Genomic DNA, 54,907 nt, shown 5'->3' with positions numbered 1-54,907 from the left:
TACCCATGAAGGGATGCGGTACGGCCTCGGGCCCCATAGAACGACCTTCTCGTTGAACGCGATATTGTGGCGAACACCTTGCCAGGCGAGGGCGGTCTTGCCGCCGACGTGGATGCCGGGGACGCGTCGGCCAAGATACGCGATGATGCCGTCTCGTGAGGGCGTGTCACCGGTCAGCAGGTAGACACCCTTCGAAAGGCGCTGCAGCCAGCCGGACTTGACCATATGCGACGCCAGGGCCGCGCTCACACCCATGTCCCGAAGCGTTTCGGAATCGATGGGGTAGCCGCGCCGGGTCTCTTGCATCAACCGCTGGACTGTTTTGTTGCTCATTGAGGGTGACTAGGGCGTTGTCTGGTTGCAGTATATATTGGAAGTATTTGATTATCTGCAATTTTTTAACGCTATCGTGCCAAATCCTGCTGTCGTGATATCGGCTTTCGCGCCGCCATCGCGGCGAATCGAGCTGCTTACTGCAACGCGTTGACCGTGCGCGCAAAATGGGCACCTCGTTTGAGAATGCGCAAAGAATTAACGCGATAGTCGCGAGGGTCTGAACGGACTTGGGCGCGGGCAGTGGGAGTGCGCAGTCTGTCGCAATGTCAACTTTGCGCCGCACTTCGGCTGGCCTTGAACACCCTCGGAACCAGCCCGCCGTAGGCCACCGAAAATCATTCATTCGTCAAAAATCTCTCCGGACAGATTTGGTAATATGCGCGCGCTTCGTCGCATCCGATCGAATAACAAACCATCCTGAGAGACTCCATGAAGAACGCAGCATCGTCCGTATTCCGCCTGCTGTCCGCCGCCGCGCTGCTGTCGCTGTCCGCGCAGGCCTTCGCCGCCGGCGATGCGCCGGGCTCGAAAGATCATCCGCTGCTCACGCGTTTCGCGGGCGCGACCATCAATGCATACTCGCAGACGGCCTTCGACGAGGCGTTCCTGCCGAACCAGCCGATCGACGACGAGAAGACGGCCAAGGGCCTGAACCTGGAAGGCAAGGTCACGCGAATCTCGTACGCGATCGGCGGCGACAAGTCGACGCTGGAAGTCGATCGCAACTATCTCGACGCACTGCAGAAGGGCGGCTTCCAGATCCTGTTCCGCTGCACGCAGGACCAGTGCGGCAAGAGCGGCGGCGGCGAGTTCCAGAGCGTCGTGATCAATTCGGGGCGGTTGCGCAAGGCGGGCGGCGGCGATGCCAATTTCGGCGACAAGCACCGCACGATCCTCGCGAAGCTGTCGCGTGCGTCCGGCGATGCGTACGTGTTCCTGCACATCATGGACGATTCCGCGTCGAACAAGCGCACGCTCGTCTACGAGGAAGTCGTCGAGGTGAAGCCGATGCAGACGGGCCAGGTCAAGGTGCTCGATTCGGGCGCGTTGCAGAAAGGGCTCGCGGCGACCGGCAAGGTCGCGCTTTACGGCATCTACTTCGATACCGACAAGGCGCAGGTCAAGCCGGAATCGAAGGCACAGCTCGACGAGATGGCGAAGCTGCTGACGGCGAACCCGGCGCTGAAGGTGTACATCGTCGGCCATACCGACAATCAAGGCCCGTTCGCGCGCAACGCCGACCTGTCGCAGAAGCGCGCCGAAGCGGTCGCGCAGGCGCTGGCGGCCACCTACAAGATCGCACCGGCGCGCCTGAGCGCGAAGGGCGTCGCGTCGCTGTCGCCGGTCGCATCCAACGGCGACGACGCGGGCCGCGCGCAGAACCGCCGCGTCGAACTCGTCCAGCAATAACCGCTGTCCCACGTCGCCGAGCACGGCCGCATCCGGTGCGGCCGCGCGGGCGCATGCCGAGCCGAAACCGAAATCATGAAACTGCTGATTGCCGCCGGGCTTGCCGGCTTTGCCATTGCTTCGTTCGCCCAAACCGTGTCGCCGGGCATGTGGCACGACGACACCGCCTATACGCTGAACGGCAAGCCGCTGCCGTCGGGCGACCCGGTGCCCGACCAGTGCCTGACCGACGCCGACGCGAAGCACATCCGCGCGACGATGGAAGCGCGCATGCGGCGCGACAACGTCGCCTGCACGATCACGCACTGGGATTACGCGGGCACGACGCTGAAGGTGGCGATGTCGTGCGCGAACGCGCAGGGGCGCGGCACGGCGAACGTCACGGGCACTGTCACGCCGACCAGCTACGACCTCAAGGGGCAGATGCGCGGCCAGCATGCGCAGGCCGGTGCGTACACGATGGCATGGACCTGGCGCGGCAAGCGGGTCGGCGACTGCCGGTAACAGGCGGGCCGGCGTCGGGTGATGCGCGACATTGATTCGGATTCCGGCATGTCCATGCACGCACGCGCGCCCGGCGCGACGCGCGGCGTCACGGATGATGATGCGTATGCGAGCGATGCGATCGCCGCGAGGAGCGGTGCAGCAGGCGCTCGCGGATCCGGTCGCGGCTGCGCCGTTCGATGAAGAACAGCAGCGCGAGCCCCAGGATCACGAGCACCACGACGATTTGCACGATGCTGTGTGCCATGTAGCCTCCGGCAGGAAGGATCGACGATCCGTGCGCGCGCCCGCGCTCACGTCAGCATCGGCACGGCTTCGATCAGCGCAATCCCGATCAGTGCGCCGATGGCGGCGCCGATCAGCCGAGGGTGCCAGCGTTCCAGGTGCATCGCGGTCAGCAACGCACCGATCAGCACCACGCCCAGCAGCACGAACACGACCAACAGAAAACCGACTTCGTAGTCGCTGTTGATGATCTCCATGACGCCTCCTCGCCCGCTGCCGGCGCGGCGCCGCGCCTCGCTGCCCTGGCGTCGCGGCAGGCCCGCGCATCACGGGCACGATTCCAGTATATATGTCGCGAAGTGATGCGGATGACCGGTGAAAATGTCTTCCGGCGCCCGTATCCGGCATCGCGCATGCGTGTGTGACTCGATCGATTCGGATTCGACCCCGCGACGCGCGCGCGGTGCGCAGCGCACCTGATTGGCGTAGTCTGACGAAGAACGCGGCTGCCCGGCCGCGGTCTTGCCGGCCACGTGCCGCGAGGTTCGATGCGATGCGCATGCTGCTCCGTCTGTTCGGCGTTGCCTGTTTCTGCCTGTCGACGGTCGGCGCGCGCGCGTCGCCGGCGGCCCCCGGGCCTGCGGGGCCGGAGTCGGCCGACATCGCGCCGACGACGCTCGAGAACGACGTGCACGTTTTCGTGATCCAGCGCGACGGCTCGCTCGAGGAGCACGACGATGCGACGCTGCGCGCGAACGACGCGAACGGCATCGATGCGATCGCGCAGCGCTACGTATGGTTCGACAAGGACATCGAGAAGGTCGAGCTGCTCGCGGCGGAGACGATCGACCGCGACGGCGTCGCGCACCCGGTCGGCCCGGACGCGATCCGCGACGTGCAGGAGCCGCGTTCCGCCGGCGCGCCGACGTTCCAGGACGGCGTGCTGCGCACGGTCGTGTTTCCGGGCGTCGAGGCCGGTTCGCGCACGCGCATCGCGTTTCGCAAGGTGCGGACCAAGCCGCTCAATCCCGGCTATTTCGGCTACTTCGTCGAGCCGTCGCGTGAGCCCGTCGACCACCAGCGGCTGATCTTCGACGTGCCGGCCGACATGCCGCTGCATGCCGATGCGCGCGGCTACGTCGCGCTGCCGCCGGTGACGGAGAACGGCCGCACCCGCTACACGTTCGACTATCGCCACGGCCCGTACGACCGGCTGGAGAACGGCGCGGTCGGCTATCCGACCGACGGCGACCGGCTGATGGTGTCGACGCTGCCCGACTACGCGGCGTTTGCCGCGCGCTACCGCAACGCGGCGGCGGACCCGAGCGCGAACGATCCGGCGCTCGTGCAGCTCGCGCGGGCGCTGACCGCGAACGCATCCGACCCGCATGACAAGGCGCGCGTGCTGTACGACTGGGTGCAGGCGAACGTGCGCTACGTCGCGCTGTTTCTCGGCGAGACGGCTGCCGCGCCGCACCGCGTGACCGACATCCTGCGCAACCGCTACGGCGACTGCAAGGACCACGTCGCGCTGTTCGGCGCGCTGCTCGCGGCGGTCGGAATCCGCAGCGAGCCGGTGCTGCTCAATCTCGGGGCGGTGTACACGCTGCCGTCGGTGCCGGGCTACGGCGGCGGCGCGATCAATCACGCGATCACGTGGCTGCCCGATCTCGGGCTGTACGCGGATACGACCACCGCCGGCATCGCGTTCGGCTACCTGCCGCCGATCGTGATGGACCGGCCCGCGCTGCGGGTCGACACCGGCGTGTTGTCGCGCACGCCGGCCACGCAGCCGCGCACGCGCAGCGCGCGCCTCGCGATCGACGCCGCGCGGATCGATGCGCAGCGCTACCAGTCGTACGTCGAGGACGACGGCTGGACCGCCGAACTCGAACGCACCGTGTTCCGCCGCGCGACCCGCGAGCGCATCCGGCAGCTTGCCGTCGAGCGCTTGCGGCAAAGCGGGCTGCGCGGCACCGCGCAGCTCGTCACGACCGACCGCACGGCGACCGACGGGCCGTTCGGCGTGACGATGACGGGCACGCTCGATCACGTCGTGTGGCCGGACGGCACGAGCGCGGTGCCCGCGCTGTCGAGCCTGACGGGCGGGATCGCGACGCAGGTGCAGGCATGGCTCGCGGAGCCGGTGCGCACGCAGCCGTGGGTGTGCATCGGCGGCGCGTTCAGCGAGAGCGCGCAGATCGCGTTGCCGGCGGGTGTGACCGTGACCGACCTGCCGACGGATGCGACCGTGCGCGACCGCTACGTCGACTTCGCGTCGCACTACGTGTTCGATGCGGGCGCGCGCGTCGTGCAGGTCACGCGGCGGCTGCGCGCGCATTTCGACCGGCAGGTGTGCACGCCGGACGATTACGCGGCGATGCGCGCATCGCTCGAACGGATCGAACGGGACACGCAGGCGCAGATCGTCGTGCGGGCACCGGCATCACCCACTCGCGCGGTCCGGGCGGACCGGCGCACCGGAGGCGAATCATGACGGAACGGGATTACGAGATCAGCGACCTGGCGAAGGACCTGCTGGGGCGGATCGTGCAGGGCACGCTGGCGGCTGGCTCGACGGTCGATGCCGAACAGAGCGCGGAACTGGCCGTGCGCTGCGCGACGGCGTTGATCGACCGGCTCGAGGAGCGGGCCGGCTGACGGCGGGCGGAGTCTGCGCCGTATCCATGCGCGGCCTTGACGCGCCGCAGGCGGGCGAGGGCGCGCCTGCGGCGCATCGCGGCTGCGCGCGTGCGTCGTGCAGCCGGCGTCGCGTTACCCGGCCGCTTCGGGGCTTGCCGCCGCGTCGCCTGCGGCCTCGGCGTTGCCCTCGCCGTCGGCCCGCACCGCCCCCGGCGGCTTCCCCACCACCCGCTTGAACGCGCGGCTGAACGCCGCCAGCGACCCATACCCGAGCCGATACGCGACCGTCTCGATTGGTTCGCGATCCCGCGTGATCCATTGCGCGGCAAGCCGCATCCGCAGCTCGGTCAGGTAACGCACGGGCGTCATCCCGGTCGCCGCGAGAAACCGCTCCGCGAACACCGAGCGCGACACGCCGGCCTGCGCCGCGAGCTCCGCGACGCTCCAGTTCCGCCCCGGTTCGCGATGCAGCGCGACGAGCGCGCGGCCGAGCTTCGGGTCGCGCAGCGCCTGCACCCAGCCGGTGCCGTTGCCGCATCCGCATTCGACCCAGCCGCGCACGATGAACGCGGCGACGACGTCCGCGAGCCGCGCCAGGATGCCTGCAAAACCCGCGCGTTCGGCGCGGGACTCGCGCTCCATCGCATCGAGCAGCGGCCGCAGCTCCGGATTGCGCGCGAGCAGCGTGCCGACGAACATCACCTCGGGCATCGTCGCGACGAGCGGCTGCATGCCGCCGAGATCGAGTTCCATGCAGCCGCTGAAGATCAGTGCGTCGCCGGCTTCCGCGCCGCCGTCGCCTTCGGCCTGCCGCGCGGCGCCGACCGCAGTGACCGTGTCGCAGATCTTCGCGGTCTCGAAGCCGTCGATCTCGCGGCACGGCGTGTCGGGCTCGGACACCAGCGCATGCTCGCCGCCGTTCGGCATCAGGATCGCGTCGCCGGTGTCGAGCCGGTAGGTCGCCCCGCGCGGGTCGCGCAGCAGCACGGGCCCCCGGCCGACGAAGTGGAACTGCGCGCGGCCGCGCACGTTGCCGAAGCGCATGCCGAACGGCCGCGCCACCTGGATGCGGCGGTACTGGACGCCGCTCAGGCGCATCCCGAGCAGCAGTTCGCTGACGAGGTCGTGCGTGTCGGACGGCGGGAGGTCGACGGGATCGGACATCGGTTTCGGACGATTGATCAATGTTTCCGGATTGTATGTCATAGACCGTCCTGATGTGCTGACCTTACGATGCGCAACCATTGGCACTTTTTCCGGAATCGCATCAAACATGAATCCCACCATCGAATCCGCCGGCGTCGCGGCGGGCCCGCGCGAACCCGCCTGGGGCGCCGTTTTTGCGATGACGCTCGGCGTGTTCGGGCTCGTCACCGCGGAGTTCCTGCCCGCGAGCCTGCTCACGCCGATGGCCGACAGCCTCGGCGTGACCGAGGGCGTCGCCGGCCAGGCCGTCACGGCCACCGCATCGGTCGCGCTCGTGACGAGCCTGTTCACCGCCGCCGCGACGCGCGCCATCGACCGGCGGCGCGTGCTCCTGTCGTTTACGGCGCTGCTGATCGTTTCGAACCTGGCCGTCGCGTGCGCAACGAATCTCGCGACGATCCTGGTCGGCCGCGTGCTGCTCGGCATCGCGCTCGGCGGCTTCTGGACGATGGCGACGGCCACCGCGATGCGGCTCGTGCCGACTGCGATGGTGCCGCGCGCGCTGTCGATCATCTTCAGCGGCGTGGCGGTCGCGACGATCGCGGCCGCGCCGCTCGGCAGCTATTTCGGTCACCTGATCGGCTGGCGCAACGTGTTCCTGATCGCGGCCGGGTTCGGCGTGCTCGCGCTCGCGACGCAGGTCGCGACGCTGCCGGCGATGGCGCCGTCCGGCACGACGCGGCTGCGCACGCTGGTCGACGTGCTGCGGCGGCCGACGGTCGGCCTCGGGATGTTCGCGACGATCCTCGTGTTCACCGGGCATTTCGCGTTCTTCACGTACCTGCGGCCGTTTCTCGAACAGGTCGCGGGTGTCGGCGTGAACGGGCTGTCGGCGATCCTGCTCGGCTATGGCGTGGCGAACTTCGTCGGCACGTCGCTGGCCGGCCGCGTGCTCGAGCACCGGCTGCGGCCGATGCTGATCGCGATGCCCGCGCTGATGGTCGTGCTCGGCGTCGCGCTGGTGGCGCTCGGGCGCGCACCGCTCGTCGACGCGGTGCTCGTCGCGTTGTGGGGGATGGCGTTCGGCGGCGTGCCCGTCGCGTGGTCGACGTGGGTCACGCGCACGGTGCCGGACGAGGCGGAGAGCGCGGGCGGCCTGATCGTCGCGGCGGTCCAGCTCGCGATCGCGACCGGCGCGGCCGCGGGCGGCGTGGTGTTCGACGCGAACGGCGCGAGCGGCGTTTTCATCGGCGCGGCGGTCGTGCTGGCGGTGGCGGTCGCGACGATCGTGTCGGCCGTGCCCGCGCGTGTGGGGGCCGTGTCGTAAGCGGGCGCGTCGCGCACGCCGGGCGTTACGGGCGCTCGCCCGGCGCGGCGGCCTGCGCGAGCCGGTTGATGCCTGCGGGTTCGACGATCGCCTGTGCGCCGCCGTCGCGCGCGGCCTGCAGCATGGCCCGGCCGACGCTCGGTATCGAGGGTGGGCGGTTCAGGGGAGCGCAGGCTGGTTCACGCCGACGTTGCACCGAATGCGTCAAGGTCGAGGTCCGGTCGGCTATTGGGAAGATCTCGATCGTTACCAAGAAGGGCGTACCCAGCGTAGCGGCCCACGCCGCACGCATCGCCGGCCTTTCCTGAAGCCGTCAGGCACCTTGAAATTCACTACGGACCGCTAACCCTCGCACCGCAATCCCGCCATCCCGCCGGCGCCTTTTGCACGCGGCCACACTGTTCTGTCCCCCAACTTCCGCACCATTCGTCCGCCACAGGGCAAAATACGGGTTTTCCGCACCCCGCGAGGGGGCCCGGAATCGCGCTCCGGGCATCGGCCGTGCGCATTTCGCGCCCCGCGCCCGGCGCCCCAGGCAAGATCGCCCGCCGCATGGCGGGCCCACAGGAGTCCAAGCCACATGCCCGAATCCAATCTGTCGTTCTTCGGCCGGCTGTCGCTTGCCGTCGGCACGTTCTTCTCCGTGCTCGGCAACCGCGAATTCGCCGCCGGCGTGCTGCGCGTGCGCGACGGCGCGCCCGTTGCCGCGCAACCGGCGCCGGCCGCCGCGCCTGCGCCCGTGCCCGCGCCGGCTGCCGTGCCCGTGAAGGCGCCCGAGCTGCGCGAAGCGAGCCCGCAGGCCGCGCTGCAACTGCTCGGCCTGCTGCAGCGCGACGCACGCTTCATCGACTTCGTGCAGGAAGACATCGCCGGCTACACGGACGCCGACATCGGCGCGGCCGCGCGCCTCGTGCACGACGGCTGCCGCGCCGCGCTGCGCGAGCACTTCACGATCGTGCCGGTGCGCGACGAAGCCGAAGGCAGCCGCGTGACGCTGCCGGCCGGCTTCGACGCGACGGCCGTGCGCGTGACCGGCAACGTCGTCGGCGCCGCGCCGTTCACGGGCACCGTCAGCCATCGCGGCTGGCGCGTCTCCGACGTGCGCCTGCCGAAGCTGACCGGCAGCCACGACGCCTCCGTGATCGCCCCGGCGGAGGTGGAACTGTGAGCGACGCACGCTATTCGATCGGCATCGATCTCGGCACCACCCACTGCGCGCTGTCGTACGTCGACACGGCCGCGAGCGACGGCGAGAAGGTCGAGCAGCAGGTGCTGCCGATCGCGCAGCTCACCGCGCCCGGCGCGCTGGAGTCGCGCGACCTGCTGCCGTCGTTCCTCTACCTGCCGCATGAAAGCGAGCTGACGCAGGGCGACCTGACGCTGCCGTGGACGGCATCGCGCAACTTCGCGGTCGGCGAAATGGCGCGCAGCCGCGGCGCCGGCACGCCGATCCGCCTCGTGTCGAGCGCGAAGAGCTGGCTGTGTCACCCGGGCGTCGACCGCCGCGCGGCGATCCTGCCGAGCGATGCGCCGCCCGAGGTGTCGCGCGTGTCGCCGCTCGAAAGCTCGATCCGCTACCTGACGCACCTGCGCGAAGCATGGGACCACGCGCATCCGGACGCGCCGTTCGTCGACCAGGACGTGACGGTGACGATCCCCGCGTCGTTCGACCCGGCCGCGCGCGAGCTGACGGCCGAGGCCGCGCGGGCCGCCGGCTATACGCGCATGACGCTGCTCGAGGAGCCGCAGGCGGCGCTCTATAGCTGGATCCAGAAGAGCCAGGGCGGCTGGCGCAAGCAGGTCAACGTCGGCGACCTGATCCTGTGCGTCGACGTCGGCGGCGGCACGACCGACCTGTCGCTGATCGCGGTGGTCGAGCGCGACGGCAACCTCGAACTACATCGCGTCGCGGTGGGCGAGCACATCCTGCTCGGCGGCGACAACATGGACCTCGCGCTCGCGCACGTGGTCGCGCGCAAGCTCGCGACGCAGGGCACGCAGGCCGACCCGTGGCAGCTGCGTGCGCTCACGTACGCGTGCCGCGCCGCGAAGGAGACGCTGCTGTCCGACCCGTCGACCGATGCGGTGCCGCTCGTCGTGCCGAGCCGCGGCTCGAAGCTGATCGGCGGTTCGATCCGCACCGAGCTGACCCGCGCGGAACTCACGCAGACGATCCTCGAAGGCTTCTTCCCGCACGTGGACGCAGCGGCGCGCCCGGTCAGCCGCGCGCGCGTCGGCCTGACGCAGCTCGGCCTGCCGTATGCGCAGGACGCGGGCATCACGCGCCACCTCGCCGCGTTCCTCGGCCGCCAGGTCGCGGCGCTCGACGCGCTGGACGGCGTGCAGCGCACGCTGCCGCCGGGCGCGACGTTCCTGCATCCGACCGCGGTGCTGTTCAACGGCGGCGTGTTCAAGTCGTCGCTGCTGACGCAGCGCGTGCTCGACACGCTGAACGGCTGGCTCGGATCGGAAGGCGCGGCGCCCGCCCGCCTGCTCGGCGGCGCGGATCTCGACCTCGCGGTCGCGCGCGGCGCCGCGTACTACGGCTATGTGAAGCGCGGCCGCGGCGTGCGCATTCGCGGCGGCACGGCGCGCGCGTACTACGTCGCGATCGAATCGGCGATGCCGGCGGTGCCGGGGCTCGAGCCGCCGGTGCAGGCGCTGTGCGTCGCGCCGTTCGGCATGGAGGAAGGCACGAACGCGGCGCTGCCGCCGCAGGAGTTCGGCCTCGTCGTCGGCGAGCCGGTGCATTTCCGCTTCTTCGGATCGTCGGTGCGCCGCCAGGACCAGGTCGGCACGCTGCTCGACTACTGGTCGCCGGAGGAGCTGCAGGAGCTCGAGGAGATCCAGGCGACGCTGCCGGCCGACGGCCGCTCCGTCGGCGAGATCGTGCCGGTGAAGCTGCACGCGCGCGTGACCGAGGCCGGCACGCTCGAACTCGAAGCGATCCCGAGCGGCACCGACGAGCGCTGGAAGGTCGAGTTCGACGTGCGCGGCACCGCCTGAGCGCGATGAAGCGTTATACGGTCGGCATCGACCTCGGCACCAGCAACACGGTCGTCGCGTACGTCGAAGCGGGATCGGATGCGATCCGCGTGTTCGACGTCGAGCAGCTCGTCGGCCCCGGCGAGGTCGGCGCGCAGCCGCTGCTGCCGTCGGTGCGCTATCACCCGGCGCCCGGCGAGTTGCCGGCGGAGGCGTTGCGGCTGCCGTGGCAGGCGAGTGAAGCAGCCGGTGAAGGCAGCCCGCTGCCCGCCGTGATCGGCCGCTATGCGCGCGCGCTCGGCGCGCAGGTGCCGGGCCGGCTCGTCGCGAGCGCGAAGAGCTGGCTGTCGCACGCGTCGGTCGACCGGCTCGCGCCGATCCTGCCGTGGGGTGCGGCCGACGGCGTCGACAAGGTGTCGCCGGTCGATGCGAGCGCGAGCTACCTCGCGCACGTGCGCGACGCGTGGGACGCGCATTTCCCCGACGCGCCGCTTGCCGAGCAGGACGTGATCCTCACCGTGCCCGCGTCGTTCGACGACGGCGCGCGCGCCTTGACGGTCGAAGCCGCGCGCCTCGCGCGGCTGCCCGCGCTGCGGCTGCTCGAAGAACCGCAGGCCGCGTTCTACGACTGGCTGTACCGCCACCGCGCGTCGCTGCGCGACACGCTCGCCGGTGCGCGGCGCGTGCTGATCTGCGACGTCGGCGGCGGCACGACCGACCTCACGCTCGTCGACGTCGCGCTCGGCGACGACGGCGAGCCCGCGCTCACGCGGATCGGCGTCGGCAATCACCTGATGCTCGGCGGCGACAACATGGATCTCGCGCTCGCGCGGCTCGTCGAGCCGCGCCTGACCGAGCCCGGCGCGCGGCTGTCGGCCGCGAGCCTGTCGCAGCTCGTCGAGCGCTGCCGCGCCGCGAAGGAGCGCCTGCTCGGCGCCGACGCGCCCGACTCGGTCACGGTCACGCTGCTCGGCGCGGGCAGCCGCCTGATCGGCGGCGCGCGCTCGGCGGAGCTGACGCGGCAGGAAGTCGAGCAGATCGTCGTCGACGGTTTCTTCCCGCAGGTCGCGGCCGACGAACTGCCGCGCCGCGCGCGCAGCGCGATCGTCGAATTCGGCCTGCCGTATGCGAGCGATGCGGCCGTCACGCGGCACGTCGCCGCGTTCCTCGCCCGCCATGCGGACGGGCCGCTGCCCGACACGCTGCTGCTCAACGGCGGCGTGTTCCGCGCGGGCGCGCTCGCCGGCCGCCTGGCGCAGACGCTCGGCGGATGGCGCGGCCAGCCGCTCAACGTGCTGCACAACGCGCATCCGGACATCGCGGTCGCGCGCGGCGCGGTGGCGTACGGCCTCGCGCGCGCGGGGCATGCGCCGCGCATCGGCGGCGGCTCGGCGCGCAGCTACTTCCTGGTGCTCGACGACGGCGACGCCGAACCGCGCGGCGTGTGCCTGCTGCCGCGCGGTACCGAAGAGGGCCACGAGATCCGGCTGGAGGGCCGCACGTTCGCGCTGCGGCTCGGGCAGCCGGTGCGCTTCCACCTCGTGTCGACGGTGGCCGACACCGCGTACCGGCCGGGCGATCTGGTGACGCTCGGCGACGGCGATTTCGTGCGGCTGCCGCCGATCGCGACCGTGGTCGGGCGGCAGGATGCGCGCGACGCACGCGAGACGCCCGTGAAGCTCACGGCGTCGCTGACCGAGGTCGGCACGCTCGAAATGCACTGCATCGCGACGGATGACGCGGCGCGGCGCTGGCGCCTCGAATTCCAGCTGCGCGGCGACGCGGCGACGCAAGGCGACGCGGATACGCCCGCGCGGCATCCGCAACTCGACCAGGCGATCGAGCTGATCGACCGCTCGTTCGGCGGCCGCTCGGCGGACGTCACGCCGAAGGACACGCGCCGGCTGCGCGCGCAGCTCGAACAGCTGCTCGGCCCGCGCGACGAATGGGACGTGGCGCTCGCGCGCGAGCTGTTCGACGCGTTGCTCGCGCGCGCACGGCGGCGGCGGCGTTCGGCCGACCACGAACGCGCGTGGCTGAACCTTGCCGGCTACTGCGTGCGCCCGGGTTTCGGGCATCCGCTCGACGCGTGGCGCATCGAGCAGCTGTGGCCGCTGTTCGACGACGGCATCCAGTACGTGAACGACGGCCAGGTGTGGTCCGAATGGTGGACGCTGTGGCGGCGCGCGGCGGGCGGGCTCGACGACGATGCGCAGGCGCAGGTGCGCGACGCGATCGCGTTCCTCGAACCCACCGACGGCAAGCGGCGCAAGCTGCCGTTCGATCCGGCCAAGGTCGGCCCGGCCGACATGACGCGGCTGTCGGCGTCGCTCGAACGGTTGCCGGTCGAGCGCAAGATCGAACTCGCGGAGCGGCTCGTCGCGCTGCTGCAGAAGCCGGCCGACAGCGCGCTGGGCGCGTGGGCGATCGGCCGCATCGGCGCGCGCCAGCCGTTCTACGGCAGCGCGCACGGCGTGGTGCCGGCCGACGTCGCCGCGCGGCTGCTCGACGCGCTGTTCGCGCTCGACTGGAAGCAGGTGGAGCCGGCCGCGTTCGCGGCGGCCCAGATCGCGCGCATGACGGGCGACCGCTCGCGCGACCTGCCGCCCGACCTGCGCGACGCGGTGATCCGCCGGCTCGCGGCCGCGAACGCGCCGGCGGCGTGGCTCGACCGGGTGCGCGAGGTGGTGGCGCTCGACGTCGACGACACGGTGCGCGTGTTCGGCGAATCGCTGCCGGCCGGGTTGAAGCTGATCGCCGGCTGAGCGCGCACCGGCGGCCGCGTCACATCTTCACGACGTCGAGCAGCGGCATGCCCGCGACCGAGCACACGATGCTCTTCTCGGCGGGGCCCGCGAGATCGGCGATCTCCGGCGTGCACACGCCGTCGCCCGCGAGGAGCTTCGCGCCGATCGCGAGCTGCGCGGCCTGCCGCGCGAACAGCCCGCCCGTCGCGTCCATCCCGCCGTACACGATCACGTCAGGCCGCTGCCCCTTGATCTTCGTGAGGATCGCGCGGAAGTCGATCGTCTTGTCGGTGCCCGCGTCGCGCGACACCACCGTCATGCCGAGCGCCTTCGCCTGCCGCTCGAACCGGCTCGCGAGCCACTGGCCGTACGCAGTCGAATCGTCGACGATCGCGACGCGCCGCGTCTTCAGCGCGCGCCGTTCTCGTCGTCCTTGCCGAGGTGCGCGACGCCGCCGGTCAGCGGCGCGGCCAGCCCGATCCTGACGAGTGGATCGGCCGCGTGCGCGGCGGGCATGAGCGTGGCGGCGCAGGCCAGGCCGAGCGCGGCCAGGGGCGAGCGGGGGCGAATCGTGTGACGCATCGGTATCTTCAATCGTTTTTTAGAGAGAAGGGGCGGCGCAGCGTCAGCCGTGCCGGCGCGCGAGGTGGATGCCGGCCAGCATGCAGCGCACCGAGCCGCCGGCCAGCTCGATCGTCGGCACGTCGAGCGGCAGCAACCGCGCCGAGCGCTCGATCAGCTTGCGCTGGCGCAGCGTCAGGCAGTCGGCCGCGCGCCGCGACAGCGCGAGCACGCGTCCATCGCGCCCGGACAGCTCCAGCGCGTTGCCCGCGAAATCCCCGATCTGCGACGGCTCGAGCGCGATCACCGTGCGGCCGGTTTCCGACAGACGGCGCCGCACGTCGTCGCGCCGGCCCGGATCGCTGATTAGGTCGAGCCCGACCAGCGCGAACCCGGTCGCGACGCTCATCATCACGTTGGTGTGATAGATCGGGCGGCCGTGCGCGTCGGCGGTGTCGAAGCAGATCGGCTCGAAGTTGAAGTGCGTGCAGAAGCGTTCGAGCGCGACCGGGTCCGCGCGCCGCGAACGCGCGGCATAGGCGACGCGCGCGACGTGGTCGAGCACCATCGCGCCGGTGCCTTCGAGGAACACGTCGTCGTATTCGAGGCCCGAGTAGTCGATCACGTCCTGCACCCGGTATTCGGCCTTCAGCATCTCGATCACGTCCGCGCGCCGCTCGCGGCGGCGGTTCGGGCTCGTCATCGGATACAGCGCGACGTGCCCGCCCGGGTGCGTCGAGAACCAGTTGTTCGGGAACACGGAGTCGGGCGTGTCGCGTTCACCGTGGTCGTCGAACACGTGCACGCGCACGCCGGCGTCGGTGAGCCGCTGCGCGGCGGCGGTGACTTCGTCGCGCGCGGCGGCGGACACGCGCGCGGGCGCGCCGTCGTGCTCGCCGAGCGCGGCGCCCGTGCGCTGGAAGGCGTTGTCGGCCGCGGTTTGCGGGTTCGGCAGGAAATGGTGCGGCCGGATCATCACGACGGCGGCCGGTGCCTGAATCGATACGAGGTTCATCGCAAGCAGAGCGCAGGGAAAAGGGCGGTGCAGCGCGCGGGCCGCACCGGCTCGGGTCAGCGCGCGAGCGCGGCGACGGCGTCGGCGACGAAGGCGGCCTGACCGTGCGCGAGCGCGGACGGATCGTCGATCAGCGCGAACAGGTTCTTCGGGTCGACGGCCGGCGGGATCAGCGCGATCTCGACGCCCGCGTGGTGCTGCTGCGCAAGCGAATACAGGTAGCGCAGCGCCGAGTAATCCTCGAGCGCGAAGCCGACCGAGTCGAACACGGTGACCTGCCCGGCGCTTTCGCGGCCGGCCGCTTCCTGCTGCAGCACGCGCCACAGTTCGATCACGGGAAAATCGGCCGGCAGCTGCTGGATGTCGCCCTCGATGCGCGACTGCGGCTCGTATTCGACGAACACGCGCGCCACGCGCAGTACGTCCGCATGCAGCTCGGTCTTGCCGGGGCAATCGCCGCCGACCGCGTTCAGGTGCATGCCCGGCTCGATCATGTCCGGCGTGATGATCGTCGCGTAGGCCTTGTCGGCGGTGACGGTCGTCACGATGTCCGCGCCGCGCACCGCGTCGGCGGTCGAGGCGGCGCGCACCACGCGCAGCGCCGGATACGCGGCGAGGTTGCGCACGAGCTTGTCGGTGGCGAGCGGATCGACGTCGAACAGGCGGATCTCGTCGATGCCGAGCAGCGCGTGGAACGCGATCGCCTGGAATTCGCTCTGCGCGCCGTTGCCGATCAGCGCCATCGTGCGCGCGTCGGCGCGCGCGAGCGCCTTGGCGGCGAGCACCGACGTCGCGGCGGTGCGCAGCGCGGTGGTCAGCGTGAGCTCGGCGAGCAGCAGCGGGTAGCCCGTGTCGACTTCCGCGAGCGCGCCGAACGCCATCACCGTGTGCATGCCGCGCGCCGCGTTGACGGGGTGGCCGTTCACGTACTTGAACGCGAACAGCGACGCGTTCGCGACCGGCATCAGCTCGATCACGCCGTCGCGCGAGTGGCACGCGACGCGCGGCGACTTGTCGAAATCGGCCCAGCGAAGGTAGTCGGCATGCAGCGTATCGACGAGTTCGTTCAGGAAGCGCGTGACGCCGGTTTGCGCGATCAGCCGGGCGGTGGCGGGAACGTCCAGGAAGCGGGTCATGAGGGTGTCTCCGGTGATGGATGCGGCGTAACGGGCCGCTCGATGGAGACATTATTTCCGGGGCGCCGGCCAACAAAAAGACAGCAAAACTGGCGGATTCATCACCAAACTTTGCAAAATGCCAGCCGCATGTGGCAATGTGATCGAATCCCGCGGGTCAAGCGCGGCGGCGCGCGGCCGGCTTGCGCGGCGAGGGCATTTCACAGGAGAGGGACATTCGATGATTACGCTCGACGACGTCGACCGTCAGCTCATTGCGCTGCTGCGCGACAACGCGCGGCTGTCGGTGGTCGCGCTCGCGAAGCAGCTGCGCGTCGCGCGCGCGACCGTGCAGAACCGGCTGACGCGGCTGGAGAAGCACGGGGTGATCGTCGGCTATACGGTGCGGCTGAAGCCGGCCGCCGAACGGCACCGGATTCGCGCGCTGATGTCGATCGCGGTGGAGGGCAACCGCGCGGCGGAGGTGGTCAAGGTGCTGCGCGGGCATCCGAACGTCGCGACGATTCATAGTACGAACGGGCGCTGGGATCTGGTCGCGGAGCTGAATGCGGATTCGCTCGAGAACTTCGATCGTGTGCTGGGGGCGATCCGGTTGATCGACGGGATCGCGAATACGGAGACGAGTATTTTGTTGTCGGCGCATAAGGCGTGATGCGAGCGCCGGACGGCTGAACACGTCCGAGCGCTGACGCAGGATTTCCGGCAGGTGCATCAGCAGCAGGTAACAGTCCGACGTGTTCGCGTACGGGTCGTCATGCGACCTCCTTCGACGCGTATCTCGGCCATCGGCGTCGGGATCTGCTGGACGAGCCGACGATGGGCCTGTCGCCGCTCTATGTCGACAAGATGCTCGAACTGATCGATGCGATCAACCGGCAGGGCGTGACGATCGTCATCCGATTTGCTCCGAGAAACCCCGTCGTTTAGAGCGAGGAGTGAAACGAGTGCGGCCGAGTGGCCGATTCTCCCAAACTTGAAGCACACGCGAGCCTATGACATGGTGTGAGGCATGGATATCAAGCGCGCCTACCGATTCCGGTTCTACCCGACGCCCGAGCAAGCAACGATGCTTGCCCGGACGTTCGGGTGTGCGCGCTTTGTGTATAACCGCATGCTGCAGATGCGCACCGATGCGTGGCAGCAGCGCCAGGCACGTGTCGGCTATCACGAAACCTCCGCCGCGCTCACCGCGCTGAAGAAAACGCCCGAACACGGTTGGCTGAACGAAGTCAGCTCCGTGCCGCTCCAGCAGGCGTTGCGCCACTTGCAGACGGCGTTTGCGAACTTCTTCGCCAAGCGCGCCCAGTACCCGAACTTCCGGCGCAAGGACGGTGCGCAATCGGCCGAGTACACGGCGAGCGCGTTCAGATGGGATGGCACGTCGCTGAAGCTGGCGAAGATGAATGCGCCGCTTGCGATCCGCTGGTCGCGCAGGATTCCGTCGGGGGCGAAGCTGACCACTGTCACGGTGTCGAAGGACACCGCAGGCCGATACCACGTATCGCTGCTTTGCGACGACGTGGTTTCTGCAAAATCCGCAGCAACCGGCAAGGTCGGCATCGACTTCGGGTTGACAGATTTTGTCGTTCTTTCGACGGGCGAGAAGATCGCGGCGCCGAATGCGTTTCGCAAGAACGAAGCCAGGCTCGCCAAGTTGCAACGACGGCTGGCAAGGAAGCAAAAGGGTTCGGCCAATCGCAGGAAGGCGAGACTCAAAGTCGCACGGATGCATGCCAGGACGGCAGATTCGCGCAGGGATTTCCTGCACAAGCTTTCGACACGGTTGATCAACGAAAACCAAGTGATCGCGATCGAAAGTCTTGCCGTCCGCCACATGCTGAAGAATCGAGGGCTCGCGAAATCGATCGGCGATGCGGGCTGGTCGGAATTCGTGCGGCAACTGACGTACAAGGCCAAGTGGTACGGCCGCACGTTGATCGGGATCGATCGCTGGTATCCCTCCAGCAAGCGATGCGCCGATTGCGGGCACACCGTAGCCCGCCTGCCGTTGAAAGTGCGCGCCTGGGACTGTCCGGGATGCGGAATAACGCACGACCGCGACATCAACGCCGCGCGCAACGTTTTGGCCGCCGGACTGGCGGTGTCAGCCCATGGAGAAAGCGTAAGTCCCATGTCTCTTTGAGGCGATGTCGGGTCGCATTCAGTGAAGCGGGAATCGCCTTCCTTTCGGGAGGAGAGCAGTCAAGGTCGAGCAGAACGCGAGCCTCGCGCTCGAGATCGCGCATTACGGCTATGTGCTGCAGACGGGGCGCGTCGTGCTGGAAGGCGCGGCGAAGTCGCTGCTCGGCGACGAGCGGGTGCGCGATGCGTATCTCGGCGGGGAAGCGGTGGCGGTGTAGCGGGGCGCTTACGCCTTCACGTCTTCAGGCCTTCACGTCGCCCGCGCCCCGCGCGCGCGGAAACGTCAGCACGACCGCGAACCCGCCCTGCGGCGGGAACGCGAAGCCGACCCGCCCACCGTGCGCCTTCATCACTTCCTGCACGATCGCGAGCCCGAGGCCCGACCCCGTGCGCCGCCCGGCGCCGTCGGGTTCGAGCCGCACGAACGGCTGCAGCGCGGCGTCCCACTGTTCGCGCGGAATCCCGCGGCCGTTGTCGGCGACGCTCAGCGTCACCGACTCGCTCGTGCTGGCCACCGACACGACGATGTCGTCCGCGTGGCCGTGCAGCAGCGCGTTGTGCAGCACGTTCGACAGCGCTTCCTGCAGGCTGATCGCGTCGCCGTCGATCCACGCGTGCGGCGTGTCGCTGTCGAACGCGACCGCCACGTCGCGCGCGTCGGCGAGCGGAATCGTGCGCCCGAGCACTTCCTTGGCAATCCCGACCAGTTCGACCGGCTGCAGCGGCACGGCCTCGATGCGGTGGATCACCATCGCGTGGTTCAGCAGTTGACCGGTGAGCCGGCCGACGTCCGCGCAGGTCGCGCGCAGCGCGTCGAGCCGCGCGGCATGGCGCGCGGGGTCGGCTTCGCTGTCGAGCAGCTCGATCTGCGCGTCGAGGCGCGCGAGCGGCGTGCGCATCTGGTGCGCGGCGTCGGCGATGAAGCGCTGCATCGCGGTGATCCGCTCCGCGAGGCGGCGCATCAGCCCGTTGATCGCGCCGATGATCGCGTCGATCTCGCTCGGCGTGTCGACGGCCACCGGGCGCAGGTCGGCGGGGTCGCGCGCGGCGATGATGGTCTCGATCTGCGCGAGCGGCCGCAGGCCGCGCCGGATCGCCAGGCCGCTCGCACCGATCGCGAGCACGCTCATCAGCAGGATCAGCGTCCACACCTTGAAGCTCATGTCGTTCGTCAGCGCCTGCCGCGCGTTCGTCGTCTGCGCGACGGTGACGAGCGCCCAGCCGGGCGTGCTTTCCTCGGGCATGTAGCGCGCGATGGTCGCCATCCGGATCCGCGCGTGCTGGTAGGTGCCGTTCGCGAACGCGGGGCCGAGCTTCGCGGCGGCGAGCGTCGCGGGGCTCGCGAGGTCGTGGTAGCCGGCCACGACCACGCCGCGCGAGTCGACGACCTTGTAGTACACGAGGTCGTAGCGCGACAGCGTCGACAGCGCGGCAACCGGCGGATTCAGCGCGAGCACGCCGCCTTGAACGTAGAGGTTTTCCGCGACCTGGATCGCCGCGCCGGCGAGCAGCTGGTCGTACGCGCGTTCGGCGGCGACGCCCGCGTAGTAGCGCGCGATCGCCGCGAGCGCGAGCGCGCCCGACGCGACGACGAGCGCGATGAACAGCAGCGTGCGCCCGAACAGCGTCTTCGGGAACCAGTCAGTGCGTCGCAATCTGGTACCCCATCCCGCGCGCGGTGCGGATCTCGACCGAGCTGCCCGTGAGCTTTCTGCGCACGCGCGTCACGTATTGCTCGACCGCGTTCGCGCTCGGCTCGTTGCCGAAGCTGAACAACTGGTTCAGCAATTCGTCCTTCGAGAAGATCCGCTGCGGCCGGCTCGCGAGGATCTCGAGCAGCGCGAATTCCTGGCGCGACAGCGACAGCGGCCGGCCGTCGAGCTCGGCGAGGCGGCTGCTGCGGTCGATGCGCAGGCCGCCGAGGGTCAGCACGTCGTTCGCGTGGCCGCTGTTGCGGCGCAGGAGCGCCTGCACGCGCGCTTCCAGCTCGCGGTAGTCGAACGGTTTCACGAGGTAGTCGTCCGCGCCGAGCCCGAGGCCGCTCACGCGGTCGTCGATCGCCGAGCGCGCGGTGACGAGCAGCACCGGCGTCGTGCTGCCCGACGCGCGCAGGTTGCGCAGGATCGCGAAGCCGTCCATCGCGGGCAGCATCACGTCGAGCACGACGAGGTCGAAGCGCTCGACGCCGAGCAGGCTGTTCGCCGTCGCGCCGTTCGTTTCGAGGTCGACCGCGTGGCCGAGCCGCGTCAGGCGGCTGCGGATCGCCGCGCCGATTTCCGCGTCGTCTTCCGCGACGAGAATGCGCATGGTGCTGGCCTGCTTCGGTTCGATTGGGTTACGGGTTTTCCCGGGGGCGGGATGTCAGCATTTTCTCAGACTCGCTCGATAACCTGTGCTTGAGCCGAGGATGGCAGAGACGGCATTAATACCAGAGGAGACGGCAACATGCAGCAGGCAATCACCGAAGCGGGCGCGCCCGCATGACGCCGTCGCTGCGCCGTCGCGCATTCGTCGCCGCCGGGCTCGGCGCGGCGCTCGCGCCCGCGCTCGTACTGTCGAAGCCGCGCACGGTGCGGATCTCGAAAGGCTATGGCGTGCTGTACCTGCCGCTGCTCGTGATGGAGAAGCAGCGGCTGTTCGAACGGCATGCGGCGAAGCACGGCGTGCGCGACGTCAGCGTCGACTGGGTGCTGCTCGACGGCGGCAATTCGGTGAACGACGCGATGATGGCCGGCACGCTCGATTTCGCGGGCGCCGGCGCGCCGGGCTTCATCGAGCTGTGGGCGCGGGCGCGCGGCATTCCGAACGTCGAGGTGATCGGCATCAGCGGGCTGTCGACCACCTCGCTGTCGCTGAACGCGAACCGCCCCGGGCTGACGTCGCTGCGCGATTTCACGCCGGCCGACCGGATCGCGGTGCCGGGCATCCGCACGTCGCTGTCGGCGGTCGTGCTGCAGATGGTCGCGGCCAAGCTGCTCGGCCGGCCGCATTTCGCGCAGCTCGATTCGATCACCGTGAACCTGCCGCATCCGCAGGCGATGCAGGCGCTGATCCGGCGCGAGCACGGCGTCACCGCGCACTTCACGTCGCCGCCGTTCTCGACGCTCGAGCTGCGGCAGCCGGGCATTCATCGCGTCGTCAGTTCGGTCGACGTGCTCGGCCCGCTGACGCTCGACGTCGTGTTCGCGCCGAAGCGGCTCGTCGACACCGAGCCCGCGCTCGCGGCCGCGTTCCTCGGCGCGCTCGACGATGCGAACCGCGCGATCGCGCAGGACCCGCGCGCGGCGGCCGCGATCTACGCCGCGTCGTCGGGCGTCGGCGTGTCGCACGACGACGTGATGCAGATGCTCGCCGCGCCCGAGACGCGTTTCTCGGTGAAGCCGAACCAGTTGATGGACTACGTCGAATTTCTCTACATGGCCGGCACGATCAAGGCAAAGCCGCGCGCGTGGACCGAGATGTTCACGCCGATGCTCGGCGAATTCCGCCCGTCGTAGGCGAACGCCCGAGCGCATACAACCGAAATCAAGGAGGAGCATGCTGTGAACGCCACCGAAACCCTGGACCCCGCGTCCGCCGAAGAACGGCAGGTCATGTCGAAGATGGCGCGGCGCCTGTTGCCGATCCTCGTCGTGATGTTCCTGATCGCGTTCATCGACCGTCAGAACGTCGGCTTTGCGAAGCTGCAGATGGTGCACAGTCTCGGCATGACGGAGGCCGCGTTCGGCCTCGCGTCGTCGCTGTTCTTCATCGGCTACCTGCTGTTCGAGGTGCCGAGCACGCTCGCGCTGCATCGCTACGGCGCACGCGTGTGGCTCGCGCGGATCATGCTGACCTGGGGCCTGATTACCGTGCTGATGGGCTTCACGACGTCGATGCCGGTGTTCTGCGGGCTGCGCTTCGCGCTCGGCATCGCCGAGGCCGGTTTTTATCCGGGCGTCATCTACTACCTGACGCTGTGGTTCCCGCAGAGCTACCGCGCGAAGGTGCTCGGCATCTTCACGCTCGGCAGCGCGCTCGCGAACATGCTCGGCTCGCTGGTCGGCGGCTGGCTGCTGAGCCTGAACGGCGTGTGGGGGCTCGCGGGCTGGCAATGGGTATTCGTGGCGACGGGCATCCCGGCGGTGGTGGTCGCGATCGTCGTGTTCCGCGTGCTGCCGGCATCGTATCGCGACGCGCGTTTCCTCGACGAGCGCGAGAAGCAGGTGGTGGCGGCCGCGCTCGAACGCGAGCAGCCCGCGCACGCGGAACATGGGCAGCCGTGGAAGGCGCTGCTCGATCCGCGCGTGATGCTGTTCGCGGCGACCTACATGCTGATGTCGACGTCGCTGTATGGCGTGACGTACTGGCTGCCGACGCTCGTGAAGTCGTTCGGCGTGTCGAGCAGCACGAACGGCCTGCTCAGCATGCTGCCGTGGGCGCTGGCCGTGCTGCTGCTGGTCTGGCTGCCGTCGAAGCTGCGCCGCGCGAAGAGCATCCTGCGCACGATCGCGATCGTCGCGGCGCTCGGCGCGCTCGGGTTCCTGCTGAGCCTCGTGCTGCCGTCGACGCCGCTGCGCTTCGTCGCGCTGGTGCTCGGCGGCGCGTGCATCCCGCTGCTGTATCCGTGCTTCTGGTCGATGCCGCCGCGCTACTTCACCGGCGCGCGCGCGGCGGCGAGCGTCGCGGCGATCAACTCGATCGGCAACCTCGGCGGCTTCTTCAGCCAGAACCTGATGCCGTTCGCGGGGAAGGTGACCGGCACCGCGTTCGGGCCGATGATCGTGCCGATCGTGTGCCTCGCGTTGCTTGGGGCCGGTGCGCTGGTTGCGTGGACGCGGTCGGAGCGGGGGATGGTGACGGTGGGGGTGTGAGGGGGCGGGGCGCGTGTCGGTCGGCACGCCTCGGCTGCAGGGCCCGCCGGACGATTCGGCACCGGCACGACGGTATGCCGATCGGACGACTGCGCATCCATCAGCCGATGTGCTACCATGCATTACAAATGTAATGCAGGAGGATGCGATGAAAACCGCGACCATGCCGGCCCTGCGCGTCGATCCGGAATTGCGCGACGCGGCCGAATCCGTGCTGGACGAGAACGAAACGCTATCGGCGTTCATGGAAGCGGCGTTGCGCGACGGCATCGCGCGTCGGCGATTCCAGCGGGAGTTCATTGCCCGCGGCCTTGCGTCTCGTGATGAAGCGCGTCGCACCGGCGAGTATTTCGACGCTGACGAAGTGCATGCAGAACTTGAAGGGATGCTGAACGCCTCGCGCATGGCGAGGAAAGCAGTTTGAGATATCAGGTGCGATACACGCGCGCGGCGCGTGAGGACCTGATGCGGTTGTACAGGTTTTTGCTCGAGCCGGATGCGCAAGCCGCGGCACGGGCGTTGGAAGCGATCGGGCAGGGTGTTTCCGTGCTGCGAAATTTTCCGTTCAGTTGCCGAAAGGCCGATGCCGCGAATCCCTTCTTGCGTGAGCTGATCATCTCGTTCGGGGCATGGGGCTACGTGATGCTGTTCGAGATCGAGTACTCGGAGCAAGTGACCATTCTGGCAGTCCGACATCAACGGGAAGACGACTACCATTGACGGAAGGCAGTCGTGCTGCCGATTGCCGCCATGCATCCCATTCGTGCCGTTGATCGCGCGGCCGCGTTCGGTTCCGCGCCTACCGCCACCTCCGCTAATCCGCGTGTCCTGTCGTGGGCCCACCGACCGTGAACGCCACCTGCGCCCCATCGAGCGGAATCCGCACCGACACCCTCGTCCCCTTTCCCGGCGCGGTATCGATCGTCAACATCCCCCCCACCAGATACGCCCGCTCGCGCAGCCCGACGAGCCCGAACGAGGTCGGCTTGCGCGGATCGCCGGGATCGAAGCCCGCGCCGTCGTCGCGGATCGTCAGCGCGATGTCGCCGCCGCCGCACGCCAGATCCACGTCGACCTGCGAGGCCGCCGCATGCCGCGCGACGTTCGCCAGCGCTTCCTGCGCGATGCGGAACACGGCCGTCGCGTACGGCTCCGCGAGGTTCCGCTCGGGCGGGTCGACGCGCAGCGTGCAGGCGATGCCGTGCCGCTGCCGGAAGTCCTGCACGAGCCACTGCATCGCCGCCGCGAAGCCGAGATCGTCGAGCATCAGCGGCCGCAGGTCGGACGCGATGCGCCGCGTCGCGGCCACCGCGCCGCGCGCGAGCCCGTGCATCGCCGCGATCTTGCGGGCGAGCATCGCATCGTCCTGCGGCACGCGATCGATCAGCCATTCGAGATCGTTCTTCAGCGTCGCGAGCGTCTGCGCGAGTTCGTCGTGCAGCTCGCGCGCGATGCGGCGCTGCTCGGCTTCGCGCGCGCTCGCGCTGATCGCCGAAATCTCCCGCAATTCCTCGCGCGACGCCTGCAAGGCCCGCTCCGCGCGCACACGTTCCTCGACCTCGCGCCGCAGGTCGCGGTTCGACGCGCTGAGCTGCGCGGTGCGCGCGGCGACGCGCTGCTCGAGCCGTTCGTTCGCGTCGTTCAGCTCCGCCGTCTTCTGCAGCACGAGCTGATGCTCGTGCCGTTCGCCGGCGAGCGCACGCGCCGTGCGCGCATGCAGCCGGCCGTTCTCGAACAGCAGCGCGAACAGCACGACGCTCGACGCGACGAACCCGTAGATGCGCCCCGCGTAGAAGCCGAGATCGAAGCGCCCATGATTCAGCATCGCCGACAGCGCGATGTCGAACAGCCACGCGACCGTCACGATCATCACCCACAGATCGAGCACCGAGTGGCGCCGCCGGCGGCGCCACATCAACGCGAGCGCGACCACGTTCAGCGCCCAGACGGCGACGACGGGGCTCAGCAGCGGCTCGATCATCCAGTTGCCGCGCATGACGCGCGGCAGGTAGGCGTGGCCCGCCGTCGTGAACACCGCGATCGCGACGGTCGCGAGCAAGGTCGCGACGACGCAGCCCGCGATCGGCACCGCCGCATGGCTGGCCGGCTTCGGCGGCGTGCGCGGGGCGTCGCGCAGCAGCGCATAGCACGCGACCACGAGCGGGAAGCCGCCGTGCCAGAACATGTAGAGCCATGCGGTGGTCTGCTCGCCCGCGTGCAGCAAACCGGTGGGCGCGAACAGGCCGGGGAAGGTCAGCATGTGCACGCCGGCCATGAAGCCCGTGAACAGGTAGCCGGCCGCGAGCACCAGCAGCGCCCGCTCGCGCAGGATCGCGAACTGGCCGAGCAGCAGGCCGGCCGTCGCCATGTCGTTGACGAGGATCGCCGTCTGGTAGACCGGGATGAACCCCCACTCCCGCGCGAGCGGAATCGGCGCGAACGGCACGAGCGCGACGAAGATCGCCGCCGACACGATGACCGTCGCGAGCGCGAGCCGCCGCTCGCGCGGCCCCGGCGGCAGCGACGACATGAACATCCGCGACGGGTCCGTCTCGGCGTCGCGGGCGGCGGCGTCCACCTGCGGTGGCGGATCGTCCGGCCGCGTGGAGTCGTGCTGGGGCGTCGCGGCGTGCGTCATGCGTCGTCCAGGTCGATGCCGAGGCCGTGGCGCACCGCATAGCGGATCAGCGCCGCGTCGTGCGGCAGGTCCATCTTCTCGAGAATGCGCATCTTGTAGGTGCTGACGGTCTTGGCGCTCAGCGCGAGCGCGCCCGCGATCTCCGTGACGGTCTGCCCGGCGACGATGCGGCGCATCACGTCGAACTCGCGCGCGGACAGCCGCTCGTGCGGTAGCGTCTCGGCGGGCGCGTGCAGGGTGCGCGCGAGGCTTTCCGCCGCCGACGGGCTGACGTAGAGGCCGCCCGCCGCCACCTTGCCGACCGCCGCGACCAGCTCGGCGGTCGCGCTGTCCTTCGTCAGGTAGCCGGTCGCGCCGGCCTTGAACGCGCGCGCCGCGTACTGCTCCTCCGTATGCATCGTGAGCACGAGCGTGCGCAGCGCGGGCGCGTGGGTCTTGATCATCCGGATGAGCTCGATGCCGGTCGGCGCGGGCATCGACAGGTCGAGCAGCAGCACGTCGGCCGCGCCGCGCTCGGCGAGCGCGAGCGTGGTCGCCCCGTCGCTCGCTTCGCCGACGATTTCGAAACCGCCGGCCGTCTCGAGTATGTGACGCAGTCCGTCTCGCATGACTGCGTGGTCGTCGGCCAGAATCACCTTGATCATGGAGCGGTCCTCTTGGCGGGATGACGCTTCGGTGCGCGATGGCGCGGGTGTCGTGGAGACGGTTTCCCCCGTAAGGCCGGGCCGCGCGAAGCCGGCGCGCCGGCCGTTCATCCGATCAATATATTCCGCCTGACCGAAAAACGGTAAACGTCGGCGAAATTTTCTGCGACGCGGCAGGTGAAATCGATAACGGGACGAAATAATCCGGGGAGCTTGCGATCGGCGGCGCGGCCGCAGTTCAATGATCTGATGATTGGCACGAATCGGTCGCCGAAGCGGCGCTGCTCGTCCGCTGAATCGCGCTCCGCATCGCGCCCTGAATTGCCCCGCCCGCCAGGACGGGCCGCCGGCGGCGCGCCCCGGTTCGGGACTACACTGAGTTCGACGCCGGCCCCACCCTGCGAGGAGAGCCATCGATGATCGATCTCGCCGCCATCCTGCCGGCCGCGCTGCTCGCCGCGGTCGCGTGGCGATGCGGGGCCGCCGTTCCACAGGACACCCGATGAGCGAAACGATCCATGCGTGGCTTGCCGCCGTCGGCGCGCATCCGGCGCTCGTGCTCGTCATCGTGTTCGCGACCGCGTGCGCGGAGGCGATCGCGCTGGTCGGCACGGTCGTGCCGGCCGGCGCGGTGATGTTCGCGGCCGGCGCGCTGATCGGCGCGGGCGCGCTCGACGGCTGGGCGACGATCGGCGTCGCGGTGGCCGGCGCGGTGGTGGGCGACGGCATCAGCTACGAGCTCGGCCGCCGCTATCGCAGCGCGGTCCGCAACTGGTGGGCGCGGCTCGGCCACGCCGCGGCGTACGAGCGCGGCGAGCAGTTCGTGCTGCGCCACGGGATGAAGAGCATCGTGCTCGCGCGCTTTCTCGCGCCGGTGCGCGCGGTCGTGCCGGTGGTGGTCGGCTGCGCGTCGCTGCCGCGCCGGACGTTCTATCCGGTGAACGTCGGCTCGGCGCTCGTATGGGCGCCGGTGCACGTCGCGCCGGGCATCGCGTTCGGCGCGTCGGCCGCGCTTGCCGAAGCGGTCAGCACGCGGGTCGCCGCGATCCTGCTGGTGGTCGCGGCGCTGGTCGCGGCCGTGTGGTTCGGCGTGCGCGTCGCGCTGCAGCGCGGCGTGCCGCTGCTGCACCGCGCCGCATTGGCCGCGTGGCACGCGCTCGCGCATCGCCGGCCGTGGCTGGTCGCCCGGCTTCGCGGGCTCGTCGCGCGCGTGCGCCGGTTGCCCGGCGCGATTCCGGTGCTCGCGCTGCTGTTCGTCGGCAGCGTCTGGTTGTTCGCGGGGATCGTGCAGGACGTCGTCGCGAACGATCCGCTGATGGGCGTCGATACCACGCTGTACGGATCGCTGCTGAACCTGCGCACGCCGCCCGTCGACGCCGCGATGCGCGCGGTCGCGGTGCTCAACGGCCGCGACGTCGGCCTGATCGTCGCGGCCGCGTTCCTCGTGTGGCTGGTGATCCACCGCTGCTGGATGACGGCCGTGTGGTGGATCGCGACGGTCGGCGTCGCCGTCGTGATGGTGCCGGCGTTCGGCGCCGGCACGAACGGCGCGACGCCCGCGAACCTCGCGCCCGGCAGCCCGCACGTGCCGCTGCCCGACGCCGACGCGGCGTTCGGCATCCTCGCGAGCAGCTTCATGGGCTGGGTGCTGACGCGCGGCCGTGGCGCGCTGTGGCGCACCGGCGTCGTGACCGCGATCGTGCTGTGGATCGTGCTCGGCGGCTTCGCGCGGCTGTACCTGGGCGACACGTGGCTGTCGGGGCTGCTCGGCGGCTGGAGCCTCGGGCTCGCGTGGTTCGCGCTGCTGGCCGGCGCGTATGCGTACGGGCACGTGCGCGACGAAGTGCAGCCGCGGGGCGCGCTCGTCGCGGTCGTCGTGGTGCTGGCGACGGCGGGCGTCTGGACGGTGCCGGCCGCGTGGCAGGCCGACCGGGACCCGCGCGCGCACAGCCGCGTGGTCGCGATGACGGTCGACCAGTGGATGCGCGGCGGCTGGCAGCGCGTGCCGACGCGGCGCACCGAGATCAGCGGCGATCGCGAGGAATTCCTGCCGCTGCAGTGGTGCGTCGCCGCCGACGTGCTCGCCCGGCATCTCTCGCACGCGGGCTGGCAGCGCGCGACGCCGTGGTCGCTGCAGACCGCGCTGCGCTGGCTGGTGCCGCAGGCGCCGGCCGACGGGCTGCCGGTGCTGCCGCGCTATTCGCAGGGCGTGGGCACGCGGCGCGTGTTCGTGCGCGCCGATCCCGGCCAGCCGGACAGCCGGCTCGTGCTGCGCTTGTGGCGCTATCCGTATGTGCTGCAGGACGCGCAGGGCACGCGGGCGCTGTGGTACGGCGCGCTGTATCGCGAGACGCTGCACCGCCCGGCCGGGCTGATGACGATCGTGCGCACCGCGACGATCGAGCGCGCGCCGGACATCGCGCAGGCGCTCGCGATCGACGCGACCGTCGTGCATCCGCCGGCGGGCACGCCGTCGGCGCCGGCCGACGTGCTGCTGGTGTGGATGGCGGCGCGGTGAACGCGCACGGCGCTCACGCGCGGGGGCTGGCTTCCGGCTCGACGGTCAGGCGCAGGCCGACGGTCTTGAGCACCGCGATCAGGGTTTTCAGTGTCGGGTTGCCGTTGGGCGACAGCGCGCGGTAGAGCGCCTCGCGGCTGATGCCGGCTTGCGCCGCGACCGCGCCGAGGCCGCCGTAGGCTTCGGCGACGGTGCGCAGCGCGAGCAGGCCGGCCGCGCGATCGTCGGGATCGTCGAGCGACGCCATCGCCGCCTTCAGGTATTCGACCGCCAGTTCGCGATCGGCGCGCAGCTCCGCGAGTTCGGCGTCGTGGTGCGACACCGCGCCTTTGAGTGGGCTCAAGCTTGCCTCCGTTTCCATTCCGTCCAGATTGCCTTCGCGTGCCCGATGTCGGCCGCCTGGCTGCCTTTGTCGCCGCCGGTCAGCAGCAGGACCACCGCCTTGCCGTGCCGCCCGCAGTACACGCGGTAGCCGGCGCCGACGTGAATGCGCAGTTCGATCACGCCGCCGCCAACCGGCTTGCAGTCGCCGAAATGGCCCATCTGCACCTGGCGCAGGCGAACGCGGATCCGTGCCTGCGCGACCTTGTCGCGCACGGCGAGCAGCCATTCGGTAAAGGGTTCGCGACCGTCGTCGCATCGATGGCGAAGCAGTTCGATGACAGGCAGCATTGTAACTTATAAGCTACAAAACGAGAATGAAAGGAGCCGACCTCGAAACGTGCCGGGGGCGGCACGCATGCAAAGCAAAAGGCGCTGCAGCCGGGCGGCTGGCAGCGCCTTTCGTTGCGGGCTTCGGACGATGAAACCCGCTAACCGGACGAAGTCGATTCTTTCATTCGTTACGAACTGCCTGCTATTGGCCGGACGGCCAACGTTACCGCGCACCAATCACGCCGTCGCCGCCACCCGTTCCCGCGCGAACCCCGCGAGCGTGCGCAGCGCCTCCCGCGCCGAGCGCAGATAGAACGACTGCAGATGGAACACGTGCCAGCGCGCTTCGTGCACCTCGAGCCGGCACGGCACGCCGCACGCGAGCGCGTGATTCGCGAGCCGCACCGAATCCGACAGCAGCACTTCCTGGTCGCCGGCCTGGATCAGCATCGGCGGCAGGCCGCGCAGGTCGGTGTCGAGCGGGCCGAGCGCCGTGGCCGCGCCGGCGCCGTGATACCAGCGCAGCCCCTGTTCGAGCCAGCCGCGCCGGATCATCGGGTCGTCGCCGCGCCGCGTCGCGAGCGTCTCGCCGCCGAGCGCCGCGTCGGTGACGGGCGAGATCAGCAGCAGCCCGGCCGGCGCGGGCTCGCCGCGCTCGCGCAACGCGATCGCGAGCGCCAGGGCGAGCGCGCCGCCCGCCGAATCGCCGGCGACGACGATGCGCGACGGCGCATGCCCCTGCGCGCGCAGCGCGGCATACGCGGCCAGCGCATCGTCGAGCGCGGCCGGGTGCGGATGCTCGGGCGCGAGCCGGTAGTCGGGCGCCCAGACCGCCAGGCCCGATTCGTCGGCGAGCCGCGTCGTCACGCTGCGGTGCGTGCCGGGCCCGCCGACGCAGAACGCGCCGCCGTGCAGATAGAGGATCGCGCCGCCGCTGTCGCCGCGTTTCGGCGCGACGACCTCGGCCGGCACGCCGCCCGCCTGCGTGCGATAGCGGATCATCCCGCCGACGCCGGGCATCAGCGGCGCCAGCAGCCCGACGACGCGCCGCTGCACGCCGATGCCGAACGGCGGCCCGATCAGCGCCCGGAAGCCGACTCGCAGGAAGCCGCGCAGGAGCCCCGCGTTGAGCGCTTCCAGCGCGCCCTTCGGCGCGGCGACGGCGACGCTGCCCGCGCGCCCCGCCGCGCCCGGCAGCACGCTCGAGAAGCGGTATGCGGCGAGGCCGGAGCGGCGCGCGAGCCACCGGTACGTCAGCGTGAAGCCCGGCCAGTTGGTGCTGTTGTGGCCGGACGCGTCGACATACCAGCTCTTGCAGCCGCTCCACACCGAGCCCGCGAGGCGCTGCTGGACGTGCAAGTTGTAGCGCCGGTAGCGGCCCGCGTCGACGTCGATCGCGCTCGCGCCCGCCTGCCGCATCGCGCGCACGCAGCGCATCACGTGCGCGATCTGGCTTTCGAGCATGTAGACGATCGAGTTGTGGCCGAGGTTGGTGTTCGGGCCGTACAGCATGAAGAAGTTCGGGAAACCCGGCACCGTCATCCCGAGATACGCCTGCGCGCCGCGCCGCCACGCATCGTTCAGGTCGAGCCCGCCGCGGCCGGTGATGCGCATCGGCGACAGGAACTCGGTGGCCGCGAAGCCGGTGCCGTAGACGATCGCATCGACCGGATGATGCGTGCCGTCGGCGGTCTCGATCCCGTGTTCGGTCACGCGGCGGATGCCTTGCGTCACCAGCTCGACATTGGGCCGGGCGATCGCCGCCAGGTAGTCGCTCGACAGCAGGATGCGCTTGCAGCCGATCGGGTAGTCGGGCGTCAGGCGTTCGCGCAGCGCCGCGTCGGGCACTTGCCGCGCCAGCAGCTTGCGAAACGGCCGGCCGACCGCGACGTCCATCAGGCCGTTCAGCCGCGTGAACGCGATCGCGCGCGATTCGTAGCGCAGGTAGATCGCCGCGCGGTGCAGCTTCATCGCCCACGGCAGCCGCCGGAACAGCGCCTGTTCCCATCGCCGGTACGGGCGGTCCGGGCGCGGCATCAGGTAGGCGGGCGAGCGCTGGAACACCGTCAGCGACTTCACGGCCCCCGCGATGGCCGGCACGAACTGGATCGCCGATGCGCCGGTGCCGACCACCGCGACGCGCTTGCCGGCGAGCGGATACGCGTGGTCCCAGTGCGCGGAGTGGAACGCGTGGCCGCGGAACGTTTCCATGCCCGGCAGCGTCGGCAGTGCGGGGCGGCTCAACTGCCCCGTGCCGCTGACGAGCAGTGCGGCGCTCAGCTCGGTGCCGTCCGCGAGCGTCACGCGCCACAGCGCATGCGGCTCGTCGTAGCGCGCATGCGCGACTTCCGCGCCGAAGCGCAGGTGCCGCGCGAGCCCGTACTTGCGCGCGCAGTGCTGCAGGTACGCGTGGATTTCCGCTTGCGGCGCGAACGTGCGCGACCAGCGCGGGTTCGGCTCGAACGAGAACGAGTACAGGTGCGAGGGCACGTCGCACGCGGCGCCCGGGTAGCTGTTGTCGCGCCACACGCCGCCGACGTCGTGCGCGCGCTCGAGGATCACGAAGTCATGCATGCCTTCGCGTTGCAGCGCGATGGCCATGCCGATGCCGGCGAAGCCCGCGCCGATGATGATGGCGGCCAGCGGCGCGGCGGCTGCGGCGGCGTCGGGTGCGGTGGACTCAGGCGAGTGCATGGCGGATGTCCTCGGGTTGGGCGGGGCGGGTAGGGGCGGCGTCGGAGGTGGGCGCAGCCTCGGTTTGCGCGTCGGCGTTCGCCTCGGCACGCGGCTGGATCGACACGCGGCTCGCGCCGCGCATCAGGTCGACCGCCTTCTCGGCGATCATGATCGTCGGCGCGTTGGTGTTGCCGCCGATCAGCGTCGGCATCACCGACGCATCGACGATGCGCAGCCCCTGCAGCCCGCGCACGCGCAGCTGCGGATCGACGACCGCGAGCGCGTCGCGTCCCATCCGGCACGTGCCGACCGGGTGGTACACGGTGTCGGTGCGTTGCCGCAGCACGTCGCGAATCTCGTCGTCGGTCGTCACGTTCGCGGTGAACAGGTCGCGCGTGATCCAGCCGGCGAGCGCGGGCGCCTGCATCAGCCGGCGTGTGAGCTTGAAGCCCGCGACCATGTCGTCGAGGTCGCGCGGATCGTCGAAGAACGCCGGATCGATGCGCGGCGCCGCCAGCGGATCGGCGCTCTGCAGCGTGACCGCGCCGCGGCTGCGCGGGCGCAGCAGGCACACGTGGCACGACATCCCGTGGCCGGTGTGGAGGCGGCGCGCATGGTCGTCGACGAGCGCGACGACGAAATGCAGCTGGATGTCCGGCGCGTCGAGTTCGGCGCGCGTCTTCAGGAAGCCGCCGCCTTCCGCGAAGTTCGACGTCAGCATGCCGCGCCGCTCGCGGCGAAAGCGCAGCAGCTCGCGCAGCATGCGCAGGCCGCCGCCCGCCGACACGCCCAGCGTGTCGACGCTGCGCGTGCGATAGCCGAAGATGAAATCCGGATGGTCCTGCAGGTTGCGGCCGACGCCGGGCAGGTCGGCGAGCGTGCGGATGCCGACGCGCGCGAGCTCGGCGGCCGGGCCGACGCCGGACAGCATCAGCAGTTGCGGCGTCTGGAACGCGCCCGCGGCCAGCACGACTTCGCGCCGCGCACGCAGCGTGCGGACTTCGCCGTGCTGCCGCACCTCGACGCCGATCGCGCGCGTGCCGTCGAACAGGATTCGCAGCACCTGCGCGTGCGTCTCGACCGTGAGGTTGTCGCGGCGGCCGACGTGCGGCAGCAGGTACGCGCGCGCGGCGCTCCAGCGCTCGCCGTGCTTCTGCGTGACCTGGTAGAGGCCGATGCCTTCCTGCTGCGCGCCGTTGAAATCGTCGGTCAGCGGCAGGCCCGCCTGGCGGGCCGCTTCGAGGTAGCGCGCATGGAACGGGTTGCCGGTGCGCAGGTCGCTGACCCACAGCGGGCCATCGCGGCCGTGCCACGCGTCGTCGAAGCGCTCGTTGTGCTCGCTGAGCCGGAAATACGGCAGCACGTCGTCGAAGGCCCAGCCGTCGTTGCCGAGCGCGGCCCAGTGGTCGTAGTCGCTGCGGTGGCCGCGGATATAGACCATCGCGTTGATCGCGGACGAGCCGCCGAGCGCCTTGCCGCGCGGCTGGTAGCCGCGGCGCCCGCCGAGCCCCGGCTGCGGCACGGTCTCGAACGCCCAGTTGTTGATGCGGGTAGGCATCATCGCGACGGCGCCGGTCGGCACGTTGACGAGCGTGCCGTCGCCGCGGTTGCCGGCCTCGAGCACGCAGACGGTGACGTCCGGGCGCTCGGTCAGCCGCCCTGCGACGACGCAGCCGCCCGATCCGCCACCGACGACGATGTAGTCGAATGTTCTGGTCATGGAATCGTTTCCGGAAAGTCGGCGGGTCAGGCGGCGCGCGACGGTGCGCGGCGTGCGGCGACGGCGGCAGGCGGGTTCGAATGCATGGTGTCTCCTAGGGCGGTCATGGGAGTCGTTCGGCGACGACTGGATGACGCCGATGGTGCGTGCCGCGTGGGAAAACACCAATGCTGCGACGGGACAATTGTTTTAGTATTTGGGCCAAATCGGCGCTTCGAGGGTATCTCCGCTTGACGTCCTCACCCGCCTAAAGGCGGGCGATTCCCACACCTGGCGATGCACGTCCGCATCGGAGAATGTTCAACGCAGCGTTGGTATCACGATCATGCACGACACCACATCCACTGCATGTCCACTCTCTTATTCGCAGCCCTGCGATACCTTTCGGCCGCGTCGTGCTGTCTTTCGACCCGCACGCCGAACAGGACTGGGTAGAACCGCTTTCGTCCACTTCTTCGAACGTGGCGCCGTGCGCGATCGCTTTGTAACGGAGCTTGTCCCGGAAGGACGACCAGGCTGCGTCATAGACGCTCTTCGCCATCCTGGTTCTGGCGAGTTTGGCGGCCGACACGTTGCCGACCGCGATGTAATCGAAGCGCCGCACCAGATCGAGTGCGAGCTTGTGCTGGAAATTGGCGCGAGCATTTGCGACCTTTGCGTACAGCTTCGCGATATGTCGTTTGTGCTTTCGCGCTCGCTGAGCTTTCGCGAGCTTGTCTGCCGCTCGTCGGCCAAACTGGTCGTTCGGAAGTTTCTCGCCCGTCGAAAGTGTGGCGAAGTCTTTCAGACCAAGATCGATGCCAACACCGGAGCGGATCGGGCGCGCCGGAACATCGGGCATCTCGATTGCGATGTTCAGGAACCAGTTGCCGCGCGCGTCCTGCGCAAAGCTGGTTCCGTCCTTGATCTTGCCTTCGGGAAGCGGGCGGCTGCTGAACACGCGGAAGGTGTTTCCGGCAAAGCGAAACGCATCGCCCTCGCGTTTCAGGTCGCGGCCTTTCAGTGGCACCCAGCCCAACGATTTTCTGCCGCGATAGCGCAGGTAAGGGCGTCGGTGCTGGCTGCGCGATTTCGCGTATTGCTCGCACGTCGCGTTGATCGTGCCGGAGTGGATGCCGAGTTCCTTGCTGCTGCCGGTCGTCAACACATTCAGATCGAACCCCGTCGGCCATTTCTTGTTCCACTTGAGCGCCTGCTTCTGCGTGTCGTTGCAGAAGTTCCAGACGTAGTTCACCGCACGGCTCTGCTTGCTAAGCAGTCCGTTGAGCGACTTCACCCGGTAGCGGTAGACAAGGATCATGCCGGCCATCCTAACCCGTGGAAGAAGCTGCCTGTCAAGCGCGCTCCTTTCCTTACCGCCATACGCCCCGAAGGAAGTCCCCTTGGTGGAAATGGCGGGGTTTCTCGGAGTTACTGATGAGCTTCCAGGATTTCACCCGGAGTCCGGCCGGCGCGCGGCTGCTGGTCGATTTCGGCGGCGAGCGAGGCGTGCCGCAGGCGAAGCTGCTGGCCGGCACGGGCCTGTCGGCCGCACAGCTCGACGACCCGAACGCGGAGGTCACGGCGGACCAGGAACTGCGGCTGACCGGCAACCTGCTGCGGCTGCTCGGGCATCCGCAAGGCCTCGGCTTCGAGGTCGGCCAGCGCTATCACTTCTCGGCGTACGGCGTGTGGGGCTACGGGTTAATCGCGAGCGCCACCGCGCGCGATGCGCTCGCGCTAGCACTGCGTTTCCTGCCGCTTACCTATGCGTTCACCATCATCACATATCGGGAGGACGACGAAAGCTGCGTGCTGAACTTCGGCGCGCCGGAGCTGCCGGACGCGTTGAGCCGGTTTTGCGTCGAGCGCGACATGACGGCGGCGGTGGTGCTGCTGCAGGAGATCGGGGGCGCGGATTTCGCGCTGTTGCGCTTCTCGTTGCAGGCCGACCGCGTGACGGGCGCACGCGGTGCGATCGCGCTAGTGCCGCGGATCGGCGACGTCGAGCCCGTGTTCGGCGCGCGTTCGAACAGCCTGGTGTTCGAGCGCGCGTATCTCGACCGGGCGCTACCGCATGCGAACCCGATCACGGTGTCGATGTGCGAGCAGATGTGCAACCAGTTGCTGGAAGCGCGGCGTGCGCGCGTTGGTGCCACGGCGCTGATCCGCCACTACCTGAGCGCGACGCCGGGCACGCTGCCGTTTTCGCTCGAGGACATGGCGCGGCTGATGAACACGAGTGCACGCACGCTGAAGCGGCGGCTGCAGGAAGAGGGTACGACGTTCCGCGCGCTGCTTGCCGAGTCGCGCGGCGCGATGGCCGAGGCGCTGCTCGGCGACGAGCGGCTGACGCTGACCGACGTGGCGGAGCGGCTCGGGTTCAGCGACTTATCGAGTTTCTCGCAGGCGTTCAAGCGGTGGTATGGGGTGGCGCCGGGGGCGTTTCGGAGTGGGGTGCGGCGCGGCGTGGACGGCGGGTGAGACTTGTGAGGCCGTCCATTGCATTGAACGCGCACCGTGTCGAAATTCGCAGGATCATCGAAGCCAATCGCGCGTCGAATGCGCGCGTGTTCGGGTCTGTCCTGCATGGCGACGACACCGATGAAAGCGACCAAGAATCAGTCTCTTGAGGCCCCCTACGTTATCGCTCCTTTCTCCAAACGCCCACTCGCATGTCTAACCTCGAGCAAATTTACGAGAGATTCCACACCCCGAGCGACGAAGTTGCCGCGAGGGAAGTCGCGGCGATGAGCGATGAGGAACAGCCGGCAGCGCCATCGACACTCACTGCCATCTGCTGCCTCACGCTGAACGTCAGCGTCTGGCCGCGGTGGCTCACCACGATCATTTTTTCCCGCCGGACCGATATGGCGTCGTCGATCCTGCCGATGCCGACTGGGTCGGAGAACTCGCCGTCAGGGCATTGGATAGGGAAGTCAAGGAAGCGCCTGTCGATGCACCGGCCGGCTGAACGTTGACGTAACGGCACGAAACGAGGACGCAAAGTCTTTTGAGTTTCGTCCGTCAGAGACGCGCATCGCGCGCCTCTTCACCCCCCCGCCTCCCGATGAAACAGCGCGAGAAACTGCTGCGCCGGCACCGACAGCGGCCGATCCCGCCGCACGAGGCTCCCATACGACGGCAGCTTCTGCCCAAGCGTGTAATCGACGATCGCGACCATCCCGTGCGCGGCATTGAGCGCGGCGACCGTCTGCGGAATCACGCCGAGCATCCGTGAGCGGTCGACGAGGTTCATCGTCGTGAGGATCGAGCCCGTCTCGATCAGCCCGCGCGGCATCGGCTGGTGATGCATCCGGAACTCGCGCTCGACCACTTCGCGCGCGGGGCTGCCGGCCGGCTGCAGGATCCACGGATAGTCGAGCAGCGCCGCGAATTCGACGCGCTCCCGGCCGACCAGCGGATGGTCGCGGCCCGCGACGATCGCGAGCGCCTCGTCGTCCACCGCGCGGAATTCGCAATCCGCGCCGACATCGCGCCCGATCACCACTTCGAGCACGCCTTCCTGCAGCTGCGGCATCAGCTTGTCGCTCGTATCGACCGCGATGTCGATCGCGAGCAGCGGAAAGCGCGCCTTCAGCTGCACGAGCGCCTCGGTGAGCCGCCCGGGCGCGGCCGCCATGATGCTGCCGATCGCGAGCCGCCCCGCGCTGCCGAGCTGCAGCTCGGCCAGCTCGCGGTTCAGCGCTTCCATGCTGCCGCGTATCCCGCGAAAGTAGCCGAGCACCCGCTCGCCGGCCGGGTTCAGCACCAGCCCGCGCCCGACGCGCTCGAACAGCGGCTGGCCGAGCGCGTCCTCGAGCTCGCGCAGCATCTTGGTCGCGGCCGGCTGCGTGAGGCCGAGCCGGTCGGCGGCAGCGCGCAGCGTCGAGCATTCCTCCACCGCCAGCAGCAGCGCGACCTGGCGCATCCGCAGCCGGTTCAGCAACTGCGGCGTCGAGTCCTTCCGGTCGATCGAACCCAATCTGATTACCTCAGGTTATCAATTCATCAAGAGTTTTCAATTTACCGGTGCGTTCCGTCTACCTAGCATGAACCCCACATGACGAACGGCCGCTTTCCGGCCAGACAGCACAGGAGACGACCATGCAGACGAATTCGGCCACCCCCGCCCGCGGCCCGGCCCGCGCCGGAGCCCGCGCATGACGGCCGCCCCGGCATTGCCCGTCGTCGCGCTGACGCTCGGCGACCCGGCCGGCATCGGCCCCGAGCTGATCGCGAAGCTGCTCGCGCGCCCCGACGCCACGTCGCGCGCCAATCTGGTGCTGATCGGCGACCGCTGGCTGTGGGAAGCCGGGCAGCGCGTCGCGGGCGTGCGGGTCGAGCTGGAACCGGTGGCGTCGCTCGCCGCCGTGCGCGAGCGGCCGTCATGCGCGCGGCCGGCCTTCGTCGCGGTCGATACCGTCGATCCGGCGCAGGTCACGGCAAGCCGGGCCGGCGCCGCCGGCGGCCGCTCGGTGCTCGACGTGCTGAACCGCTGCATGGACGCCGCGCGCGCCGGCGACGTCGACGCGATCTGCTTCGCGCCGCTCAACAAGCACGCGATGAAGCTCGGCGGCCTGCGGCACGAGGACGAGCTGCACCACTTCGCCGAATACCTCGGCGTGACCGGCTACTTCTGCGAATTCAACACGCTCGGCGAACTGTGGACCGCGCGCATCTCGTCGCACATTCCGCTGAAGGACGCGGCCCGCTACCTGTCCGTCGAGCGGATCGAACAGGCCTCCGAACTGATTTACCGCGCGCTGCTTGCGAACGGCGTCGCGGCGCCGAAGGTCGCGATCGCCGCGTTCAACCCGCACGGCGGCGACGGCGGCAGCTGCGGCCGCGAGGAGATCGACGTGATCGAACCGGCGGTGCGCGCGCTGCAGGCGCGCGACTGGCCGACCGACGCGCCGTTCCACGGCCCGTTCCCGGCCGACACGATCTTCCTGAAGGCGCAGGCCGGCGACTACCAGGCGATCGTCACGATGTATCACGACCAGGGGCAGATCGCGATCAAGCTGCTCGGCTTCTCGCGCGGCGTGACCGTGCAGGGCGGCCTGCCGGTGCCGATCACGACGCCCGCGCACGGCACCGCGTACGACATCGCGGGGCGCGGCACGGCCGACGTCGGCGCGACCTGGCAGGCGCTGCAGATCGCGTGCCGGATGGGCGCCGCGCACCGCCGGCAGACCACGTCCGCGTGACGGCCATCCGCCACCCCCATTCAGAACCGAACACCCGGAGACAACCCCATGAAGATCAAGGCCGTACGCGCACGCGTGTACCAATGGAAAGGCAAGACGGTGCCGCCGCAGGGCAACTTCTGCTCGAACGCGATGGACCTGCTGTATGCGCCGCAGGAGACGATGAGCACGTTCCGCTTCCACGCGTGGACGGTGGTCGAAGTGGAGACCGACGACGGCATCGTCGGGCTCGGCAACGTCGCGCTCGCGCCGCACGTCGCGAAGGCGATCGTCGACCAGTACCTCGCGCCGCTCGTGATCGGCCAGGACCCTTGGGACTACGAATACCTGAACCAGCGGATGTATCGCGCGACCCACGCATGGGGCCGCAAGGGCATCGGCATGGCGGCGATCTCGGCGGTCGACATCGCGATCTGGGACATCCTCGGCAAGAGCGTCGGCAAGCCCGTGTTCAAGCTGCTCGGCGGCCGCACGAAGGAAAAGATTCCCTGCTACTACTCGAAGCTGTACCGCACCGATCTGCGCGAGATGCAGGCGGAAGCGCAGCGCTATCTCGACGAAGGCTTCCGCGCGTTCAAGATGCGCTTCGGCTACGGGCCCGCGCACGGGCAGCAGGGCGTGGCCGAGAACCTGAAATCGGTGGCGGCGATCCGCGAGGTGATCGGCTATGACAACGACCTGATGCTCGAATGCTACATGGGCTGGAACCTCGAGTATGCGAAGCGCATCCTGCCGAAGCTCGAGAAATACCAGCCGCGCTGGCTGGAAGAACCGGTGATCGCCGACGACCTCGACGGCTACGCGGAGCTGAACCGGCTCACGAGCATCCCGATCTCCGGCGGCGAGCACGAGTTCTCGCTGTACGGCTTCAAGCAGCTGCTGGACCGCAAGGCCGTGTCGGTCGTGCAGTACGACACGAACCGCGTGGGCGGCATCACGATGGCGCACAAGATCAACGCGCTGTGCGAGGCGTACAGCGTGCCGGTGATCCCGCATGCGGGCCAGATGCACAACTACCACCTGACGATGAGCACGCTCGCGTCGCCGATGAGCGAGTACTTCCCGATGTTCGACGTCGAGGTCGGCAACGAGCTGTTCTATTACATCTTCGACGGCGAGCCGGTGGCCGAGAACGGCTTCCTGCAGCTGCGCGACGACGTGCCCGGGCTCGGCCTTACGCTGAAGACCGAATTCCTCGACCAGTTCGACATCGTGGAGTGACCATGCGCGCACGTTACCAGGGCGTCTTTCCGGTGGCGCCGACGATCTTCACCGACGACGGCGCGCTCGATCTCGACGGCCAGCGCCGCGCGATCGACTTCATGATCGATGCCGGCTCGCACGGCATCTGCATCCTCGCGAACTACTCGGAGCAGTTTGCGCTCGGCGACGACGAACGCGACCTGCTGACCCGCACGGTGCTCGAGCACGTCGCCGGCCGCGTGCCGGTGATCGTCACGACGTCGCATTTCAGCGCGCGGATCTGCGCGGCGCGCAACCGGCGCGCGCAGGCCATGGGCGCGGCGATGGTGATGGTGATGCCGCCGTATCACGGCGCGACGTTCCGCGTGCCGGAGGCGTCGATTCACGCGTTCTTCCATCAAGCGAGCGACGGGCTCGACATCCCGCTGATGATCCAGGACGCGCCCGCGAGCGGCACGCCGCTGTCGGTCGACTGCCTCGCGCGGCTCGCGCGCGAGATCGACGCGGTGTCGTACTTCAAGATCGAGACGCCCGGCGCGGCCGCGAAGCTGCGCGAGCTGATCCGCGCGGGCGGCGATGCGATCGAAGGGCCGTGGGACGGCGAGGAGGGCATCACGCTGCTCGCCGATCTCGATGCGGGCGCGACAGGCGCGATGACGGGCGGCGGCTATCCGGACGGCATCCGCACGATCACCGACGCGTATTTCGCGGGCCGCCGCGATGAAGCGTGCGAACAGTACGCGCGCTGGCTGCCGCTGATCAACTACGAGAACCGGCAGGCCGGCTTCCTCGCGGCGAAGGCGCTGATGAAGGCGGGCGGCGTGATCGCGTGCGACCGGCCGCGCGCGCCGTGGCCCGACCTGCATCCGGATACGCGCGCGGGGCTGCTCGACGCGGCGCGGCGGCTCGATCCGCTCGTGCTGCGCTGGGGGCGCTAGGCGCACTGACCACCACACCGAACGGCCCGCCAGAAGGCCGCATGCATACCGACAAAGCCGAAAACGATTGGAGACACCATGACCACCCTGAACCACGCGAGCCCGGCCTACGATGCCGACGCCGCCACCCCCATTCCGCGCCGCCGCTGGCTGCGCGTGATCCCGCCGCTGCTGATGGCCTGCATCGTGTCGTACATGGACCGCGTGAACATCGCCTTCGCGATGCCGGGCGGGATGAACGCCGAGCTCGGCATCGGCGCGAGCATGGCCGGCCTCGCGGGCGGCATCTTCTTCTTCGGCTACCTGTTCCTGCAGATTCCGGGCGGGCGGCTCGCGGCGCTCGGCGGCGGCAAGAAGTTCATCGCGTGGTCGCTGGTGAGCTGGGCCGTGCTGTCGGCGCTGACGGGGCTCGTCACCGAAGCGTGGCAGTTGCTGACGCTGCGCTTCCTGCTCGGCGTGGCCGAAGGCGGGATGCTGCCCGTCGTGCTGACGATGGTCAGCAACTGGTTTCCCGACCGCGAGCGCGGCCGCGCGAACGCGATGGTGATCATGTTCGTGCCGCTCGCGGGGATCATCACCGCGCCGCTGTCCGGCTTCATCCTCGCCGCGTACGACTGGCGCCACCTGTTCTACGGCGCGGGGCTGCTGTCGCTCGCGTTCCTCGCGATCTGGCTGCCGTTCGCCGACGATCGCCCGGAAACCGCGCGCTGGCTGTCGCCGCGCGAAAAGGCCTACCTCGTCGACGCGCTGCGCGCGGAGCGCGAAGCCGCACGCGGCAACGCGCAGCACACCGCGACGTCGTTCCGTGCGCTGCTGCGCGACGAGACGGTCTGGCGGCTCGTCGCGATCAATTTCTGCTACCAGGTCGGCATCTACGGCTATACGCTGTGGTTGCCGACGCTCCTGAAAAACCTCACCCATGGCGGGATGGCGCAGGTCGGGATGCTGGCGATCCTGCCGTACATCGGCACGATGCTCGGGATGAGCGTGACGTCGTATTTGTCGGACAAGACCGGCAGGCGGCGCCTGTTCATCGTGCTGCCGCTGCTCGGCTTCGCCGCGTGCCTGTTCCTGTCGGTGCGGTTCCAGTCGGCGACGTGGGTGTCGTATGCGTTCCTGATCGGCTGCGGCTTCTTCCTGCAGGCGGCGGCCGGCGTGTTCTGGGCGATCCCGCCGAAGCTGTGCAGCGTCGAGACGGCAGGCAGCGCGCGCGGGCTGATCAACGCGCTCGGCAACCTCGGCGGGTTCTGCGGCCCGTATGCGGTGGGCGTGCTGACCCAGCACGTGAGCGCGGCGGCCGGCGTGTACAGCCTCGCGGGCGCGCTCGCGGTGGCCGGGCTGCTGACCTTCACGCTGCCGAAGCGCTGCGAGGTGTGAACCGGCGCGGGAACGCACGAATTCGCCGCGGCCCGCGCGCCGCGGCGGCATGATCGAAGTACGGAGACACGACATGAACGACATCCTGCTGCTGGTGCAGAAGTGCGCCCATACCTTCAGCTTCTACGACCTCGACACGAAGACGGCGCTCAAGCACATCGTGCTGCCGAACTTCCCGCATGAATTCACCGTCGACGCGAGCAATCGCTTCGCCTACGTCGGCATCTTCGGGATCGAGACCGCGTGGTCGCGCGGCCACGAAGGCGACCACCGGATCGCCGAGATCGACCTCGCCGAGCGCACCCACACGCGCATGCTCGACCTGTGGCCGTACTACCGGCCGCACGGCATGGCGAGCGACCGCGAAGGGCGCCTCTATGCGATGAGCGAGGCGCACGACATGCTGCTCGTGTTCGACCGGCCGACCGAGCAGGCGGTGCCGAACCTCGCGGTGCCGTCCGGCGGCGTGAAGACGCACCTCGTGACGCTCACGCGCGACGCGAGCCGCGCATACGGCGTGCACCTGCTGTCGAACACGGTCACGCAGTTCCATCCGCGCGACGCGACGGTCGCGCCGCGCGCGGTGATGCCGGGGCCGCGCCCGGAAGGCAACGCGCTGTCGAGCGACGAGCGCACGCTGTTCGTCGCGAACCGCGGCGACGACACGCTGGTGGCGATCGACACCGACACGATGGCCTGCGGCCGCCGCGTGAAAACGCGCCACGACCCGAACCGCATCTATCGCACGAGCGCGCCGGACGGCCGCGACCTGCTGCTGCTGACCAATTCGGGCGAGCGCTCGATCTCGGTGTTCGACGCGCAGCAGCTCGAGGAGATCGAGCGCGTCGCGCTGCCCGCGAACCCGACCGCGCTGTCGTTCCATCCGGCGCGGCGAGCGGCCTACGTGTCGTTCCAGGACGACTACGTGCGCGAGCTCGATCTCGATGCGTGGCGCTTCGTCAGCGCACTGCCGACGCTGCGCGAGCCGGACGCGTCGTTCGTGCTCGCCGGCGCGCGCTGACATGCGCGGGGAGCCTTCGCCCGTCGCGCTGCCGGCGGCGCTCGTCGACGCGCATCATCATCTGTGGCGGCTCGGCGACGGCGCGCACTACCCGTGGCTGCAGGAGCGCTACGACCCGGCGCGCTTCATCCTCGGCGACTACGCGGCGCTGTGCCGCGATTTCGACGTGGACGACTACCGGCGGGCGGCACACGGCGCGCCGCTCGTCGCGAGCGTGCACGTCGAGGCGGAGCGCGCGCACGACGAGGCGCTCGCGGAAACGCGCTGGCTGCATCACGTCGCGGCCGCGCACGGGCTGCCGTCGGCGGTCGTCGCATGGGTCGACCTGCTCGCCGGCGACGCCGACGAGCGGCTCGCCGGGCAGGCCGCGTGGCCGCTGGTGCGCGGCGTGCGCTTCAAGCCGCGCATCGCGCCGGCGCCCGACGCGACCGTGGACGGCCCCGGCACGCTGCGCGACGCGCGCTGGCCCGCCGCGCTCGAACGGCTCGCCGCGCATGGCCTCGGCTGGGATCTTCGGGTGCCGTTCTGGCATCTCGACGAAGCGGCCGCGCTGCTCGCGCGTGCGCCGGCCGTCGACGTGGTGCTCGAACACGCGGGGCTGCCGTGGGACCGCTCGGCGGCCGGGCTCGCGCGCTGGCGGCGCGGCATGGCGGCGCTCGCCGCGCTGCCGCGCGTGTCGGTGAAGCTGTCCGAGTTCGGGCTGCGCGACGCCGCATGGAACGACGCGGAGAACCGGCGGATCATCCGCGAGGCGATCGCGATCTTCGGCTGGGAACGCTGCCTGTTCGCGAGCAATTTCCCGGTGGCGGGGCTGCGGGTCACGTATCCCGCGTTGCTGCGCACCTTTGCCGCCGCGCTGGCGGACCTCGATGACGGCGCACGTCGAGCAATCTGGCATGACAACGCGATCCGGGTCTACCGGATCGACCTGAACGAACCGCACAAGCAGGCAGGTGGATGATGCAGATTTCCGGAGACATGTTGATCGGCCGCGCATCGGTGCGCGGCACGGCAGGGGCGCTGCGCGCGTCCGATCCCGCGCGCGGCGTCGAACTGGAACCCGAATTCGGCGCGGGCGATGCGGCCGACGCGGACCGCGCATGCACGCTCGCGGCGGCCGCGTTCGATCCGTTGCGCGCGGCGCCGCTCGACGTGCGCGCGCGTTTTCTCGACACGATCGCGGACGAACTCGTCGCGCTCGGCGACACGCTGATCGCGCGCGCGCACCAGGAATCGGCGCTGCCGGCCGCGCGGCTCGAAGGCGAGCGGGCGCGCACGGTCGGCCAGCTGCGGCTGTTCGCGGCGCTGGTGCGCGACGGCCGCTGGCTCGGCGCGACGCTCGATGCCGCGCAGCCCGAACGCCAGCCGCTGCCGCGCCCGGACTTGCGCCTGCAGAAGATTCCGGTCGGGCCGGTCGCGGTGTTCGGCGCGAGCAACTTCCCGCTCGCGTTCTCGGTCGCGGGCGGCGACACGGCGTCGGCGTTCGCGGCCGGCTGCCCGGTGGTCGCGAAGGCGCATCCCGCGCATCTCGGCACGTCGGAGCTGGTGGGGCGCGCGATCCAGCGCGCGGTCGCCGCCTGCGGCTTGCCGGAGGGCACGTTCTCGCTCGTGCTCGGCGCGGGCAATGCGATCGGCGAGGCGCTCGTCGCGCATCCGGCGATCAAGGCGGTGGGCTTCACCGGCTCGCGCGGCGGCGGGCTTGCGTTGATGAACATCGCCGCGCGGCGGCGCGAGCCGATTCCCGTGTATGCGGAGATGAGCAGCATCAATCCGTGCTTCGTGCTGCCCGGCGCGCTCGCGGCGCGTGGCGGCGAGATCGCGCGCGGCTTCGTCGAATCGCTGACGCTCGGCGTCGGCCAGTTCTGCACGAACCCGGGGCTCGTGGTCGTGCTCGACGGGCCGCACACGCAGGCGTTCATCGACGCGGCCGCGCAGGCGCTCGGGCAGAAGGGCGCGCAGACGATGCTGACGGACGGCATCGCGCAGGCGTACGCGCGCGGCGTGTCGCAGCGCGCGGCGGCGGACGGCGTGCGCACGCTCGCGCAGGGCGCGACGAGCGGCGCGCTGTCGGCGGCGCTGCCCGCGCTGTTCGCGACGACGCAGCCCGCGTTCGTCGCGAACCCGCAGCTCGAGGACGAGATCTTCGGGCCGACGTCGCTGGTCGTCACGTGCCGCGATATCGACGAGATGATCGATCTCGCCGAGCATGTCGAAGGGCAGTTGACCGCGACGCTGCAGATCGAGCCGGACGACTACGCGCTCGCGCGCCGCCTGCTGCCGACGCTCGAACGCAAGGCGGGGCGGATTCTCGCGAACGGCTATCCGACCGGCGTCGAGGTTGCGCATGCGATGGTGCACGGCGGGCCGTTCCCGGCCACGTCGGATTCGCGCACGACGTCGGTCGGCACGCTCGCGATCGAGCGCTTCCTGCGGCCGGTGTGCTATCAGGCGCTGCCGGCGGAACTGCTGCCGCCGGCGTTGCAGGATGGCAATCCGCTCGGCGTGTGGCGGCTGCGGGACGGGCAGTTCGCGAAGGATTGAGGACTGTGTCGTGACGCGCCGCGAACGGCGTCACACGGCGAATGCGCCGTCGAACACGATCCTGTCGTCCAGCGCCAGCGTGCCGCGCGCGAAGATCAGGTCCAGATGATGGCTGCCTTGCGCGCCGCCGCCGAGGCCGAGGTGCAGGCCCGGATGCCGTTCCTCGAAGCCTGCGTTGCGGCCATACAGGCGCCGGATGCCGAGATTGGTGCCGATGCCGAATTCCTCGATCGTGCGATGGTTCGCGTGCCGCTCGAGGTACGACGCGAAATCGCGCCGGAAGTCCGCATCGTCGCTGTCGAAGCCGACGATCGTGCTGTCCTCGACGTGCAGCGTCGCGAGCCGCTCGGCCACCTTGTACTTGACCGCGAACGGCACCGTGCCGAGGAACGTGCCGCTGAACACGATCGAGCCGCGCAGGTCGGTGACGTGCGTCGCGATCTCGCCGGGCACGACGTCGAGGTTGCCCAGGCCGTCCACGCTGGTCCATTTCTGGTCGGGCGCGAGCGAGCCCGTGAGCCGGTTGCCGGCCTCGTCGATGAAGTGAATGTGCGACGCGCGCGCCGCGGCGTCGATCAGCCGGCCGTTGCGCTCGGCGATGTCGTCGAGCGATTCCGCGAACGCCTCGTCGAGATGCGGGCCGTAGTCCTTGAACAGCACCGACTTGCCCCAGTGCTCGACGATCGCCGGCCGGATCGCCGCGAGGAACGGCGGGCCGCTCGGCGACGGCGTGGGCAGCGTCGACGAGTCGTACAGCAGCACGAACAGGTCGGCCTCGCCGATCGCCGCGACGATCTCGTCGGGCGGCGTGGTGTCGAGGCAGACGGTGGTGGCGGCGAGCGTTTCGGGCAGCGTCGAAAACGCGCGCAGCGCGGTGTCGCGGTTGCGCGCGTCGTAGCCGACCAGCAGCTTGGCCTGGTCCGCGCGTGAGAGCTTGTCGCGCAGCGCGGGATGACAGCCGAGCGCGCGGTGCAGGTTCAGCATGCGTGTCTCCGGAAGCGGCGGAAGGGGCGATGCCCTTCCGCCTGGTCGAATGGCCCGCTCAGACCGGCCAGAGTGCGGTGCCGAACGGCACCACGGCGTCCTCGACCATCATGTCGACGGCCTGCGGATGCGTGTCTTCCTTCATCCACTCGAGCAAGTCGATTTGCTGATTTTCCTGCATGTCAATTCTCCTGGTTGGGTGAACACGAGATTTTCAACATGAAAACGCGGCGGGTTGTCCACCGCTGCTTGTCCGGCATTAATCGGTCGATGCCTTTCAAGTGGATTGGATATTAATTGACGACTTTAGCGAGCGCAATCAGGTGGATCGTTTTTACCTTGTATCCACTAAACAGCCGGATTTGTTGAGTTTTTCGGGCTTCGTTGCGCCGATGGAAATCGAATAATTAGATTTTGGTCGCGCGAATTTTTATGAATTAGCGAACATTGTCAATTTATTGAACTTATTTAAATTTGACGATATTGGTCGTAATTGCGCGAATCGTTTCGAATTGCGGTGCGCGGGCGCCGTTCAATAGCTCATGTGGATCAGCGGGAACGGCCGGCCCGCCGCGTCCGTTTCCGAGCGGCCGATGTCCCGGAAGCCGTAGCGGCGATAGAACGCATGCGCGCCCGGGTTCTGCTCGTTGACGTCGACGGTCGGGTGCGGGTGCTGCGCGCGCACGTGATCGAGCAGGCGCGTGCCCACGCGCTGGCCGAACCGGTCCGGATCGACGAACAGCATCTCGATTTGCGCGTCGTTCGTGCCGATGAAACCGGCGATGCGGCCGTCGCCGGTTTCGGCCACCCAGATGGTGACGCTCGGCAGATAGAGATCGCGGACCTGCGGGTAGAGCCCGGCGATGTCCTGCTCGCTGAGAAACGCGTGGGTCGCCTTGACGGCGCGGTGCCAGATGTCGAGCAGCACGGGGTTGTCTTCGGTGATACGGGTGCGGATGGTCATGAGGCGTGGATCGGCGATGGGGTTTGGGGCGCGCCGCCGCTGGGGCACGTGCATCGATGGGCCATTTTGACACCCTGGCCCCGTTACTTGTGTGCGCTTTCGTTTTTCTTGCAGGGTCGAACCATCGGCTGGCATTCGATTTCCCACTGATCTTCAGTTGAACATTTCATTTCTGAGTGCAATTGCGGCTGGATACCATACAGCTGATCCAGCTGCGCGCGAACGCGCTGGTTTTCATCGCGATCACCGCCGTGCAGCACAGGCTGCCGGCCCGTTTTTCGACGACGGCCGAATCCACATGACGACTTCTTCTTCTTCCCTCCTGATTTCCGACGTCCGGCTGCCGGACGGCAGTGCGGCAGCCGTGTCGATCGAAGGCGGCCGGATCGCGGCCATCGGGCCCGGCGTGACGGCGGCGCCGGGCGCGACGGTCGAGGACGGCCGCGGCGTGCTGCTGCTGCCCGGTTTCGTCGAAGGGCACACGCACATCGACAAGAGCAACTGGGGCCGCCCGTGGTACCGCAACGAAGTCGGCCCCGCGCTCACCGACCGCATCGGCAACGAGCGCGAATGGCGCAAGACGTCGGGGCACGACGCGGCCGCGCAGTCGCTCGCGCTGTCGCGCGCGTTCGTCGCGGCCGGCACGACGCGGCTGCGTACCCACGTCGACATCGATACCGACGGCGGCCTGCGCTATCTCGACGGCGTGCTCCAGACGCGCCAGACGCTTGCCGACGCGCTCGACATGCAGATCGTCGCGTTCCCGCAGTCGGGGATGCTGATTCGCCCGGGCACCGTCGAGCTGCTGTCGCGTGCGCTCGACGCGGGCGCGGACGTGCTCGGCGCGCTCGATCCCGCGCTGATCGACCGCGATCCGGCCGGCTCGCTGGATGCGACGTTCGCGCTCGCCGAGCGCCACCGCAAGCCGATCGACATTCACCTGCACGAACCGGGCGAGGTCGGCGCATTCACGCTGAACCTGCTGCTCGATCGCGTCGCGGCGCACGGGATGCAGGGGCAGGTGGTGGTCAGCCACGGGTTCTGTCTCGGTGCGCTGCCCGAGCGTGAACGCGACGCGCTGCTCGACCGGATCGCCAGCCTGAACGTTGCGCTGCTGACGTCCGCGCCGGCGTCGTGCCCGGTGCCGCCGCTGAAGGCGTGCCGCGAGCGCGGCATCACGCTGTTCGGCGGCAACGACGGGATTCGCGATACCTGGTCGCCGTACAACGTGCCCGACATGCTCGAACGCGCGATGCTGATCGGCATGCGCTACGACCTGCGTCGCGACGACGATCTGGCGATCGCGCTCGACTGCGTGACGGATGCGGGCGCGCGCGGCTGCGGTTTCGCGGACTACGGGCTGCGCGCCGGCGCACGCGCCGATCTCGTGCTCGTCGACGCCGAGACGGTCGCGCATGCGATCGTCGCGCGGCTCGTGCGCCGGCTCATCGTCGCGAACGGGCGGATCGTCGCGCGCGACGGCGCGTTCATCGGCGCGTGAGCGTGCGTGCGCGACGCGTCATTACATCGAACCGGAACAGGGCAATACGCCATGATTGCCAAGGTGCTGCGCTAAGCGATCGACGTGCTGATCGCACTACCGCCGCCGGCATTCCGCGATCCGGACGTGCGGCCGCACGGCAAGGTGCTGGAGATGGTGATGATCGACGCCGCGAAGGCGCTGTCAATCGACCACGAGGTCGGTTCGCTCGAAGCGGGCAAGCTTGCCGATATCATGCTGGTCGACCTGTTTCGGCCGCACGTGATGCCGATGAACATGCCTGTCTATCGGATGACGTGCTTCGCGAATGCGGCCGATGTGTGCATGACGATGGTCGGCGGGCGGGTGCTGATGGAGGACCGGCGCGTGTTGTCGGTCGATGAGCAGGCAGTGCTTGAGCAGGTGACGGAGGTCGCGGAGGCGACGTTCGCGCGCAGCGGGTTGCGGCATTTGCTCGACGAGCCGGCGGCGCTGTGGGGGCGCAGTCATTATTGAAACCCATCGTGCCGCTGGGTCGGTGCGACGGATCGGCAGAACTGCAAAAGGGGTGTCGCGCAATCGTGTGCGGCGCCCCTTTATGTTGGTCCGTCGTGGATTTCCGTAACGGAGTACGAAGGTGTGGGCGATACCACATGCGATCTCAGATTGGGTCCGACAATCGGCAGGTCTGGAAATGAAACTTCACTCGGATAGCGAACGGCAAAGGCAGCAGCTCTGTTGCTGACGATGCCGGGGAATCGTTAGTTACGTCGAGGTGATACATCCGAGCTAAGCCACCAGCCGTCTAGCGGTATTGGCGGATTCATGCTCTTTTTTCCAATGAATTCCCGACGGTCGGTCGCCGCGCGATCGATGCCGTCAGTCAGAATCGCTGTTGGCTAAATGTCATCTATTCGCTACGGGCGAGGAGTTATGCAGGCACCACAAAAAGCGGCTCTCCCGATTGGCGATGTCCTGATCAATGCCGAAACGCGCGCAAGTGTAAACCCGCACTCGATATCGGCACTGGGACAAAATTTTTCATCTAGTCTAGATATCAATGCGTCGTGATGCCCGACCTCGCGCGGGTATTCGCGATGAACTCAATTCATTCAGGCGCTCGTGCGGAATGTGTACGGGCCGAACAGGCGGCACGCAGTTTGCCATTCAGTTAGGGCATTCTCCGCCTCGATTGTTCAGCTTGGCCGGGGGTAAGGAGAATCGTCATGTCTACCTGCCTCGTTGAGCGAGCACGCATCTGCCTTCAAGCCATATATCGCATGTTGGCCATCTTTACGCTGCTCTCGATGGCCATGACCGCCGGCGAAGCGGTCGCACAGCAACATGCCTATGTAGCCAATGCCCGTTCGAATACGATATCGGTTATCGACGAGTCGACCAACGTGGTTGCGACCACGATCGCTGTCGGCGCCGGCCCGGTCAGTATCGCCATCCTTCCGGATGGAACGCGGGTGTATGTTGCCAACAGCATCTCGAACAATTTGTCCGTCATCGACACGACAAGCAATACTGTCGTCGCCACGATTCCGGTGGGCTTGGGCCCGGTGAGCATTGCCTTCACGCCAGGCGGAGGACGTGCTTACGTAGCGAACGCCCGTGCTCAGTCCGTATCCGTTATTGACACCGGCACGCTGAAAGTGATTGCCACCGTGCAAGTCGGCAACCAGCCCAACAAAGTTGCTGTCTCGCCGGACGGAACGAGCGTCTATGTGACAAACGGTGCCGACAATTCGGTGTCGGTCATTGCCACGGCGACCAATACCGTCAAGACCACGGTTGGGGTAGGGAAGATTCCGTTCGATGTCGTCACTCCATTTGTGCCGCCCGCGCCGACGTGCACTGACAATATGCAGAACGGGCAGGAGACCGATATCGATTGCGGCGGCCCCGCTTGCCCGAAGTGCGGGCTGTCCCGAAGGTGCTTGATCGATTCCGACTGCGCAAGCAATCACTGCGTGAACAACATGATGGGACCGCCAACCTGCCAGCCTTGATTGACAGGAAACGCGTGGGGCGCGGGACGTCATGCAAGTCAGTGAAGACCGCCGTTAAGGTTTCGCAGCGGAAATCAAATTGTTAGGAGTTCGTTATGAAATACACGTTCACGATCTTGAGAAAAATTTATGGCGTGAGTCTCGTTATGAGCATGGCTGCTCTGTTGGCGCTTGGCGCTGACAAGGCGACAGCCGGCCAGATTGCGACGATTTCCGATCTTGGCACCCTTCCCGGTGGTACCTTCAGTGTCGGCACCGGCATCAACGGACGCGATGAGGTCGTCGGCTATGCATTCACCGCGAGCCAGCAATATCACGCATTCTTGTATCACGACGGCGCTATGGCCGACCTTGGTACCCTTCCTGGCGGAAACTACAGCGTCGCTGCCGGTATCAATTCTCGCGGCCAAGTGGCCGGCTTTGCAATTGCAGCGAGCGGGAACTTACATGCCTTTTTATATGAAAACGGCGCCATGACCGACCTTGGTACGCTGCCGGGCGGCAGCGTCAGCGTTGGGAAGGCCATCAACAACCGCGGCCAAGTCGCGGGCTATGCGTATCCCGCAAACAGCGACTTGCGCGCTTTTTTGTATGACCACGGTGCGATGAACGAACTCGGTACCCTGCCCGGTGGCAGTTTCAGCGCCGCTATCGGTATCAACGACCCGGGGCAGGTGGTTGGCTATGCAACCAACGCAAATGGACAATATCACGCCTTTTTATATGACCATGGCGTGATGACAGATCTCGGCGCTTTGCCGGGTGGCGGAAACAGCTTCGCCAACTGCATCAATGCGCAGGGCCAGGTGGTCGGCCAATCGCAAACGGCGAGTGGTAACACCCACGCCTTTTTGTATGACCACGGAGTGATGACAGATCTCGGCACACTGCCTGGTGGCAGCAACAGTTCCGCCAGCGGCATCAATGCGCGCGGCCAGGTGGTCGGCTACTCGCAAACGTCGAATGGTGACAGCCACGCAATTTTGTATGACCACGGCGTGATGATGGATCTCGGCCTCCTACCTGGCGGCAGAAACAGCTATGCAACGAGCATTGACAACGAGGGTAAGGTGTCCGGCGTGGCATACACCGCAAGTGGAGCAGGACACGCTGTCGTTTGGACGCTAGCCCATTGACGGCGCCATACTTGCTTTGTGCTGGCTCGAAGTGGCACTACCCCATGAAAAGCGCCGGGCCATTTTTGTACCGCCCGGCAGCGGGTTGCGGCATCTGCTCGACGAGCCGGCGGCGCTGTGGGGGCGCAGTCACTACTGAGCGTCAACGCGCGACCGGCTCACGCGCTCATCTCCGCGAGAATCTGCTCCGCGAGAAAATCGCAGGGCGGCCGGCCGGACCGTGCGCTTCGGGCCAGGACGACTTCGAGTTCATCCAGCGGCGGCAACCCTTCGTTCTGCGATAGCTGAACGAGATGCCCCGGCACGCTGCACTTTGCGAGGGGGGCGATCGCGAGCCCGGCCTCCACCATGCTGATCAGGCACATCAGGCTCGGGCTTTCGTAAGACATCCGATATTTGATGTTCTCTCGCTGAAGCGCGCTGACGGCATTGGCGCGCGCCGTGCTGCCATGGGCAAAGACGGCGATCGGAAGCGGGCGTTCCTTCCACACCTTTCTTGCGGGCGACCCGGCCCACACCATCGGCTCGAAGCGGATGAATTCGCTCGCCACGCCCCTGGTTTTCGTGATGCAGGCGAGGTCCAGCGTGTTGTCCTTGAGCAAGGGAACGAGCGCGCTGCTGGGCAGGCCGATGACCCGAATTTCGACACGCGGATGCGCAACCGCGAACTTTCCGAGCACCTGAGGCAGCAGCGACGCGGCGTAGTCGTCGGGCACGCCGATGGTGACGCGGCCCTTGATCTCGGGGCGCACGACCGACGCCCAGGCTTCATCCCGCATCGCCAGCATGCGGCGGCCATAGTCCACGAGCGTCTTGCCTTCCGCGGTAATCGTGACGTTGCGGGTGCTTCGTACGAAAAGCGGTTTTCCCAGCGCTTCTTCAAGCGCCTTGACCTGCATGCTGACCGCCGACGACGACCGGTGCACGGACTCCGCACCACGCACGAACGATCCCGTATCGGCAACCGCCACGAGCATCTCGAGCACGTCCAGATCGAGCTTCTTCATTCTATTCAGAAAATCTGAGCAATCGCTTCAGTTTAATTCGTTTTACGTGGTTATGCATCGACCCGATACTACGCTCGACGATCACGAGCGGAGTGCACGACCATGCAGGGAACGGCATCGATTTACGGATTTCTGGCGGTTGGCGGGATGATTGCCGTGACGCCGGGCCCGAACATGGTCTACGTGATGTCGCGCTCGATTGCGCAAGGACGCTCGGCCGGGCTGATTTCGCTGGCGGGCGTCATGCTCGGCTACCTCTTCTACATGTTCGGCGCAGCGTTCGGCATCACGGCGCTGTTCCTGAGCGTGCCTTATGCAGGCAGCGTGTTGGGCGCCGGGGGCGCCGTGTATCTGTTCTATCTCGCGTGGCAGGCCGTGAAGCCCGGCGGCCGTTCTCCGCTGGAAGTGCGCGAGCTGCGCCGGGAACAGCCACGCCGGCTCTTCGCGATGGGCGCCGCGACGAGCCTGCTGAATCCGAAGCTGGCGATGATCTTTCTGTCGATCCTGCCGCAATTCATCAACGCGCAGGACGGCAGCGTTCTCAGGCAGTCGCTCGTGCTCGGTGCGTCGTTGATCGTCGCGTTCGCACTGGTCAATGGCTTCGTGGCCATCTGCTCCGGCGGCATGGCGGCGTTCCTCGCCCGTCGCCCGGGGCTCCTGCTGGCTCAGCGATGGACGATGGGTGCCATGTTGTTTGCGCTTGGCGCGCACATGGCCGCAGACGCATTGAAGGCGGCAGGCTTCCATTGATTGTCGGCCGGCGCCTGCGCCGGCCTCCATGTACCGGCGCGCATCGGCGATCTGCGCGAACCGCGAAGGCGCGATCGATCGACGGCTCGAATGCCGTGGCGCCGGCCGTGTTCGCCTACCTGCCGGCGTGCGTGCTGCGCGCCGGCTACGGCACCGGATGCAGATCCTGCAGCAGCGTCGGCACGAGCTCCGACACCGTCGGATGAATGTGCATCGCGCGGCTGATCGTCGTGTACGGCGCGCCGGCGGCCATCACGTCGAGCAGCGCATGCACGACTTCGTCGCCGCTCACGCCGAGGATCGACGCGCCGAGGATCGCGTGGCTGTCCGCGTCGACGATCACCTTCATGAAGCCCAGGCTCTCGCCTTTCTCGACCGCGCGCCCGACGCGCGTCATCGGGCGGGTGCCGACCAGCAGCCGG

Annotated in this window: 51 protein-coding genes and 5 pseudogenes (2 of these 56 running past the window's edge); 32 read left to right on the top strand and 24 right to left on the bottom strand. The window is 68.7% G+C overall.

The features are described 5' to 3' along the window. Positions 1-333: the beginning of a type IV toxin-antitoxin system AbiEi family antitoxin domain-containing protein gene (locus ABFO07_RS27105; protein WP_059886378.1), read on the bottom strand. It extends 399 nt beyond the left edge of the window; only the first 333 of its 732 coding nucleotides appear in the window; its start codon is at positions 331-333; the stop codon falls past the left edge of the window. A gap of 432 nt (positions 334-765) precedes the next feature. On the opposite strand from ABFO07_RS27105, the gene ABFO07_RS27100 reads away from it, so the two are divergent. Next, positions 766-1,746: an OmpA family protein gene (locus ABFO07_RS27100; protein ID WP_347468908.1), complete on the top strand. Its 981-nt coding sequence runs from the start codon at positions 766-768 to the stop codon at positions 1,744-1,746. Positions 1,747-1,821: 75 nt separating this feature from the next. After that, a complete protein-coding gene (locus ABFO07_RS27095) occupies positions 1,822-2,250 on the top strand; it encodes a DUF3617 domain-containing protein (RefSeq protein ID WP_347468906.1) in 429 nt (142 codons plus the stop codon). Between the two features lie 88 nt (positions 2,251-2,338). On the opposite strand, the gene ABFO07_RS27090 is transcribed toward ABFO07_RS27095, so the two are convergent. Next, complete coding sequence (locus tag ABFO07_RS27090; RefSeq protein WP_167361394.1) at positions 2,339-2,497, bottom strand: hypothetical protein; 159 nt, start codon at positions 2,495-2,497, stop codon at positions 2,339-2,341. 46 nt (positions 2,498-2,543) lie between these two features. Continuing rightward, positions 2,544-2,732 (bottom strand): hypothetical protein, encoded by a 189-nt coding sequence (locus tag ABFO07_RS27085; RefSeq protein ID WP_059564116.1) that lies wholly within the window; start codon positions 2,730-2,732, stop codon positions 2,544-2,546. A 296-nt stretch (positions 2,733-3,028) separates the two neighbouring features. Here ABFO07_RS27085 and ABFO07_RS27080 point away from each other — a divergent pair, with 296 nt between their 5' ends. Next, complete coding sequence (locus tag ABFO07_RS27080) at positions 3,029-4,972, top strand: DUF3857 domain-containing transglutaminase family protein (RefSeq protein ID WP_124490934.1); 1,944 nt, start codon at positions 3,029-3,031, stop codon at positions 4,970-4,972. After that, the gene (locus ABFO07_RS27075) at positions 4,969-5,136 is read left to right on the top strand and encodes a hypothetical protein (protein ID WP_167361395.1); all 168 of its coding nucleotides are present in this window, start codon (positions 4,969-4,971) and stop codon (positions 5,134-5,136) included. Before ABFO07_RS27080 ends, ABFO07_RS27075 begins: the two co-directional genes overlap by 4 nt. 114 nt (positions 5,137-5,250) lie before the next feature. Here the strand turns inward: ABFO07_RS27075 and ABFO07_RS27070 are convergent, their stop codons facing one another. Beyond that, on the bottom strand, positions 5,251-6,324 hold the full coding sequence (locus tag ABFO07_RS27070) for an AraC family transcriptional regulator (RefSeq protein WP_060018733.1): 1,074 nt from the start codon (positions 6,322-6,324) through the stop codon (positions 5,251-5,253). 67 nt (positions 6,325-6,391) lie between these two features. On the opposite strand from ABFO07_RS27070, the gene ABFO07_RS27065 reads away from it, so the two are divergent. The 4 genes from ABFO07_RS27065 (at position 6,392) to ABFO07_RS27050 (ending at position 13,341) form a co-directional block, all read left to right on the top strand. Beyond that, positions 6,392-7,591 (top strand): MFS transporter, encoded by a 1,200-nt coding sequence (locus ABFO07_RS27065; RefSeq protein WP_060018732.1) that lies wholly within the window; start codon positions 6,392-6,394, stop codon positions 7,589-7,591. 580 nt (positions 7,592-8,171) lie between these two features. Continuing rightward, positions 8,172-8,759, top strand: a complete 588-nt coding sequence (locus ABFO07_RS27060) for a DUF2760 domain-containing protein (RefSeq protein WP_059907127.1) — start codon at positions 8,172-8,174, stop codon at positions 8,757-8,759. Then, a complete protein-coding gene (locus ABFO07_RS27055; protein ID WP_059886386.1) occupies positions 8,756-10,597 on the top strand; it encodes an Hsp70 family protein in 1,842 nt (613 codons plus the stop codon). The genes ABFO07_RS27060 and ABFO07_RS27055 overlap by 4 nt, the downstream gene beginning before the upstream one ends. A 5-nt stretch (positions 10,598-10,602) precedes the next feature. Beyond that, positions 10,603-13,341 carry an Hsp70 family protein gene (locus tag ABFO07_RS27050; RefSeq protein WP_347468903.1) on the top strand — a complete coding sequence of 913 codons (2,739 nt, stop codon included), beginning with the start codon at positions 10,603-10,605 and terminating at the stop codon, positions 13,339-13,341. 40 nt (positions 13,342-13,381) lie between these two features. On the opposite strand, the pseudogene ABFO07_RS27045 reads toward ABFO07_RS27050, so the two are convergent. From ABFO07_RS27045 to ABFO07_RS27035, 4 genes and pseudogenes are all read right to left on the bottom strand, one after another. After that, positions 13,382-13,735, bottom strand: a pseudogene (locus ABFO07_RS27045) (ABC transporter substrate-binding protein); the annotation flags it as partial. Beyond that, the gene (locus ABFO07_RS34810; protein ID WP_430733063.1) at positions 13,732-13,905 is read right to left on the bottom strand and encodes a hypothetical protein; all 174 of its coding nucleotides are present in this window, start codon (positions 13,903-13,905) and stop codon (positions 13,732-13,734) included. The pseudogene ABFO07_RS27045 and the gene ABFO07_RS34810, both read right to left, overlap by 4 nt. Before the next feature lie 43 nt (positions 13,906-13,948). Further along, a complete protein-coding gene (ctlX, locus tag ABFO07_RS27040; RefSeq protein ID WP_059886390.1) occupies positions 13,949-14,899 on the bottom strand; it encodes a citrulline utilization hydrolase CtlX in 951 nt (316 codons plus the stop codon). Positions 14,900-14,955: 56 nt separating this feature from the next. Beyond that, positions 14,956-16,035, bottom strand: coding sequence for an ornithine cyclodeaminase (locus ABFO07_RS27035; RefSeq protein ID WP_060272247.1), 1,080 nt, complete (start codon positions 16,033-16,035; stop codon positions 14,956-14,958). A gap of 220 nt (positions 16,036-16,255) precedes the next feature. On the opposite strand from ABFO07_RS27035, the gene ABFO07_RS27030 reads away from it, so the two are divergent. After that, positions 16,256-16,687, top strand: coding sequence for an Lrp/AsnC family transcriptional regulator (locus ABFO07_RS27030; RefSeq protein ID WP_059564107.1), 432 nt, complete (start codon positions 16,256-16,258; stop codon positions 16,685-16,687). A 15-nt stretch (positions 16,688-16,702) separates the two neighbouring features. On the opposite strand, the pseudogene ABFO07_RS34805 reads toward ABFO07_RS27030, so the two are convergent. Then, a pseudogene (locus ABFO07_RS34805) lies at positions 16,703-16,783 on the bottom strand (peroxidase-related enzyme); the annotation flags it as partial. Between the two features lie 53 nt (positions 16,784-16,836). On the opposite strand from ABFO07_RS34805, the pseudogene ABFO07_RS27025 reads away from it, so the two are divergent. From ABFO07_RS27025 to ABFO07_RS27015, 3 genes and pseudogenes are all read left to right on the top strand, one after another. Next, positions 16,837-16,926, top strand: a pseudogene (locus ABFO07_RS27025) (ABC transporter ATP-binding protein); the annotation flags it as partial. A 118-nt stretch (positions 16,927-17,044) separates the two neighbouring features. Further along, entirely contained in the window at positions 17,045-18,178 is a 1,134-nt protein-coding gene (locus ABFO07_RS27020; protein WP_059886392.1) for an RNA-guided endonuclease InsQ/TnpB family protein, read from the top strand. 64 nt (positions 18,179-18,242) lie between these two features. Next, a pseudogene (locus tag ABFO07_RS27015) lies at positions 18,243-18,395 on the top strand (ABC transporter ATP-binding protein); the annotation flags it as partial. Positions 18,396-18,419: 24 nt separating this feature from the next. On the opposite strand, the gene ABFO07_RS27010 reads toward ABFO07_RS27015, so the two are convergent. Together ABFO07_RS27010 and ABFO07_RS27005 are read right to left on the bottom strand one after the other, a co-directional pair. Next, positions 18,420-19,832: a sensor histidine kinase gene (locus ABFO07_RS27010; protein ID WP_347468901.1), complete on the bottom strand. Its 1,413-nt coding sequence runs from the start codon at positions 19,830-19,832 to the stop codon at positions 18,420-18,422. After that, entirely contained in the window at positions 19,819-20,484 is a 666-nt protein-coding gene (locus ABFO07_RS27005) for a response regulator transcription factor (RefSeq protein WP_059564105.1), read from the bottom strand. The genes ABFO07_RS27010 and ABFO07_RS27005 overlap by 14 nt, the downstream gene beginning before the upstream one ends. Before the next feature lie 173 nt (positions 20,485-20,657). Between ABFO07_RS27005 and ABFO07_RS27000 the strand changes: the two genes are divergently transcribed. The 4 genes from ABFO07_RS27000 (at position 20,658) to ABFO07_RS26985 (ending at position 23,750) form a co-directional block, all read left to right on the top strand. Beyond that, positions 20,658-21,674 carry an ABC transporter substrate-binding protein gene (locus ABFO07_RS27000; RefSeq protein ID WP_059564104.1) on the top strand — a complete coding sequence of 339 codons (1,017 nt, stop codon included), beginning with the start codon at positions 20,658-20,660 and terminating at the stop codon, positions 21,672-21,674. Between the two features lie 45 nt (positions 21,675-21,719). After that, positions 21,720-23,030: an MFS transporter gene (locus tag ABFO07_RS26995; RefSeq protein ID WP_059803567.1), complete on the top strand. Its 1,311-nt coding sequence runs from the start codon at positions 21,720-21,722 to the stop codon at positions 23,028-23,030. A 148-nt stretch (positions 23,031-23,178) separates the two neighbouring features. Beyond that, positions 23,179-23,454, top strand: a complete 276-nt coding sequence (locus ABFO07_RS26990) for a YlcI/YnfO family protein (protein ID WP_059803650.1) — start codon at positions 23,179-23,181, stop codon at positions 23,452-23,454. Continuing rightward, a complete protein-coding gene (locus ABFO07_RS26985) occupies positions 23,451-23,750 on the top strand; it encodes a type II toxin-antitoxin system RelE/ParE family toxin (protein ID WP_347468899.1) in 300 nt (99 codons plus the stop codon). Before ABFO07_RS26990 ends, ABFO07_RS26985 begins: the two co-directional genes overlap by 4 nt. A gap of 94 nt (positions 23,751-23,844) precedes the next feature. On the opposite strand, the gene ABFO07_RS26980 is transcribed toward ABFO07_RS26985, so the two are convergent. Both ABFO07_RS26980 and ABFO07_RS26975 read right to left on the bottom strand, forming a co-directional pair. Beyond that, complete coding sequence (locus ABFO07_RS26980) at positions 23,845-25,668, bottom strand: MASE4 domain-containing protein (RefSeq protein WP_430733062.1); 1,824 nt, start codon at positions 25,666-25,668, stop codon at positions 23,845-23,847. Beyond that, complete coding sequence (locus tag ABFO07_RS26975; RefSeq protein WP_059564101.1) at positions 25,665-26,312, bottom strand: response regulator; 648 nt, start codon at positions 26,310-26,312, stop codon at positions 25,665-25,667. Before ABFO07_RS26975 ends, ABFO07_RS26980 begins: the two co-directional genes overlap by 4 nt. 502 nt (positions 26,313-26,814) lie before the next feature. Here ABFO07_RS26975 and ABFO07_RS26970 point away from each other — a divergent pair. Beyond that, positions 26,815-28,830 carry an LssY C-terminal domain-containing protein gene (locus tag ABFO07_RS26970; protein ID WP_059907134.1) on the top strand — a complete coding sequence of 672 codons (2,016 nt, stop codon included), beginning with the start codon at positions 26,815-26,817 and terminating at the stop codon, positions 28,828-28,830. 13 nt (positions 28,831-28,843) lie between these two features. Here ABFO07_RS26970 and ABFO07_RS26965 read toward each other — a convergent pair whose 3' ends face one another. The 5 genes from ABFO07_RS26965 to ABFO07_RS26945 all read right to left on the bottom strand — a co-directional run bounded on the left by ABFO07_RS26965 (position 28,844) and on the right by ABFO07_RS26945 (position 35,180). Next, the gene (locus tag ABFO07_RS26965; RefSeq protein WP_060018719.1) at positions 28,844-29,173 is read right to left on the bottom strand and encodes an addiction module antidote protein; all 330 of its coding nucleotides are present in this window, start codon (positions 29,171-29,173) and stop codon (positions 28,844-28,846) included. Next, positions 29,170-29,502, bottom strand: coding sequence for a type II toxin-antitoxin system RelE/ParE family toxin (locus tag ABFO07_RS26960; RefSeq protein WP_347468896.1), 333 nt, complete (start codon positions 29,500-29,502; stop codon positions 29,170-29,172). The genes ABFO07_RS26965 and ABFO07_RS26960 overlap by 4 nt, the downstream gene beginning before the upstream one ends. A 219-nt stretch (positions 29,503-29,721) precedes the next feature. Then, complete coding sequence (locus ABFO07_RS26955) at positions 29,722-32,178, bottom strand: alpha/beta hydrolase fold domain-containing protein (RefSeq protein ID WP_347468895.1); 2,457 nt, start codon at positions 32,176-32,178, stop codon at positions 29,722-29,724. Then, complete coding sequence (locus ABFO07_RS26950) at positions 32,165-33,880, bottom strand: GMC family oxidoreductase (RefSeq protein ID WP_124491513.1); 1,716 nt, start codon at positions 33,878-33,880, stop codon at positions 32,165-32,167. Before ABFO07_RS26950 ends, ABFO07_RS26955 begins: the two co-directional genes overlap by 14 nt. Before the next feature lie 247 nt (positions 33,881-34,127). Beyond that, positions 34,128-35,180, bottom strand: coding sequence for an RNA-guided endonuclease InsQ/TnpB family protein (locus tag ABFO07_RS26945; RefSeq protein WP_059994861.1), 1,053 nt, complete (start codon positions 35,178-35,180; stop codon positions 34,128-34,130). A 116-nt stretch (positions 35,181-35,296) separates the two neighbouring features. Here ABFO07_RS26945 and ABFO07_RS26940 point away from each other — a divergent pair, with 116 nt between their 5' ends. The 3 genes and pseudogenes from ABFO07_RS26940 to ABFO07_RS26930 all read left to right on the top strand — a co-directional run bounded on the left by ABFO07_RS26940 (position 35,297) and on the right by ABFO07_RS26930 (position 36,840). After that, the gene (locus tag ABFO07_RS26940; protein WP_059920622.1) at positions 35,297-36,343 is read left to right on the top strand and encodes an AraC family transcriptional regulator; all 1,047 of its coding nucleotides are present in this window, start codon (positions 35,297-35,299) and stop codon (positions 36,341-36,343) included. 5 nt (positions 36,344-36,348) lie between these two features. Beyond that, a pseudogene (locus tag ABFO07_RS26935) lies at positions 36,349-36,474 on the top strand (nucleotidyltransferase); the annotation flags it as partial. Between the two features lie 60 nt (positions 36,475-36,534). Continuing rightward, the gene (locus tag ABFO07_RS26930) at positions 36,535-36,840 is read left to right on the top strand and encodes a hypothetical protein (RefSeq protein WP_155651459.1); all 306 of its coding nucleotides are present in this window, start codon (positions 36,535-36,537) and stop codon (positions 36,838-36,840) included. A 71-nt stretch (positions 36,841-36,911) separates the two neighbouring features. Here the strand turns inward: ABFO07_RS26930 and ABFO07_RS26925 are convergent, their stop codons facing one another. Further along, positions 36,912-37,844, bottom strand: a complete 933-nt coding sequence (locus tag ABFO07_RS26925) for a LysR family transcriptional regulator (protein WP_060272235.1) — start codon at positions 37,842-37,844, stop codon at positions 36,912-36,914. Between the two features lie 178 nt (positions 37,845-38,022). Here ABFO07_RS26925 and ABFO07_RS26920 point away from each other — a divergent pair, with 178 nt between their 5' ends. From ABFO07_RS26920 to ABFO07_RS26890, 7 genes are all read left to right on the top strand, one after another. Continuing rightward, positions 38,023-39,069, top strand: a complete 1,047-nt coding sequence (locus ABFO07_RS26920; RefSeq protein ID WP_059564093.1) for a 4-hydroxythreonine-4-phosphate dehydrogenase PdxA — start codon at positions 38,023-38,025, stop codon at positions 39,067-39,069. A 48-nt stretch (positions 39,070-39,117) separates the two neighbouring features. Continuing rightward, positions 39,118-40,290, top strand: a complete 1,173-nt coding sequence (locus ABFO07_RS26915; protein WP_059564092.1) for an L-rhamnonate dehydratase — start codon at positions 39,118-39,120, stop codon at positions 40,288-40,290. A gap of 2 nt (positions 40,291-40,292) precedes the next feature. Then, positions 40,293-41,210, top strand: coding sequence for a dihydrodipicolinate synthase family protein (locus ABFO07_RS26910; RefSeq protein WP_060018707.1), 918 nt, complete (start codon positions 40,293-40,295; stop codon positions 41,208-41,210). 78 nt (positions 41,211-41,288) lie between these two features. Continuing rightward, on the top strand, positions 41,289-42,587 hold the full coding sequence (locus tag ABFO07_RS26905) for an MFS transporter (RefSeq protein WP_124491510.1): 1,299 nt from the start codon (positions 41,289-41,291) through the stop codon (positions 42,585-42,587). Positions 42,588-42,660: 73 nt separating this feature from the next. Continuing rightward, positions 42,661-43,608, top strand: coding sequence for a YncE family protein (locus tag ABFO07_RS26900; RefSeq protein WP_347468892.1), 948 nt, complete (start codon positions 42,661-42,663; stop codon positions 43,606-43,608). A 1-nt stretch (position 43,609) separates the two neighbouring features. Next, on the top strand, positions 43,610-44,569 hold the full coding sequence (locus ABFO07_RS26895) for an amidohydrolase family protein (protein WP_059886412.1): 960 nt from the start codon (positions 43,610-43,612) through the stop codon (positions 44,567-44,569). Next, positions 44,569-46,149, top strand: a complete 1,581-nt coding sequence (locus tag ABFO07_RS26890; protein ID WP_347469699.1) for an aldehyde dehydrogenase (NADP(+)) — start codon at positions 44,569-44,571, stop codon at positions 46,147-46,149. Before ABFO07_RS26895 ends, ABFO07_RS26890 begins: the two co-directional genes overlap by 1 nt. A gap of 30 nt (positions 46,150-46,179) precedes the next feature. On the opposite strand, the gene ABFO07_RS26885 is transcribed toward ABFO07_RS26890, so the two are convergent. The 3 genes from ABFO07_RS26885 to ABFO07_RS26875 all read right to left on the bottom strand — a co-directional run bounded on the left by ABFO07_RS26885 (position 46,180) and on the right by ABFO07_RS26875 (position 48,097). After that, positions 46,180-47,133, bottom strand: a complete 954-nt coding sequence (locus tag ABFO07_RS26885; RefSeq protein ID WP_059803603.1) for a hypothetical protein — start codon at positions 47,131-47,133, stop codon at positions 46,180-46,182. A 58-nt stretch (positions 47,134-47,191) separates the two neighbouring features. Further along, positions 47,192-47,314 (bottom strand): hypothetical protein, encoded by a 123-nt coding sequence (locus ABFO07_RS26880; RefSeq protein ID WP_017330456.1) that lies wholly within the window; start codon positions 47,312-47,314, stop codon positions 47,192-47,194. A gap of 351 nt (positions 47,315-47,665) precedes the next feature. Next, positions 47,666-48,097: a GNAT family N-acetyltransferase gene (locus ABFO07_RS26875; protein WP_059985719.1), complete on the bottom strand. Its 432-nt coding sequence runs from the start codon at positions 48,095-48,097 to the stop codon at positions 47,666-47,668. A gap of 298 nt (positions 48,098-48,395) precedes the next feature. On the opposite strand from ABFO07_RS26875, the gene ABFO07_RS26870 reads away from it, so the two are divergent. The 4 genes from ABFO07_RS26870 (at position 48,396) to ABFO07_RS26855 (ending at position 52,728) form a co-directional block, all read left to right on the top strand. Further along, entirely contained in the window at positions 48,396-49,598 is a 1,203-nt protein-coding gene (locus ABFO07_RS26870; RefSeq protein WP_347468891.1) for an amidohydrolase family protein, read from the top strand. A gap of 159 nt (positions 49,599-49,757) precedes the next feature. Next, the gene (locus ABFO07_RS26865; RefSeq protein ID WP_230942315.1) at positions 49,758-50,093 is read left to right on the top strand and encodes an amidohydrolase family protein; all 336 of its coding nucleotides are present in this window, start codon (positions 49,758-49,760) and stop codon (positions 50,091-50,093) included. Positions 50,094-50,803: 710 nt separating this feature from the next. Then, positions 50,804-51,592, top strand: a complete 789-nt coding sequence (locus tag ABFO07_RS26860) for a YncE family protein (protein ID WP_081073040.1) — start codon at positions 50,804-50,806, stop codon at positions 51,590-51,592. Between the two features lie 95 nt (positions 51,593-51,687). Then, positions 51,688-52,728: an HAF repeat-containing protein gene (locus ABFO07_RS26855; RefSeq protein WP_230942316.1), complete on the top strand. Its 1,041-nt coding sequence runs from the start codon at positions 51,688-51,690 to the stop codon at positions 52,726-52,728. A gap of 158 nt (positions 52,729-52,886) precedes the next feature. Here the strand turns inward: ABFO07_RS26855 and ABFO07_RS26850 are convergent, their stop codons facing one another. Next, positions 52,887-53,735, bottom strand: coding sequence for a LysR substrate-binding domain-containing protein (locus tag ABFO07_RS26850; RefSeq protein WP_059564084.1), 849 nt, complete (start codon positions 53,733-53,735; stop codon positions 52,887-52,889). A 102-nt stretch (positions 53,736-53,837) separates the two neighbouring features. Here ABFO07_RS26850 and ABFO07_RS26845 point away from each other — a divergent pair, with 102 nt between their 5' ends. Then, a complete protein-coding gene (locus tag ABFO07_RS26845; protein WP_059886418.1) occupies positions 53,838-54,485 on the top strand; it encodes a LysE family translocator in 648 nt (215 codons plus the stop codon). A gap of 145 nt (positions 54,486-54,630) precedes the next feature. Here ABFO07_RS26845 and ABFO07_RS26840 read toward each other — a convergent pair whose 3' ends face one another. Beyond that, positions 54,631-54,907, bottom strand: partial view of an FAD-containing oxidoreductase gene (locus ABFO07_RS26840; RefSeq protein WP_060351161.1) — the end only. Its footprint extends 1,103 nt past the window's final position; 277 of the gene's 1,380 nt are visible here — the last part of the coding sequence; its start codon lies off the right edge, out of view; the stop codon is at positions 54,631-54,633.

Source organism: Burkholderia stagnalis (assembly GCF_039848545.1).
GTDB classification, from domain to species: Bacteria; Pseudomonadota; Gammaproteobacteria; order Burkholderiales; family Burkholderiaceae; genus Burkholderia; species Burkholderia stagnalis.
Note: the sequence above shows the minus strand (reverse complement) of the source record. Positions and strands in the feature narration are given on the sequence as shown.

What these genes read in the sequence shown, in the direction of transcription:
- ABFO07_RS26960 (WP_347468896.1), bottom strand. Translation starts at nt 29,502, where the DNA reads ATGCTGCCTGTCATCGAACTGCTTCGCCATCGATGCGACGACGGTCGC.
- ABFO07_RS26860 (WP_081073040.1), top strand. Translation starts at nt 50,804, where the DNA reads ATGTCTACCTGCCTCGTTGAGCGAGCACGCATCTGCCTTCAAGCCATA.
- ABFO07_RS26950 (WP_124491513.1), bottom strand. Translation starts at nt 33,880, where the DNA reads ATGACCAGAACATTCGACTACATCGTCGTCGGTGGCGGATCGGGCGGC.
- ABFO07_RS26930 (WP_155651459.1), top strand. Translation starts at nt 36,535, where the DNA reads ATGTCTAACCTCGAGCAAATTTACGAGAGATTCCACACCCCGAGCGAC.
- ABFO07_RS27065 (WP_060018732.1), top strand. Translation starts at nt 6,392, where the DNA reads ATGAATCCCACCATCGAATCCGCCGGCGTCGCGGCGGGCCCGCGCGAA.
- ABFO07_RS26900 (WP_347468892.1), top strand. Translation starts at nt 42,661, where the DNA reads ATGAACGACATCCTGCTGCTGGTGCAGAAGTGCGCCCATACCTTCAGC.
- ABFO07_RS27060 (WP_059907127.1), top strand. Translation starts at nt 8,172, where the DNA reads ATGCCCGAATCCAATCTGTCGTTCTTCGGCCGGCTGTCGCTTGCCGTC.
- ABFO07_RS27095 (WP_347468906.1), top strand. Translation starts at nt 1,822, where the DNA reads ATGAAACTGCTGATTGCCGCCGGGCTTGCCGGCTTTGCCATTGCTTCG.
- ABFO07_RS26885 (WP_059803603.1), bottom strand. Translation starts at nt 47,133, where the DNA reads ATGCTGAACCTGCACCGCGCGCTCGGCTGTCATCCCGCGCTGCGCGAC.
- ABFO07_RS26970 (WP_059907134.1), top strand. Translation starts at nt 26,815, where the DNA reads ATGAGCGAAACGATCCATGCGTGGCTTGCCGCCGTCGGCGCGCATCCG.
- ABFO07_RS26990 (WP_059803650.1), top strand. Translation starts at nt 23,179, where the DNA reads ATGAAAACCGCGACCATGCCGGCCCTGCGCGTCGATCCGGAATTGCGC.
- ABFO07_RS26850 (WP_059564084.1), bottom strand. Translation starts at nt 53,735, where the DNA reads ATGAAGAAGCTCGATCTGGACGTGCTCGAGATGCTCGTGGCGGTTGCC.
- ABFO07_RS26890 (WP_347469699.1), top strand. Translation starts at nt 44,569, where the DNA reads ATGCAGATTTCCGGAGACATGTTGATCGGCCGCGCATCGGTGCGCGGC.
- ABFO07_RS27005 (WP_059564105.1), bottom strand. Translation starts at nt 20,484, where the DNA reads ATGCGCATTCTCGTCGCGGAAGACGACGCGGAAATCGGCGCGGCGATC.
- ABFO07_RS27075 (WP_167361395.1), top strand. Translation starts at nt 4,969, where the DNA reads ATGACGGAACGGGATTACGAGATCAGCGACCTGGCGAAGGACCTGCTG.
- ABFO07_RS26855 (WP_230942316.1), top strand. Translation starts at nt 51,688, where the DNA reads ATGAAATACACGTTCACGATCTTGAGAAAAATTTATGGCGTGAGTCTC.
- ABFO07_RS34810 (WP_430733063.1), bottom strand. Translation starts at nt 13,905, where the DNA reads ATGCGTCACACGATTCGCCCCCGCTCGCCCCTGGCCGCGCTCGGCCTG.
- ABFO07_RS26905 (WP_124491510.1), top strand. Translation starts at nt 41,289, where the DNA reads ATGACCACCCTGAACCACGCGAGCCCGGCCTACGATGCCGACGCCGCC.
- ABFO07_RS27100 (WP_347468908.1), top strand. Translation starts at nt 766, where the DNA reads ATGAAGAACGCAGCATCGTCCGTATTCCGCCTGCTGTCCGCCGCCGCG.
- ABFO07_RS26875 (WP_059985719.1), bottom strand. Translation starts at nt 48,097, where the DNA reads ATGACCATCCGCACCCGTATCACCGAAGACAACCCCGTGCTGCTCGAC.
- ABFO07_RS26870 (WP_347468891.1), top strand. Translation starts at nt 48,396, where the DNA reads ATGACGACTTCTTCTTCTTCCCTCCTGATTTCCGACGTCCGGCTGCCG.
- ABFO07_RS27090 (WP_167361394.1), bottom strand. Translation starts at nt 2,497, where the DNA reads ATGGCACACAGCATCGTGCAAATCGTCGTGGTGCTCGTGATCCTGGGG.
- ABFO07_RS27020 (WP_059886392.1), top strand. Translation starts at nt 17,045, where the DNA reads ATGGATATCAAGCGCGCCTACCGATTCCGGTTCTACCCGACGCCCGAG.
- ABFO07_RS27000 (WP_059564104.1), top strand. Translation starts at nt 20,658, where the DNA reads ATGACGCCGTCGCTGCGCCGTCGCGCATTCGTCGCCGCCGGGCTCGGC.
- ABFO07_RS26920 (WP_059564093.1), top strand. Translation starts at nt 38,023, where the DNA reads ATGACGGCCGCCCCGGCATTGCCCGTCGTCGCGCTGACGCTCGGCGAC.
- ABFO07_RS26975 (WP_059564101.1), bottom strand. Translation starts at nt 26,312, where the DNA reads ATGATCAAGGTGATTCTGGCCGACGACCACGCAGTCATGCGAGACGGA.
- ABFO07_RS26845 (WP_059886418.1), top strand. Translation starts at nt 53,838, where the DNA reads ATGCAGGGAACGGCATCGATTTACGGATTTCTGGCGGTTGGCGGGATG.
- ABFO07_RS26955 (WP_347468895.1), bottom strand. Translation starts at nt 32,178, where the DNA reads ATGCACTCGCCTGAGTCCACCGCACCCGACGCCGCCGCAGCCGCCGCG.
- ABFO07_RS26895 (WP_059886412.1), top strand. Translation starts at nt 43,610, where the DNA reads ATGCGCGGGGAGCCTTCGCCCGTCGCGCTGCCGGCGGCGCTCGTCGAC.
- ABFO07_RS26865 (WP_230942315.1), top strand. Translation starts at nt 49,758, where the DNA reads ATGATCGACGCCGCGAAGGCGCTGTCAATCGACCACGAGGTCGGTTCG.
- ABFO07_RS26945 (WP_059994861.1), bottom strand. Translation starts at nt 35,180, where the DNA reads ATGATCCTTGTCTACCGCTACCGGGTGAAGTCGCTCAACGGACTGCTT.
- ABFO07_RS26910 (WP_060018707.1), top strand. Translation starts at nt 40,293, where the DNA reads ATGCGCGCACGTTACCAGGGCGTCTTTCCGGTGGCGCCGACGATCTTC.
- ABFO07_RS26915 (WP_059564092.1), top strand. Translation starts at nt 39,118, where the DNA reads ATGAAGATCAAGGCCGTACGCGCACGCGTGTACCAATGGAAAGGCAAG.
- ABFO07_RS27050 (WP_347468903.1), top strand. Translation starts at nt 10,603, where the DNA reads ATGAAGCGTTATACGGTCGGCATCGACCTCGGCACCAGCAACACGGTC.
- ABFO07_RS27070 (WP_060018733.1), bottom strand. Translation starts at nt 6,324, where the DNA reads ATGACATACAATCCGGAAACATTGATCAATCGTCCGAAACCGATGTCC.
- ctlX (WP_059886390.1), bottom strand. Translation starts at nt 14,899, where the DNA reads ATGAACCTCGTATCGATTCAGGCACCGGCCGCCGTCGTGATGATCCGG.
- ABFO07_RS27035 (WP_060272247.1), bottom strand. Translation starts at nt 16,035, where the DNA reads ATGACCCGCTTCCTGGACGTTCCCGCCACCGCCCGGCTGATCGCGCAA.
- ABFO07_RS27030 (WP_059564107.1), top strand. Translation starts at nt 16,256, where the DNA reads ATGATTACGCTCGACGACGTCGACCGTCAGCTCATTGCGCTGCTGCGC.
- ABFO07_RS26940 (WP_059920622.1), top strand. Translation starts at nt 35,297, where the DNA reads ATGAGCTTCCAGGATTTCACCCGGAGTCCGGCCGGCGCGCGGCTGCTG.
- ABFO07_RS26980 (WP_430733062.1), bottom strand. Translation starts at nt 25,668, where the DNA reads ATGACGCACGCCGCGACGCCCCAGCACGACTCCACGCGGCCGGACGAT.
- ABFO07_RS26880 (WP_017330456.1), bottom strand. Translation starts at nt 47,314, where the DNA reads ATGCAGGAAAATCAGCAAATCGACTTGCTCGAGTGGATGAAGGAAGAC.
- ABFO07_RS27085 (WP_059564116.1), bottom strand. Translation starts at nt 2,732, where the DNA reads ATGGAGATCATCAACAGCGACTACGAAGTCGGTTTTCTGTTGGTCGTG.
- ABFO07_RS27080 (WP_124490934.1), top strand. Translation starts at nt 3,029, where the DNA reads ATGCGCATGCTGCTCCGTCTGTTCGGCGTTGCCTGTTTCTGCCTGTCG.